Source organism: Tolypothrix sp. FACHB-123, from assembly GCF_014697075.1.
In the GTDB taxonomy this organism is placed as follows: Bacteria; Cyanobacteriota; Cyanobacteriia; order Cyanobacteriales; family Nostocaceae; genus Aulosira.
On record NZ_JACJRE010000039.1, the window covers coordinates 1 to 57,671 of the forward strand.

At 40.7% G+C, this 57,671-nt stretch carries 36 protein-coding genes and 3 pseudogenes (1 of these 39 running past the window's edge); 29 read left to right on the plus strand and 10 right to left on the minus strand.

The features are described from left to right. Positions 1–189: 189 nt before the first annotated feature. Positions 190–360, minus strand: a complete 171-nt coding sequence (locus tag H6G41_RS22815; RefSeq protein ID WP_190748909.1) for a hypothetical protein — start codon at positions 358–360, stop codon at positions 190–192. Positions 361–398: 38 nt separating this feature from the next. Continuing rightward, positions 399–3,917 carry an NB-ARC domain-containing protein gene (locus tag H6G41_RS22820; RefSeq protein ID WP_190748910.1) on the minus strand — a complete coding sequence of 1,173 codons (3,519 nt, stop codon included), beginning with the start codon at positions 3,915–3,917 and terminating at the stop codon, positions 399–401. Positions 3,918–4,353: 436 nt separating this feature from the next. On the opposite strand from H6G41_RS22820, the gene H6G41_RS22825 reads away from it, so the two are divergent. From H6G41_RS22825 to H6G41_RS22855, 7 genes are all read left to right on the plus strand, one after another. After that, positions 4,354–8,490: a hypothetical protein gene (locus H6G41_RS22825; protein ID WP_190748911.1), complete on the plus strand. Its 4,137-nt coding sequence runs from the start codon at positions 4,354–4,356 to the stop codon at positions 8,488–8,490. A gap of 48 nt (positions 8,491–8,538) precedes the next feature. After that, entirely contained in the window at positions 8,539–8,739 is a 201-nt protein-coding gene (locus tag H6G41_RS22830) for a hypothetical protein (RefSeq protein WP_190748991.1), read from the plus strand. A gap of 52 nt (positions 8,740–8,791) precedes the next feature. Further along, complete coding sequence (locus tag H6G41_RS22835; protein WP_190748912.1) at positions 8,792–11,245, plus strand: hypothetical protein; 2,454 nt, start codon at positions 8,792–8,794, stop codon at positions 11,243–11,245. Positions 11,246–11,304: 59 nt separating this feature from the next. Next, on the plus strand, positions 11,305–11,559 hold the full coding sequence (locus tag H6G41_RS22840; protein ID WP_190748913.1) for a hypothetical protein: 255 nt from the start codon (positions 11,305–11,307) through the stop codon (positions 11,557–11,559). A gap of 52 nt (positions 11,560–11,611) precedes the next feature. Continuing rightward, positions 11,612–12,136 carry a hypothetical protein gene (locus tag H6G41_RS22845; protein WP_190748915.1) on the plus strand — a complete coding sequence of 175 codons (525 nt, stop codon included), beginning with the start codon at positions 11,612–11,614 and terminating at the stop codon, positions 12,134–12,136. A gap of 249 nt (positions 12,137–12,385) precedes the next feature. Then, the gene (locus H6G41_RS22850; RefSeq protein WP_190748917.1) at positions 12,386–15,229 is read left to right on the plus strand and encodes a DUF6603 domain-containing protein; all 2,844 of its coding nucleotides are present in this window, start codon (positions 12,386–12,388) and stop codon (positions 15,227–15,229) included. A gap of 28 nt (positions 15,230–15,257) precedes the next feature. Further along, positions 15,258–17,636 (plus strand): hypothetical protein, encoded by a 2,379-nt coding sequence (locus H6G41_RS22855; protein ID WP_190748918.1) that lies wholly within the window; start codon positions 15,258–15,260, stop codon positions 17,634–17,636. A gap of 142 nt (positions 17,637–17,778) precedes the next feature. Here H6G41_RS22855 and H6G41_RS22860 read toward each other — a convergent pair whose 3' ends face one another. The 3 genes from H6G41_RS22860 to H6G41_RS22865 are packed head-to-tail and all read right to left on the minus strand — an operon-like array spanning position 17,779 to position 18,997. Then, positions 17,779–18,354 (minus strand): hypothetical protein, encoded by a 576-nt coding sequence (locus H6G41_RS22860; RefSeq protein WP_306790446.1) that lies wholly within the window; start codon positions 18,352–18,354, stop codon positions 17,779–17,781. Further along, positions 18,354–18,704, minus strand: coding sequence for a hypothetical protein (locus H6G41_RS36040; protein ID WP_306790447.1), 351 nt, complete (start codon positions 18,702–18,704; stop codon positions 18,354–18,356). Before H6G41_RS36040 ends, H6G41_RS22860 begins: the two co-directional genes overlap by 1 nt. 53 nt (positions 18,705–18,757) lie before the next feature. Further along, complete coding sequence (locus H6G41_RS22865) at positions 18,758–18,997, minus strand: helix-turn-helix transcriptional regulator (protein ID WP_242038014.1); 240 nt, start codon at positions 18,995–18,997, stop codon at positions 18,758–18,760. A gap of 159 nt (positions 18,998–19,156) precedes the next feature. On the opposite strand from H6G41_RS22865, the gene H6G41_RS22870 reads away from it, so the two are divergent. From H6G41_RS22870 to H6G41_RS35305, 4 genes are all read left to right on the plus strand, one after another. Beyond that, the gene (locus H6G41_RS22870; protein WP_190748920.1) at positions 19,157–20,326 is read left to right on the plus strand and encodes a hypothetical protein; all 1,170 of its coding nucleotides are present in this window, start codon (positions 19,157–19,159) and stop codon (positions 20,324–20,326) included. A 169-nt stretch (positions 20,327–20,495) separates the two neighbouring features. Next, a complete protein-coding gene (locus H6G41_RS22875; protein ID WP_190748922.1) occupies positions 20,496–21,257 on the plus strand; it encodes a hypothetical protein in 762 nt (253 codons plus the stop codon). Further along, positions 21,244–21,834 (plus strand): alpha-ketoglutarate-dependent dioxygenase AlkB, encoded by a 591-nt coding sequence (locus H6G41_RS22880; RefSeq protein ID WP_242038015.1) that lies wholly within the window; start codon positions 21,244–21,246, stop codon positions 21,832–21,834. Before H6G41_RS22875 ends, H6G41_RS22880 begins: the two co-directional genes overlap by 14 nt. Next, on the plus strand, positions 21,831–22,826 hold the full coding sequence (locus H6G41_RS35305; protein ID WP_242038016.1) for a hypothetical protein: 996 nt from the start codon (positions 21,831–21,833) through the stop codon (positions 22,824–22,826). The genes H6G41_RS22880 and H6G41_RS35305 overlap by 4 nt, the downstream gene beginning before the upstream one ends. A 445-nt stretch (positions 22,827–23,271) precedes the next feature. Here H6G41_RS35305 and H6G41_RS22890 read toward each other — a convergent pair whose 3' ends face one another. Beyond that, positions 23,272–24,894, minus strand: coding sequence for an iron uptake porin (locus H6G41_RS22890; RefSeq protein ID WP_190748926.1), 1,623 nt, complete (start codon positions 24,892–24,894; stop codon positions 23,272–23,274). Between the two features lie 789 nt (positions 24,895–25,683). Here H6G41_RS22890 and phnC point away from each other — a divergent pair. From phnC to phnE, 4 genes are all read left to right on the plus strand, one after another. After that, positions 25,684–26,481 carry a phosphonate ABC transporter ATP-binding protein gene (gene phnC, locus H6G41_RS22895; RefSeq protein ID WP_190748928.1) on the plus strand — a complete coding sequence of 266 codons (798 nt, stop codon included), beginning with the start codon at positions 25,684–25,686 and terminating at the stop codon, positions 26,479–26,481. A gap of 111 nt (positions 26,482–26,592) precedes the next feature. Beyond that, positions 26,593–27,603, plus strand: a complete 1,011-nt coding sequence (phnD, locus tag H6G41_RS22900; RefSeq protein WP_190748930.1) for a phosphonate ABC transporter substrate-binding protein — start codon at positions 26,593–26,595, stop codon at positions 27,601–27,603. Between the two features lie 121 nt (positions 27,604–27,724). Beyond that, positions 27,725–28,747 (plus strand): phosphonate ABC transporter substrate-binding protein, encoded by a 1,023-nt coding sequence (gene phnD, locus H6G41_RS22905; protein WP_190748932.1) that lies wholly within the window; start codon positions 27,725–27,727, stop codon positions 28,745–28,747. An 82-nt stretch (positions 28,748–28,829) separates the two neighbouring features. After that, complete coding sequence (gene phnE / locus H6G41_RS22910; protein WP_242038017.1) at positions 28,830–29,624, plus strand: phosphonate ABC transporter, permease protein PhnE; 795 nt, start codon at positions 28,830–28,832, stop codon at positions 29,622–29,624. 57 nt (positions 29,625–29,681) lie between these two features. On the opposite strand, the pseudogene H6G41_RS22915 reads toward phnE, so the two are convergent. Continuing rightward, positions 29,682–29,954, minus strand: a pseudogene (locus tag H6G41_RS22915) (four helix bundle protein); the annotation flags it as partial. A gap of 147 nt (positions 29,955–30,101) precedes the next feature. Then, a complete protein-coding gene (gene phnF / locus H6G41_RS22920) occupies positions 30,102–30,830 on the minus strand; it encodes a phosphonate metabolism transcriptional regulator PhnF (protein ID WP_190748934.1) in 729 nt (242 codons plus the stop codon). Positions 30,831–31,009: 179 nt separating this feature from the next. Here phnF and phnG point away from each other — a divergent pair, with 179 nt between their 5' ends. The 13 genes from phnG (at position 31,010) to H6G41_RS22985 (ending at position 42,196) form a co-directional block, all read left to right on the plus strand. Then, positions 31,010–31,462, plus strand: a complete 453-nt coding sequence (gene phnG, locus H6G41_RS22925; RefSeq protein WP_190748936.1) for a phosphonate C-P lyase system protein PhnG — start codon at positions 31,010–31,012, stop codon at positions 31,460–31,462. A gap of 83 nt (positions 31,463–31,545) precedes the next feature. Further along, a complete protein-coding gene (gene phnH / locus H6G41_RS22930; protein WP_190748938.1) occupies positions 31,546–32,130 on the plus strand; it encodes a phosphonate C-P lyase system protein PhnH in 585 nt (194 codons plus the stop codon). A 117-nt stretch (positions 32,131–32,247) separates the two neighbouring features. Then, complete coding sequence (locus H6G41_RS22935) at positions 32,248–32,709, plus strand: GNAT family N-acetyltransferase (RefSeq protein WP_190748940.1); 462 nt, start codon at positions 32,248–32,250, stop codon at positions 32,707–32,709. A 42-nt stretch (positions 32,710–32,751) separates the two neighbouring features. Further along, positions 32,752–33,987 carry a carbon-phosphorus lyase complex subunit PhnI gene (locus H6G41_RS22940; RefSeq protein ID WP_190748942.1) on the plus strand — a complete coding sequence of 412 codons (1,236 nt, stop codon included), beginning with the start codon at positions 32,752–32,754 and terminating at the stop codon, positions 33,985–33,987. 139 nt (positions 33,988–34,126) lie between these two features. After that, complete coding sequence (locus H6G41_RS22945; RefSeq protein ID WP_190748944.1) at positions 34,127–35,335, plus strand: alpha-D-ribose 1-methylphosphonate 5-triphosphate diphosphatase; 1,209 nt, start codon at positions 34,127–34,129, stop codon at positions 35,333–35,335. Between the two features lie 49 nt (positions 35,336–35,384). Further along, positions 35,385–35,945 (plus strand): phosphonate degradation HD-domain oxygenase, encoded by a 561-nt coding sequence (locus H6G41_RS22950; protein ID WP_190748946.1) that lies wholly within the window; start codon positions 35,385–35,387, stop codon positions 35,943–35,945. 46 nt (positions 35,946–35,991) lie between these two features. Then, entirely contained in the window at positions 35,992–36,846 is an 855-nt protein-coding gene (locus tag H6G41_RS22955) for an alpha-D-ribose 1-methylphosphonate 5-phosphate C-P-lyase PhnJ (RefSeq protein WP_190748948.1), read from the plus strand. 59 nt (positions 36,847–36,905) lie between these two features. Further along, positions 36,906–37,679: a phosphonate C-P lyase system protein PhnK gene (gene phnK / locus H6G41_RS22960; RefSeq protein ID WP_190748950.1), complete on the plus strand. Its 774-nt coding sequence runs from the start codon at positions 36,906–36,908 to the stop codon at positions 37,677–37,679. Positions 37,680–37,734: 55 nt separating this feature from the next. Then, complete coding sequence (gene phnL / locus H6G41_RS22965; protein WP_190748952.1) at positions 37,735–38,460, plus strand: phosphonate C-P lyase system protein PhnL; 726 nt, start codon at positions 37,735–37,737, stop codon at positions 38,458–38,460. 191 nt (positions 38,461–38,651) lie between these two features. Next, positions 38,652–39,788 (plus strand): phosphonate metabolism protein PhnM, encoded by a 1,137-nt coding sequence (gene phnM, locus H6G41_RS22970; RefSeq protein ID WP_190748954.1) that lies wholly within the window; start codon positions 38,652–38,654, stop codon positions 39,786–39,788. Positions 39,789–39,913: 125 nt separating this feature from the next. Beyond that, positions 39,914–40,942, plus strand: a complete 1,029-nt coding sequence (locus H6G41_RS22975) for a transposase (protein ID WP_190748956.1) — start codon at positions 39,914–39,916, stop codon at positions 40,940–40,942. A gap of 50 nt (positions 40,943–40,992) precedes the next feature. Then, complete coding sequence (locus tag H6G41_RS22980; RefSeq protein WP_190748958.1) at positions 40,993–41,505, plus strand: helix-turn-helix domain-containing protein; 513 nt, start codon at positions 40,993–40,995, stop codon at positions 41,503–41,505. Next, the gene (locus tag H6G41_RS22985; RefSeq protein ID WP_308796302.1) at positions 41,489–42,196 is read left to right on the plus strand and encodes a transposase; all 708 of its coding nucleotides are present in this window, start codon (positions 41,489–41,491) and stop codon (positions 42,194–42,196) included. The genes H6G41_RS22980 and H6G41_RS22985 overlap by 17 nt, the downstream gene beginning before the upstream one ends. A 36-nt stretch (positions 42,197–42,232) precedes the next feature. On the opposite strand, the pseudogene H6G41_RS22990 reads toward H6G41_RS22985, so the two are convergent. Then, positions 42,233–42,563: pseudogene (locus H6G41_RS22990) on the minus strand (IS1 family transposase); the annotation flags it as partial. 764 nt (positions 42,564–43,327) lie between these two features. Here H6G41_RS22990 and H6G41_RS23000 point away from each other — a divergent pair. Next, positions 43,328–43,438 (plus strand): annotated as a pseudogene (locus H6G41_RS23000) (transposase); the annotation flags it as partial. Between the two features lie 119 nt (positions 43,439–43,557). Here H6G41_RS23000 and H6G41_RS23005 read toward each other — a convergent pair. Continuing rightward, positions 43,558–57,671, minus strand: partial view of a Calx-beta domain-containing protein gene (locus tag H6G41_RS23005; protein ID WP_190748960.1) — the 3' portion only. Its footprint extends 2,872 nt past the window's final position; only the last 14,114 of its 16,986 coding nucleotides appear in the window; its start codon lies beyond the right edge, outside the window; its stop codon occupies positions 43,558–43,560.

The window sequence follows — 57,671 nt, forward strand, 5'->3', positions numbered from 1 at the left end:
GCGTGGTTAAATATCTCCGAAAGCCAGTCTCCAAGATGGATTTGTCCCCTTTCCCTGCACCCTCTTGACAAAAGTGCAATTACCTTAACCTCTCACCGATGACGGTGTACACACAAGTATAGGCCGCAAAGGTTTCAACCCTTTTAGTCCATCAATACCCTATTCTGAGGTGACTTGAAACTTCATTTCTCATCCTAATTTTAGGATTAAGGCAACGAAACCAAGTTTCAGGTAGGATTTCAAGACTTCTGTGTACACCGTAGGATTGTCCAGGGGAGAGAAATTTTGTGGGTTAGCTGCTGGTTGTAAGTCACTGGATGTAGAGGTGGCTTTTTTGTGCTTGGGGGATGGGTTTGACATATTTCCACTTAGTACATTTGCACCGAGGGAAGTTCAGATTAGACTTGAATTGCTCCCAATGCTTTGAGGTTGGCTTTTTGCCCTTCAGAAATGCCTGTCACGCCAGTGATATTCATGCCTTCGTAGGGAAGGTGTCTACTTAAGGTTTGCAGAGTTTTACCTGTTTGCACATCGCAAATTTGAATTGGTTGTTCTAAAAAAGCGATCGCCAGTAAGTCCTTGACTGGATGCCAATGCACCGACATTCCGTGATTTTTGCCCTGGATAATCTGTTCGCAAACCCCCGTGTCAACATTCCAGATTCTCACTGTTTTATCAGTACAGGTACTTGCAATTTTGTTGCCATCGGCACTCCATTCCACTGAATAAATCCGCCCATTTGTATGCCCCAGGAAGGTTTTTAAACAATCTCCAGAAGCCACATCCCAAAGTTGAACTACACCATCGTAGTCTCCACTGACCAAGGTTTTGCCGTCTGGACTAAAGGCAACGCTACCGATGAAACGACCTACAGAAATGACGCGAGAACAAATACCACAGCTTAAATCCCAAAACCGAATAGTTCCATCTAAACCTCCACTGGCAACCAAATCGCCTAGAGAAAACCCAGCAACGGAATTTACCAGACTGGTATGCCCTGACAGCGTTAATAAACATTGCCCAGAATGAGTATCCCAAAGTTTTACCGCTCCATCACTGGCGCAACTAATCAGACAATTTTCATCCCGACACCAGGTGACTCCCCTTACCCAACCCTGATGTCCCTGCAACACCTGTAAGCATTCCCCCGTCTGCACATCCCAAATGCGAACAGTGGTATCTCCACTGCCACTTGCCATTAAGCGTTCGCCTGGACTCCAGGCAACAAACATCACTTCGTTGCTATGCCCGCAAAAAACTCTCAGACATTCCCCTGTTTGACCATCCCACAGTTGCACAGTATGGTTGGTGCTAGCGGTCAACAGACGAATGCCATCGTTACTCCACCGGACACACCAAGATGAATTACTGTAGCCGCGTAACGTTTTGACACATTGCCAGGTTTGTGTATTCCAGAATTTAACCACCTGATCGAAAGATGTACTAGCAAGGATGCTGCCATCCGGACTCCAAGAAACTGACCAAACCCAGTTTTCATGTCCCTGCAACACTTTTAGACATTGCAGAGAGCAATCCCACAGGTTGACAACACAACCATTCATACTTCCCCCTGCTAGTCTCTCGCCATCCGGACTCCACATTAATTGATAAAAAGGCTCTTGGGTGTTAACGGCTTGCAAACATTCTCCCGTTTGCCAATTCCAAAGTTTAACAGTTTTATCGTACCCACTACTGGCGATGATTTTGCCATTGGGATGCATTGCCACAGAAAAAACCCAATTTTCACGGTCTGAAATTACGCGAATACGCTCGCCAGTCACCACATCCCAAAATTTAATCGTGCTATCCGTATAGCCTGCTGCCAGCACTGCCCCATCCGCTAACCATGCCAGACTCATAATCCAGCAACTGCGATCGCCAGAGTTACTTCCAAGCTCAGTCAAACGCTCTCCAGTGATAGCATTCCAAACCACAAGTAAGGACTGTTGCCCGCCACAGGCTACATATTTACCGTCGGGACTCCAGGCTAATGCCAAAATGGAACTGTTATAGCCGTGCAAGTCCCGCAGTTTTTGACCTGTGCGGGCATCCCAAAGGCTAACTGCGCTATCGACACCGATAGCTAACATTGTGCCATCAGGATGCCAATCAGCCGCCATAATCCAGCCTTGATGTGCCTGGATCGATATTAATGGCTGCATTCCTTCCACCTGCAAAATATGTAATTCTCCTTTGGTATCCCCGACAGCAAAGTGCTGCCCATTAGGACTAAATTTTGCAGATACTCCACCTGCAAAGAGTTGGGTAAAGGTAGATTGAGCAAAATGAGCAAATTGAAAATTGACATCTTTTAACCGCACACCCCGGAAATCTGCGTGGCGAATTTTCAGATGGGAAAAGTCATAGCCAGTGAGGTCAATTTGCATGTGCAGACACAGGTTAATGAAGTTCCCCACTCCATAACCAAAGGTTGATTCTGAATCAGTACTTAATGCCAGCAAAACAGATTGCAAATGCTGCTCTAATCGTTGATAATTACGATGAAATTCAGCTTTTAATTGTTCAATGAGTAGTTGTAAAATTAAGCGAATTTGACTTTCGCGTATATATTCTAAAACAGTACTTTTTAAAAGTGCATAATGGTTGAAAAAAGATGTTTTAACTATTAACAATTCGCTGACAAGCTGGTGAATTAAACAGTCTGTAACATATTCCATAATCACGGGCTGTTGGGTATATTCCCCCGATCGCGTTTCTATAAGACTGCGCCAAGTGAGCGATTCCAAAGACTCCAACAAACTAGCGCGAGAAACCCCAGGAACAATATCAGCTTGCAGTTCGGCAATTGTAGTCCATTCTCGATTAATCGCCAACCAATACATAATGCTCTGTTCCAAGGGCGATAAACGCTGAAATTGCTGAGCGAGCAAGTGGCGCATCCCGTTAAATATCGGGGTTTCTGTTTGCAAAAAAACAGCAATTTCCCCATCAAATAAACTTTGAATTGAGGTACCAACCATTTTCAATGCTAGGGGATTGCAACGATACAACTCACATAGGTGGCGTTTTTCAGCCTCGCTTCCCACTAGTCCCTTAGCGTCAATTAATGCCAGTGATGCTTCCCAGGAACCTTGAAGAGAAAGCGATCGCACTGGGCCGCTCCAATCTTCCAAGATGGCAACTTCCGCAGATTTCTCTCTGCTAGTCAAGACAATACAACTTTGATGGCTGGCTTCCCCCAACAACCGAAACAATTCACCATAGTTGCTGAAATCTGCTTGGTAATTGCCAGCGCGCTGACCTGGTTGCAAGAGAGTATCTTGATTATCAAAAATCACCAGACACCGATGAGTTTGCAGCCAGTACAGTAAACGTTCTGGTTTTGCTTGGATGTCTTGTTGCTGGGAAAGAAAGGGTACTAGTTCAGTCAACAAAGTTTCTAAGGGAGGGGCATTACGCAGACTGCGCCAAATTACAAATTCAAAGTCTGTTTGCACCAATTGAGCGACTTTAGCAGCCAAAGCACTTTTACCAATACCGCCCATTCCCACCAGGGCTATGAGGCGACAGCGTTCTGCAATTATCCACTGACTCAGGTTTTCTATCTCCTCTTCACGACCGCAGAAGTGAGAAACATCAATCGCCTCGCCCCAATCTACGCAATGTGGAATTTGCGGTTGGCGATCAGGGATTGGTGCATTAAATTGGGTAAGAATTCCGCGCAGATTGGTTTTTTTAACTTTGCGACCCAAAGCATCACTCAAAAGCTTCCAGAATTTGGGGGCAATATCTCGCTGTAAGTAGTTAATGGAATAGCCTGAATAGGTGGCGATGCGATTGTAATTCCAGTTGTTCCAGGCACCAAACAAAAGGGCAATTTCCACTTTAGTTAGAGTTCTAGCGATTTTGCGATTGATGGCATAGTTAGCGATTGCCAGGGCCTGTTCAAACTCCATATTTACGCTATTTATGCAGAAATTTAGTTTATTTAGACTAAATTGAACCATACTTTACATACTCAAATCCATACTTTTTCCATACTTTTTTGTCAAGACAGCACCACAGAGTTTTGGTATTGTCTTAAACAACTCAAAGGATTGAGTGCTTAATCATGAATCCTACTTCTAAGGTACGCCCTTGTTGATCTAGATATTGGCGCTTCTAGTTTGTGGTGAAACAAAAATTAAGCGGGGGTGATCGCCAATCTTCTGGAGTAAGTACTAATAAAGTGCTAGATGTCACAGACATAAAGCGATCGTTCACCAGATGGCTAGTAGGTTTGTTGTCTGATTCCCTAGTCGTTAGACTTAGGCAACTAGAGCAATGGCACTTATTCAAGCAGGGTAGCTAAAGCAAATTCAAGAGCTTGGGATATTTGAGGCTGGTTCAATTATGGGTAAATTTTTATTGGTTCCTATACATCTAGATGCGTTGTATCTCAAAGATGGAACCAGTGTGGCAGAAGCAATGGTGGAGTTTAATCGTCTCCCTTATTTCAGTGGCAAGCGAGATGTTAACCCTGATATTGTGAATTTGAGTGAGTCTATTGTTTCGCAGCCCTTTGAAAATAAAAATCTCTATCTTAAGGCTGGTATCCATCTCCATTGGGCGTTACCCGATGCATTGACAAAACAAAGCAAAGATGGGACATTTCCTGCTGTTCCTAATCGCTGGCTCATCACTCGCAGCAAGAAAGACGGAACAAATGCTAAAAGTTGGATTATTGAAAGTGATTATTTATATCCTCCAGATGCAGGATTTCAAGAGGACAGTATTACCTATCCTTATAAAGACACAAACAATTCCAATTCGCCGCCCTTTAGGTATTTGGGTAGAAAACTGACCTTTGATGATTGGAAGAATTCTGGATCAAAAAACGGTGCAGGTGCGAAATATTTAGAGCGCTTAACCGCAGTTGGCTACGGTGAACCAACCTTTGCAGCCTTTTATCCCAACTGTCGTAGTGTATTTGGCTTTCACGATGCAGAATTGCCTGAACTTACTCCTCAATCAGATCTCAAATATGATGTGATTGGCTGGTATAGCGAACCGCAACAGGATTACCTTGGTGAATTTTTTAAGAATTTCAAAACCAGTTTCAACGAGGATTTCAAGGAAGACCTCACTCCTGAAAACTTCATTGATGCAATTGAAGAGGAAATGAAGTGGAAATTCCTGCCCAGTTCCTATTCAGATAATGACCAACAGCAAGAGAGCCAGGAAAAGCGGCAACAGCGTATTATTGATATCAAAAAAGAATTAGAGTGGCAAGAAACTTTGAATCAGAATAGCTGCATTTCCCAGATTATCTGTTTTTCACGGTTAACATTTAACACTAATTATAACAATATTAGTCTAGTAGAAAAAGCAAATATTAGCCTAGCTGTTGCGAATACAGGAACACAAGCCTTATCAGCTTATTTAGCTGAAACTATTGATAAATCTCAGAAATCAATTATTGAAGAACAACTCGAAGCTTTACAGCTTGCAGAAACTTTAGCAAGCCAAGAATTAGACACGGGGTTTAAATTTGAGGAACTCCGCCACGAAGCAGGATTTAACGCTGTTGCTGGAGGATTTCTATGGAAAATCCAGTTGGATACGGCAACAAATCAATCAAATTTAGAAAAAACCACTTCTCCGGCAACTCTAGAGTTGCCGTCTGAACTTGCCATTCAACTTAACGAGCTGAACCAGAAACAGCAAGAATATGATTATGAGTGGGCAAAAATTATTTCAAGACGTAGACAGCTTTTCTCTGATTGGTATAAGTATATGGTTTCGACCTATCCACCAGAGGATAGTTGGGATAATTATCCTGATATTGATGAAGTAAAATATTATATTGAGGAACGAGGACTTAAGCCACTACATGACAAAATAAATGAGATAGGAACACTCAATCTATCTTACGATAATTCAGATAAACTGAGTAGAGCAGTCGGTTCAGATAATTCTGAATCTGCTAAACTGGCAAAACAAATAAACGAATTAATTAGTAATATTAACGCTCACAATGAAAAAGTTAAACAAGAATATAATGCTCTTCCCAAAGAGAAAAGTAAAAATCTGCCTCATCCTCCAACCTATTATTTAGAAAGGGCAAGTAGCTCTCGTTTTTGGCAACCTAAAGAACCTGTGGTTTTAATGGTAGGAGAAGACGTTAAACCAACTCAAAGACATGGAGAAGATGGTCGGCTTAATCCAGATGATTTACTGGAATGCTATCTCATTGATATTTATAAAGATATTCAAGATAAACAATCCTTGCTATCTATCTTTGATGGAGTTATTAGCCACAAGTTGAACGCTCTAAATCCTAGTAAAGAGTCTCAAGGCGAGTCCCAAAATCCTCAAGAGCGGATTGGCTTTGATACTTGGAAAAAGCAACCTTGGAATCCAATCTTACTGGAATGGTTGATTGAGATATTTCCAGTTGCTAGTGGTAGTAACAAAACATCAGTTAATCGCAACTATAGCAATGATTTTCTCACCCAAAATTATGCGCTTCAAACAAATGATGTAGATTTATCGCCAAAACCTGATCAATCTGTATTTGATAATAATATAAAAGGCAGTATTAAAACTGATAAGCACTCTAATATCTACAGTGGTTCCAGTATCTTAACTCCCTATGCTAAATCGTTATTACAAAATCGAATCGAAGAATATTTGAAAAATTATGGGAATCTTGAAAAATTCTATAAGGAAAAAGGCATCGAGCAAAAGAAACGGAACATTGAATTTCTGGAAGAGCAAATAGATCAAATTGAGAAATGGTATCCAACGAAAGATTTTAAAGATCCCACTTATACAGCAATTAAGACTTATAAAGACCTAAAAAGCCTTAATTGTTTGTCTCAAGCACTGGGTGGATTTAATGAAGCTCTGTTGATGCATAAACAAACCCTGCAACTAATAATTGAAGACCCAATCGGTTTTGACGATTATAAAACTTTCACTAATAAAGTTGCAGAAGCAGTAGCAGGTGAAATAAAAAGCGCCCCCCAACCGTTAGATGACTTTAGCCCAATTCGTTCTGGGGAAATGCGAATTATTGACTTGCAATTGATTGATACCTTTGGGCAAGTCAGAAATTTAGACTGGAGTGAATATGTTATCAAACCGGAGAGCATGAAAGCCCAGGAAGATAATCGTATTGTGCTCCCGCCTCGTTTTGTTCAACCGTGTCGCATTAATTTTCGCTGGCTATCAGCAAGCGATAAAGACAATCAAGAAAGCAACGATCATCCAGCTACCAGCCCAATTTGTGGATGGATTCTGCCTAACAATTTAAATGGCAGCTTAATGATTTATGACAGTGAAGGTCAAGCTCTGGGGTCGATTAACACTAACGCAGAGTGGGACTATGCTCCTGGTAGTATTCAAATTAAAACTGAGAACATTCAAAATACCCATCTCAAGAAAGTAGTAAATACTGTAATGAGATTAGGAAAAAAATTTCTCGAAAACTTTAATAGCTGCCTCAACAACGCTCTGAACAATATCAATCCGGAAAACTTTGCCCAGCATCAAAGTGTAGCATTGCTGATGGGTCGTCCTATTGCAGTGGTTCGGGCATCAGTCAATCTAGAACTACAGGGTTTACCCGCAATTAACCAGGATTGGAATGTTTTTCGTCAAGAAATGCAGCAGATGACTCCCTTAGAAAATAGGGATACAGATGATTTTGTTAATGTCAAAATTCCGATTCGGATTGGTGAGTATCGACAACTTAATGATGGTGTAATCGGCTATTGGAAAGAGCAGAAAATTGAAAATGAGGAAACCTATAAGTATGAAAATGATATTTTTTATGCTCAACAAAGTGATAATATTGAATCTGATAAAATTGAAACTCAATATATAGACCCAAATAAAAATCCAGAAGTAGAAGAAGGGTCAATTAATATACTTCAGTCTATTAATAGTCCTCCTCAAATTTTAACAATGTTGGTTGACCTACGAGGAGTTTTTCATGCAACATCGGGTGTTTTGCCTACTAAAGTAATTAGCATTCCGCCTGAGCAATATGCAAAAGCACTCGCCAATATTAAAGTCACCTTTTTAACTGCTCCTATTTTGACGGAGAAAACTAATCAAGGCCGCCTCAAGCTTCCGTTACCCACTGCTCCAGATTATGATTGGGCTTGGTTGGAGAAAAAAGGTAGAGAACAATGGTCTGAGCTTCTAACTATTCCAGTAATTGAAAAGTCAGCATTTACTCAAGCCTATCTCGAACATCAAGCAAATAAAGATCCGGTCAGAGCTTGGGAAGTATTATTAGAGCAAAAATGGCTAATCAATGAACAGCAAACAAAAGCTGAAATTGCCTCGAAAGATAAGCGTAAAAAACTTGAAGGTGTTGAACTCAAAGGTCTTGATAATATGATTGAAAAGATTTTTGATTTGCACGAAATTAGCATTCATCCAGTGACTTATAGAGCTAGTTTTTCTGACCTTCAGGAAATTAGAGAAGGGTGGTTAGTATTGAAACCCCATGAACCTAATCAAAAATCAAATTCATAACAGATAAATACAATCATCACTACATAGAAAATTTTTTAGGTGAGCAAGATGGAACAAATTAGCATTAATCTAAGCATAGAAGAAGTCAATCAAATTCTGGAATCTTTAGGGCAACGTCCCTATGTAGAGGTCTTTCAACTAATTAGCAAAATCAAAATCCAGGCTGAGGCGCAAGTGCAAGCTAATCAAATGCGTAAGCAGGCATTTGACCCTATGGATTTGAGCGCTAATTCTGCTGTGATTTCCTAACTTAATATTTATCAAATTAGTTCAACAACTATTTCAATCTGGAGAAACCCCAATGACTAGCAGCTCTGTAAATAACACACCGTCTAGTGCCAATATACCTGTTAAAGGTTCTGATATTTTTCAAATTTACCTATCAGATGAAGATGGGCAAAGTATTCTCAGTATTGATGATGGTGCATTGAGACAGTCGCTACGAATTGAGATTGTTAATACTTCTGGTAAAAATATTGAACTTCAAGGCATCCAGGGAAATCTTTCCCTGACAAACTGTCATTTTTGTATCTCTTTTCGTCCTGGAACCTTATCTAATCAAGGGCAAGGTATTACTTTAAAGGTAAGAAAGGACGAGAGCGAAGTCCAAGGATGGAACATACAAAACGAAGGTAGTACGTATTTTTTGGCACTCACTGAATCTGCTAATACAACAGCTAAAATAATTGAAAATGGTAAAAGAATTACTCTGATTTTTGAAAATATTGGAGCATCTCCTGAAGGAGGTTCAAGAGGTACGCGAGTTGAAATTAAATATAATCGCCTTCAATATCAAGGTTTTCAAGAAACGATTAGTGGAAATCGTTTACAATATCTCAATATTGTTAACCAACGTGGCAAAAAACAAATACCTTTATATGCAGGATTTTTGGGTTCTAATACTATTCTTAATGATGGGACAGAGAATGAGTTAACCCTCTCCATTCAAAGTCTTCCTAAAATGACTCTGCCTTTGATGGTTAAAGATTATTCTACGGAAATTGTACCTAAGCAAATAAATCCGGAAAATTTGCCAGTTAGAGCAAAAGTTATCCTTGACGAAATCTCTAGAATTTCCGGAATACAATCTAAGCAACTTATCACTATTTTAAATTCTTTAAGTTCTAAATCTAATATTCAGCTAAATTCTGGTTTGAACATTACCAATCAAATTTTAACTCTTCTTAGTTCTATATCTCCTGATATCTCTAGAGTTTATACTTCTCTTACATCTAGATTAACTCTTCAAAGTATTATTGAAAAATTTAAAGACACAACTCTTTCAACCATACCAAAAGATGATCTAGAAATCATTATTGGTTTTCTCACTGCTTTCAAATTTATAACTCCCGAATCTTTGAGATCAGAATTGAGCCGACTGAACATAAAAATAATTGACTACAATGCAAATACTGATAGTAATCAAATATTGAATTTGCCAAATGTTAAGAACCTTGGGTTATTAGATGAAGCTATAAAATTTACAATTTCTTTTGATGTTGCAAAAGCAGATGATTCTAAGCAATCAGCTTTAGTTGATAAAACAAATGCAGATGATATTCAGATAAGTATTGACAAAGGTCAGGAAAATTGGATTTTTGGTGGCAAATTAGAGCAGGGACAGACACCTCAATGGAGTTTTGTTTGTAAAACAGGATTGCAGCTAACAGATCGCCAAGAGATTCTGAGACTCAGTATCAAAAATCTTAAAACCAATTTGCTTTCTGGCTATGCCAATCTCTACGTTCACTATCAAAACTTTCCCGGATACTGGGATGGATATATTACTGTTCCAATCCATAAGGGGCCTCTAGTATACCGAGAAAACAATTCAGTTGGATGTGTCGGAATTGGTACGGATGAACCCAACGCTAAACTTCATGTTAAGACAACTAGAAATTTAGCTGCTTTACAAGTAGATGGAAATACAACGATAGCCGGTAATCTCTCTGTTACTAATGGAAAAGTTGGGATTGGTACTGCACCTGGTGATGAACAGTTAAAGGTGCAGGGAAATACGGCGATCGCAGGTACTCTTTCAATTACCAATACAAGTACCCTAACTGGAAAGGTTGGGATTGGTACTGCACCTGGTGATGAACAGTTAAAGGTGCAGGGAAATACGGCGATCGCAGGCAATCTCTCTGTTACTAATGGAAAAGTTGGGATTGGTACTGTATCAGGTGATCAACAATTAAAGATACAGGGAGATACGCTAATTCAAGGAAGATTAAGCGTAAGAAGCAGCAATGGTATATCGCTAGGGCTGCAAGGCAGCGGAGGTGGTGAGCTTGTTATTTTAAATAGCACAAATGATAACAGCATTTATCTAGAAGCATTTAGCGCTGATGGAAATAGTAGTGCAAAGAATTTTCAACTAACAGGAAGATACGATCAGAAGGCACCTAAGATTACCTTAAATGCAGACGAAACAGTAATCACTGGAAATTTAACAATCAATGGAAAAAAGCCCATTATTTTAGAAAGATACCGTAATTTGGGGGATAACATATCTAAGAATACGGAATACTCATCTCAGGAATATTCAGCAGCAATTGTTGGCTTTAGAGCTTTAAACGGAGATATTCAAGAATCTGGTGCTGGCGATATCATACAAGTTTATATGTATATTGCAAATAATCAATGGTATATGCGTGCCGATTTTAGAAGTCAAAGACCAGATGAGAATTGGTATGTAGATGTTATGTTTATCAGCAATAATTTGGCTTCTCGTAATGGCGATTGGTCAAGTTAATATATTTGTTTAGAGTGTAAAACGGACAGGAGTTTATCATAGAAATTCATGATTTAATTGTGGAAGCTCAAACTATTACTGCATTTTTGAAAGCTGTCAATGAAGAATTTCAGCTAACTTTACAAACTGATATTTCAGGTGACAGCCCTATTGCAAAGCTATTAGAAAAGCCAATAACAGTTCAAAAAGGAGAAAAGGAAAATATTTTATATGAAGCCAGAGGTTCTCCTTTGGATTTTTCACCTTTTAACTTTGGAGAATCCTTTGAGTTGAAAACTATAGTGATTATTACTGTAACTCAAGGATTAAATTAAACCTGTAGACATTCACCAATCTATCATCACGAAAAATTGAGGAGATTTACAAATGGCAGATACAGCAGTAAAGCTTGGATTAGCTTTTGATTTAAACGGTACACCTATTGCACTAGAACCTAAGCAGGCTATTTCTGAAATTAAAAAGCAAGGTTTCGAGGTTGAATTGCCTAAAAGGCTCGAACTAGGATCAGCTGGTGACGGGATTGACAACATTTTGAAGCAGCTAGGTTCTACTTACCGCGTGAATCAATCAGCTGACTCAGGGGTAACGGTTATAAAATCTAAACTACCTAACTTCAATGTCCTTACTCAGCTTTATGACAAAGTCGCAACTGCCAGACTCTCTGTTGAGAAATTTCATGTAAAAATTCCAGGTGATGATTACCTGACAGAAAAAAAGAAAACAGATGCAAGTGCCCAAATAACCTCCAATGATTACAAATATACAATTGGACTCTCTGCAACATGGCCACTAACTGGAAATGAGACTGGATTAACTCTAACTGGCATTTACTTTGAGGTTAGTAATGAGCCAGGTGCTATAGCTCAAGAAAAAGCAGCAGCATCATCATAATTCTGATGGCTTGGCAATCATCTTGAATACCTAATTATTCTATAGGTTGAGTCAGCAGAGCATAACCCAACAAAAACCAGATTGATGTTGGGTGTAAAGTTTTTCTACCCAACCTATAAAAGCTGAATTTTTCCCTTCTTTTCTTAGAGGCAATAAGCTTGAATAGTTAATTGAAGCAAGAAGTTATACCAAAGCAATATGGCTAATTTTTTATCTTATAAATGTCTAGGAATAAAGGACTAACTGAAAATGACACCTACAGTCAAACTTAGGTTAGATTTTGAACTAAAAGCTTCAGACACTCTAACCAAATTGGTACTCGAAACTATGGGAGAAGATATGTCTTTTTTAAAAGGAAACATATCCTCTCAGTCTTCGATGAAAATCAAAGATTTAGTTGGTGTATTTGACGTTAGTTTAGCAACTTCAATTCCTGATGAGATTAAGATTACACTCAATGAACTTTTACTGATTTTAGCAAAGGCCTCAAACCCAGCAGATCAAAGCTCAAAAATACTCTTAATTAGTTTAGACCTGGGCACAGCCATCAATCTCTCTAATCTTCCTTTAATAGGAAAAGAATTCTCAGGTTCTCAGACACTTGCAATTGAGAATTTTAAAATTATTTATGCCTCTGGTGAATTTACGCCAAATCCAGCAATTAAGGAAGTATCTAGACTAAGTAATAAAGAAAATAAGAATGAACCTATTCCTCAAGGATTACGTTTATCTGCTGCAATGAAATTTGGCAGTAATACTGAAACACTAGATATTACAATTACTGAAGATAAAAAGCAAAAAAATCTTAATTCAAAGGATGATTTAGCAAAAGATTTATCTCATTTGAGAGGGACAGGAAATTCCTCTTCCTCAGATAGCTTAAATAAATCACAAGAAACCTCAAGTGCAACTATAGAACCTGCACAAAATTCCGATACAGCTAAATGGTTCGACCTGAAGAAAAACTTTGGCCCCGTTTACTTTAAGCGTGTTGGAGTACAATACCAGAACTCAGAAGTTTGGTTTCTCCTGGATGCATCCATTTCTGCTGCCGGACTCACCCTCACCCTAGATGGTTTAGCGGTAGGTTCGCCCATCACTCAATTCAATCCCAAATTTAACCTCCGGGGTTTAGGAATTGAATATGAGAGCAAAGGTGCTATCTCCATTGGTGGTGCCTTACTCAGAAGCACTGTTAACGGTAAGGATGAATACTCCGGTGCTATCCTAATTAAAACCGAAACCTTTACCCTGTCTGCCATAGCTTCCTACACTACAACAACTGAGGGACATCCTTCTCTATTTATCTACGGCATTCTCGACAAACCTCTGGGGGGAGTACCCTTTTTCTTTGTTACAGGACTTGCCCTTGCCTTTGCCTATAACCGCAGTCTCATTCTTCCTACCCTCGACGAGATACCCCAGTTTCCCCTCGTGCGAGCCGCTTTAGATGGTGGTAAAGCAGATGTCGATGGATTAATCAAGATTCAGCAAGACCTAAACCCCTATATTCCCCCTAAAGTTGGGCAGGTAATGCTAGCGATTGGGGTTAAGTTTACCTCGTTTAAAATTGTCGAGTCTTTTGTTCTCTTGGTTGCCACCTTTGGCGATGGTCAATTTGCACTTGATGTCATTGGTATCTCCACCTTAATTTCACCCCCTGTGATTCCAGGGATAGACCCTAGCGAACTCCCACCACCAATCGCCCAAATTCGTCTGGCGATTCTGGCTCGTTTTGTTCCCGCCGAAGGAACGCTGAAGGTTGATGGCAAAATTTTGCCTGACTCTTACCTGTTTGAGCGTAACTGCCAAATCAGTGGAGGATTTGCCTTCTACAGTTGGTTTAATGGCGAACACGAAGGAGATTTCGTCTTAACGGTGGGTGGCTATCATCCCCGCTTTGTGATTCCTCCCCACTATCCCAAAGTTGATCCACTCAGCCTCAACTGGCGCATTAATAATGAGTTAAGCCTTAAAGGGAATGTCTACTTTGCCCTTACAGCCTCAGCCATTATGGCAGGGGGAAGGCTAGAAGCCGTTTGGCAATCTGGCAACCTTAAAGCCTGGTTTATTGCCAATGCCCATTTTATTGTTGCCTGGAAACCCTATGCTTATGATGCTCAAATCAGTGTCAATCTTGGTGCATCCTATACGTTCGATGAAAAAATATTCGGTATTCGCGTTCGCAAAACATTCTCTTTTGATTTAGGAGCAAAATTACACATTTGGGGGCCAGAGTTTTCAGGAACCGCTACGATTGACCTGAAAATTACGTCCTTTACTATCGCCTTTGGTAGCCGCTCCCAAAAGAAACCAGATCCTATCAGTTGGTCAGAATTTAAAAAATCTTTCTTACCTGCTGACAATCAGATTTGTACAATTGCTGTTGAAAGCGGACTGCGCCGCAAAGTAGAAGTAGAAAAAGAGGAAATTTTTATCGTTAATCCGAAAGAATTTATCCTCACTACGAGTTCTGTTATTCCAGTTAAAAGCCATCAAGGTTTTCAGGCTGAAACGATTACTCTATCTAAAGTTACACCTGCTACTAGTAATTTTGGCATTGCGCCAATGAATGTCAGCAACGATAGATTGACTAAATCAGAGTATAGTATTTATATTACAAAAAATGGTCAAAAGTTATCACAAGAAGAATCAAAGTTAAAATTCGTTTTTATTCCTATTGTCAAAAATATTCCTTCAGGTTTGTGGTCTGAATCGAATACCAACGATCCCAATCGAAAGGGATTTATCGAAAATGTCTTGTCTGGATATACGATTAAGTCTGCCAATCCTCCAACTCCTGGAGCAACTCAATCTATTGACCAAGATAAATTAGATTATGGTGTGAAAACTGTCAATTTTACTTCGCAATGGCAGTTATTTTCTACTTTTACCAAAAACCCAGAAGATGACGAAAATAATGAACAGATAGGAATTAAAAATACAATCTTATCTAAATCAAATAATAGAGACAGCTTGCTTCAGAGTTTAGACCTATCAGATATCGTAATTGATTTAGATGATTTTAAAACTAATGAAGGAGTTAAGCAAGCATTTGTGATTCCTCCTCAACTTATCGCATCGATAGCCTAGTCTTTAATTTTTAAGTGAAGAAATATATATGAACACCACTAGCACAACAGCCAAGAGACAAATTCAATTTATTCAAAATTATCAGACAAATCTAGACTCTGGAACGTATGAAATTAAAATTACGCAAAATATTATAATCGGTAATCAACAGACAGATAATTTATATTCACAACTCACCTTTGTCGTCCAAGGAAATCGCTTTGAGCTAAAACCTCAAGATATTCATGCTGTTTTTCCCCCAGAAAATAGCCTTGGCGATCATTCCCATGTTCTTCCTCATGTTGTTTTAAAAAGCAGCACTTTGCCCTGGGAAAGACTAGTATATCCAAATGCTCCTCAAGACGTTCCCTGGTTAGCACTTATTCTCCTTCATGATGATGAGAAGCTACTAAGAACGATTGATAAACAGGACTTTTTCAATCAAGAAACAGGGATGACTGAAAACAGTAAAAAACAAGAATTATGGCAGCATCTTTCTAATCAAGATATTGGCTGGATTAAACTTATAGAAAATAGTGATGAAGCAATTATAGTTGAAAAAAATTATAGGCAATCACAAATACTTAAAGGTGAATTTGCTGCATTTGATAGACAAATTGAAGCAATTTTAGCGCAATCTGGAAATATTAAAACTGTTACCATTGAAAAGTTAGAGCAACCTTCAACAGGTCTCATTAAATGGCCAGGAATAACTCTAGAGGTTGGACAGCACAAAAGCGATAAAGTATCAATTATTGATGTGCCCAAAATTTGTCTCACACAGATATTACCTACGACAGAAGATTTGAAATGTTTAGCTCATGTGCGTCAAGTAGTTCCCGAGGTTTGTCTACTTTCTCTGAACAATATACAAGAGTTACCACAAACAGGCAAATCAAAGATTATATTAGCAGAATATAACGAATTATATCATATTCTTGCTTTTGATGATGCAGGAGCGTTAGTGATTAATCAGAAATATCAGCCTAATGACTCGCTTAAAAAAGAATTAGAAACAATCAAAAATTTAGCTAATGAAGATGAGAAAGTAAAAAAATTGCATGAAATTATCGAGAAAATTGAATCTAATATAGGACAAAAAATAATAAATGAACCTTTATCCATTATCGTTGGAAATCGATTGCCCAAGAAAGGTGGTGTTAGCACCGCTTATTTAGTTTCCTTAGAAAATAGATTTACAACAATACAAATTAACGATCAAGATGCCAAAAATGAAAATTATATTCGTCTAGTGGTTCTCAAAAGCTGGAGCTTTTCTTGTTCTGACCCTGAACAAAGTTTTATGGGATTATTGAAAAATCTCAAAAAAGATACCCTACAATTGCCACACTCTAATAATCCTGATGCTGATAAATATCTAACTAAAGGATATGTTCCTATACATCATTACCTCCGACAAGGTGGCAATACCATTTCCTGGTATCATAGCCCCCTACTGCCAGGGGAAAATCCAACAGATATAAATTTATCTAAACTTTCCATTCGCTGTGCAGACCAGCTTATTGCTTACAATTCTGAAAATGGCTTATTTGATATCTCCTATGCAGCAGCCTGGCAGCTTGGACAACTGTTAGCTTTACAAGATAAAAAATTAGCAACCAATCTCTTTAACTGGAAACGCGCTAACGCTCAAAAATTAGCCAAAGATAACCAACAGTCACTTTATCCTCATCTTTTCCCTGGTAATACTCAAGGTTCTAGCGATAGCCTTGATTTTCCTGAAGATGTGAACATCTGGTTTAAGCAACTGGGACTGTTATCTGGTATTCCCTTTAATTACCTAGTTCCCGATGAACGGATGCTACCCCCTGAATCCATTCGTTTCTTTTGGTTAGATTGGTTTTGGGTAGAGTCTTTGTTAGATGGAGCCTTTAGCATTGGGCGTGTACATGAATCTAACACCCAGCTAGATACTTTCCCTAGTCAAGTCAAGCAAATCACTGGCTTTCTCATGCGTTCTGAAGTAGTAGCAGGTTGGCCTGATTTACAAATAGATGCTTCTAATGCTTGTATAAAGAATGATCGCCCTATGGAAGAAATTGAGAAGTTAAAGGTTTTACGTCACGATCGCCTTTCAGAAGACGTATTAATTTGTCTGTTTGACGGCGAAATCAACACTGTTGATATTTCCCTCAAGCCAGAGGGCCTACATTTTGGTTTTAATCATAAAAATCAAAAGCTGTGGCGTGAGTTGAGATATCCAGAAAATGGGGAAGAACATAGTGAATGGAAAGTTGAGCCTATTCCTTGGAAAGAAGAGAGCAAGAGAGTTGTCAACATTAACGATTTAATTAATAAAATTAAGAAAACTTTAGAGGAAAAGCAACAAAAATCGGAACCGTTCACCTCAGCTCAATTCGCCTTACAGATGGTTCAAGGTGCGGAGAAAGTTAGATTTTCCAGATAAAAACTTGTTGTTTCACCTGACTTTTCATGTGATGTGAAAAATTTTGTTTAGCGATCGCCTCCGATAGAGAGGAGCATCGTCGCTCGTTTTTATCGGACTTCAGAAAATCCCGTTGCTTCCACCCAAAGTATAATATGTTGCATTAGTCTTTCATCTCAGTCGCCAGCACCCTCAACACCTTCTCCTCCAACTGAGTCAAATAAGCCCGCTTCAGCTTCCCCAACGACTCCAAAAACTTCTGCACGGATTCCTCCAGCCCACTGGAGTACACCCGTGAAATGCGATCGCATATTTCCTGCACCTGCTGACAGTCCTCCGCTAGGTATTCATAAGGCTTGAGATGCTTCAGCCCAACCGTCAGTTCGTCATCCCAAGTCCTCACGGCGCAACTGAAGTCATTCACTTGAGTGACAATTGCCCAGCAACCGCCTTTGCCCCTGAGTTCGGGATTGTCCTTTGCTAAGATTTGGCAGACTTCACCCAATTGGTAGGTGTTGGGTATTTGGGTGCGTTCCATGATGCGCTGCACTATATCTTTGACGATTTTTCCAGTTGGCACTTTACCGCCAGCTTTCTGTACTGCTTGTTGCCACACTTCCTGTTGCTGCTGGGGTTCTAGCTTAGTGAGTGGGCGAATTTGTCCTTCTGCTGTTGGTAATTTGTGATCAAATTGATCACATTTTTCAACCAAGTTATCAAAAACAACAGCTGCATCCATTAGAAGATAAGACTGGCGGCGACTATGCCCAAATCTATCGCGGCAATACTCCTCAAATGTGCGGTGCGTTGAACGGTAAAGTCTGCGATCGCGCAATTCTGCCAATGCCTTACCTGCCTCAAAAAATGCCCTCTCGACTTTTCGCTCCAGGTGCAAGCGGTAAGCGTAGCCATGCCGTCAGGCTTATCGCTTTGTTCTTCTGGAGTTAATTCTGGAACTTCAACAGCAGGAACATCGATGGTTACTAAATCCTGATTGTCCTGGGGAGAGCTATTTTGTGGGTTAACTGTTGGTTGTAAGTCACTGGATGTAGAGGTGGCTTTTTTGCGCTTACGGGGTGGGGTGTTCACGAGACTACCTCTCTCAGTAGAACACTATTTCCTTACCATTAATTTTATTGCACTCATGGTTGCACTCCAAACTCAACACCCAAAACCTGCTCAATTCTTCTCAGGGTAGCGATTGGCAGTACTTTAATACGCTCTTGCTCAATTGCATACCAGTTAGCAACAGAAATATCAGCTTCAGCCGCCAGTTGAGTAATAGTACGACCTGACTCATGTCTTGCATCCCGGATGCGTTGCCCCAACTCAGGAACCTCTATTTCCCAGCCTACTTTCATTAACAGTTGATTTTGTTTCATAGAACGTCTCCTTTATACAATGCTTTAGAGCAATATTATTCTTATAACATTACACATATATTGATATACCTATAATGTTATTATAGGACTGTCGATATAAAGAAAGCACCCGGACTGCGAATCTTGAGTGCTTCCTATTCCAGAAGGAATCTCTTAATCATGACATATACAACTTATAGCCATCAACAGCTACGCCTGAAATCCATAGCTCGGCTCAAGCAAATCTATTGTGAAGTCGGCTGCACAGTTGAGGTATTTGACAAGCGGTGCAAGGATGCTTGGATGAATGCCATCGCTGAGTATCAAGCAATCAGGGTTGAGACAGCCGTTGATGCTGCTCCCGACGAACAAGCACTCGCTCAAGCCGAACTCGACCAATACATTGCAGACCAAGCAGAAACCATAGCCCCACAACTGACCACAGTAGAAATCAACTGCTACCACTACGAAATCTACGCGCTCAAGCAACTGGTCGCTTACATCACCTACGACTATGACGAGTTTGTCACCCAACCGTGGGTAGTTATGGTCAATGGTGAAGAGATTTTCCGCCACCAAACCCAAGCCCAATGCTATCGGTACATCCAATGGCATCATCAAGTTAAGTCGGAAGTAGTAAGTCGGAAGTCGGAAGTGGAAAAATGCTCTGAAGATAAAGTTGAAACTTCGCAGATAGAAGACGCAAGTAAATTACCTCCGACTTCCGACTTCCGATTTCTGACTTCTTCAGTTGATGGAACACTCAACCCACAAAGTGAAACTGAAGTACCGGAAGTCCCAACAATTTTAGAAATCTCGTTTTATGACCAAGAGGCATTTGTTGGTGACTTACTCGTAGCCAGCATTAGCTACGACCACGGCAACTACCAGAATTTGTACTGGCGGGTAACGATTAACGGACAAGAGATTTTCCGAGACATCAGTCCTGCTAGATGTCACAGCTATATCAAACAGCAGTACCAGCAAGGCAAACTTCCACTGCAAGAGCAGTTAGAACCGGAAGAACCTTGGGTTACCGATAACGAAATCATGGCTGAGATTTTTACTGCGTGTGAAACCTATGGGTTTGAAATGCTCGACGATGGCATTTACCAGAATGATGTAAAGCTCGGTGAAGTCGGATTCACTGATGGTTGCTGGTGGGTAGTACGCGCAGCAAAGGACAATCAACGTATTCCATGTAACTCGGCAGCAGATGCAGTGCATTTGTTGTCAGAAAACACAGCTGATGAATTTTTGGGATATCGACTACTTGAACACCTCAGCCCTAAAGAATGGCGATCGCTTCTTTCTGGCACAGCCCAAGGTCAAAAATTGGTAACAGCCTAAAACCAACTGTGAGCAGCAATTTTCACTGCTGCTCACTTCAATTTATTTTCCGATACCAGACAGCGTAGCTCAAGTTCGCAGATGTGTCTTGTTGGCATAGCAGACGCACTACTAAGAGAAGTTTCTGCTAATACTTTTCAAATTTATTAACTATTACCAGAGCAATTTTATGACACCAGTATTTACATTTGAACTGGCTCAACAGTTGCACAACAGTAACCAGATTATAGATTTTGACTGGGCTTGGTCAGTGCTTGGATATAGCACTAAGAGTAATGCTAAAAGAATGTTAACTTCATACTTTGAACGAAATTTCGATTATTTCGTACAACTTCCAGAGCAATCGCTCTTAGCTCTGCCCTATGAGGTTTTCATCACTTCTGATGAAAACTCCAAAGCAGGTAGACCAGTAGAAAAGATTTATTTGACGCTGGAATGTTTTAAAGAAATGGGAATGCTGTCTAAGAGTGAACAAGGTAGACAGATCCGCAAATACTTTCTCCAATGCGAAGTGATTGCCAAAGAATCAATAAAGCTAATTCCTCAACTACAAAAAAGAATTCAAGAACTAGAACAAAATTTCGCCCAACTCCAAGCCCAAATCCAAAACCTCCTACCCCCATCTGCTGACTTCATACCCCCAGGCTGGAATGAGGAAGTATGGCGAAAGCTCCCCCCACAGGACAAACGTCATTTTCGCTTTTTATACCGTCGTCGTGGCTTTCGTCCTTCAGGGCAAGGCACAAATGAGCAACTGGCATTACCTCCTGTGACTACTGAGCAACTGAAGCAACGACAACGGACGGAATTTGAGCAGATCGTCGGTGAGTCATCAGCCCAGGAGAAACAACAGTTAGAAACAGCAAAACAACAAGCACTAAAACAACTTTGGTCACAAGGAGAAGAAGATGATACAGATGTCCCTTTTTAATGAACTAACCCCAGTTTTACCAGTCACTTATTACCCAGAGTTCCTCAGCCAAGAAGAAGCTGGCGTGTTATACCAACACTGCCTAAAACTGCAATGGCAGCAGAATCAAATCAAAATGGTGGGTAAAACTTTACTTGTGCCTCGGCTGGAATGCATCTACGGTGACGAAGGTTGTGAGTATTTGTATTCCAAAAGCGTGCTACTGAAACCACTGCCTTGGACTTCATTACTGGCCGAGTTGAGGGATAGGATTACTGCTCTGGCTGGCTACAAATTCAACATAGTCATCGGCAATCAATACAGAAGTGGCCAGGATTCGATAGGTTGGCACGCTGACAATGAGCAATCGATGGGGCATAATCCAGCGATCGCATCTATCAGTTTAGGTGCGGAGCGGAAGTTTCAAATCAAGCCCATCAAAGGAAAGCCGACTGATTTCTGGCTGGAGCATGGGAGTTTGCTGATCATGCAACCAGGTTGTCAGTCCACGCACCTGCATCAAGTTCCGAAGACCAAGAAATTGGTTAGTACGCGAATTAACTTAACTTTTCGTCCGCATGTGGGAGGTAGAAAATGAATAGCTTCACCTCCGCAGTACTTGGAGAAATACACACTCCCGTCAATATTCTCTCTGAATTTCTCGCGACTTTTAACCGTCGCCAGAAGTGTAAAGCCGCAATACTATCTTGGCTGGATGGTAAGCACTACTATGGGCACGAATGGGTCAGAATCACATTTGAGAAGTTGGCTGATATTTTGGGTTACTGTCGGGAAACCATCAGCCGTCATATGAAGGAGTTAGTTTTCGATGACTTAATCAAGGAACAGGCTGCTCAAAAATTTCCCAAGGATACTGCTTGCGAGTATCAATTGAATCGGGAAAAACTTACGCAATTACTCGATTCTCAACGATGCGAAAAAATTGACACAGATGTGCCAGATATTTCGACAAGATGTGCGAATAATCAGCCAACATTTGAAACTACTTTAAACCTTTTAAAAAACAACAACACTGCTGTTGAGGAAAAAAAGGATGAAGGGGTAAAACAAAGCTTATATGAGCCAGTTCAAGCAGCCCCAGAACCAGAGAAACCCCAGACTACTCACTTCGTTGATGAAATTGAACAAGATGACTCAACGAGTGAGATAGACCCTCATGAGGACGAGTTTTCCGAGCCAGAAGTCAAAGTCGGTTCAAGTATGGATAAGCCCACCAAGCAGGAGATTGCAGAGATTTGTAACGAGTTGCGGCGACTGCGGATTAACCCAGAGCCATGTTTGGGGGTGGTGAAGAAATATTGGGCGAATGTGCCTGGGGCGATCGCATATCTCAAAGAAGCACTCCAAACTTGGCAATCAGTCAACTCACCCACTGGCGTGTTTATCACTGCTTGTAAAGAAGGCAAGAAACCTCAAAATACAGCGACGGCAGACGTAATTGCTTGGTATGAATGGGCAAAACAAAAAAGGATAGTTGCAGCAATGTCTGGTAAGGTTGTCTATACACCTTCGGGTGAGCCTGTGGATTTGCAACAGATGATGCGACAGTATCCCTGTGAATACACTTAGGTGGACAAGAAAATTTAACGATCGCAGGCTTTGGCAAGTTCATGCTAATCTTGATCGATCGATTGCAAGGTAGACAATGCCATGATCATAGCAGGCGATCTCCCCTCCTCCCTGCGATCTCCTTCGTCGGCTCTAATGTGCGATCGCATTCTTGAGTTGATGCAGAGTGCGTTAGGCGTTGAGAGATGGGTTGATGCGTTCCCAGAATAAGGGTTGAGGGAGGTATGGTAGTTGTGAAAAGAACGATCCTACAAGAGCGGCGATCGCACTGATCAAGAACCACGATCGCACCGTCAACTCAATAGCGATCGCTGGACTTTAGTGATTTGCCGTGAAATCTGATCGCCCGTCTTTTCATCCAACTGCTGCTCGGTGAATAATAAGGTGGGCATTGTCGATGCGATCGCCTCTATCATTAAAAAAGCGATCGCATCGACAGATGGCTTTAGAAAGTAAAGGTAGTACGCACTACTCCCACATATATATTTGGGTTACTGCTGTTACCTTCAGGATTTAAGAGGGTGATGAATCCTGGGGTAATAGCAATGTTGTCATTGAGCTTATATCTATAAAAGGCCTCTAAATGATAAGTGACATCATCGTCTTGGCGACGATTAGTATTACTAACATATTCATTGCTAGCTGCGTAAGGCGGTACACCAAACACAAAACCTGCAAAATTGCCTTTCTTTCCTAAGTCAGGAAAGCCTAACTGAACCGCCCAGTTCCAAATCTCTGCATCACTTCTAGCGACGGCTGTATTTTCAGCTTTAGCATTGGTATAGCCGCCCCAAGCTGTGATAGTAAACTGAGGACTGAATTTATAATTGGCAGTCACACTATAGTTATTGATGGAAGTTCGCGCACCGTTGAATGGGTTGTTGGCAAAACCAGTACCAGTGCTACCTGTAACTCCACTACCATCGGTGTAATAAGCGTTGACATAGGTAAAAGCCAAGCTTAATTGTGAGGCTGGCTGAAAAGTAATTTGCCCTAATGCAGAGTACGTACCATTAAACATACCTCTACCATTACTGGGGTCATTACCAACACCAGATGGCACAACGTAGCCAGCCGTTAGGGTCAAAGCTTTATTAAACTGATGACTAATGATAATACCAGGCCCTTCTGCTGCTCGATAAATTGGGTTATAGCGCCCAAAGCGAGATAGGGCACCTGAACCACTAGAATCGAAGTTGCGGCTGAGAGGAGGTACTTCATCAATGTATTCCAAGCCTTCTGTGGCTATGCTGGCTATTGTGGAGTTACCTATGGGGAAACGGTAAAACAAAGCTGAGACGCTGACATTGTTGGATTCATTACCATCAAACCCTAAACGAGTTTGGTTAGTACCAGTTACAGCACTATTGAACGAGGTGATGTTTCTCCCTTGTAACCTCACTCTCAGGCGGTCTTTACCAGTGAAGCTAGTATCAAAGTTCAATCGGACGCGATCGGCAAAAATTGCATTTTCTTCCAGTTTTGGTCTGCTACTACCACGATTTTGGGCATCGGTATTGATTGCTCTATCGGAGCCAAACACACTAGCCAAAGCAAAAATCGCTTCTCCTCGCAGTTTTGTAGTTGTGGCAAATTGCTGTGATTCTATAGTCGCAGTACGAGCTTCTAGAGTATCGACTCGACCCCGCAGAGTTTGTAACTCTGCTGTATATTCTTCTTGCAGCTTTTGTAATGTTATTAGGTCTTCTTTATTGACTAAATCGGCTGTACCGCTAGCGATTAGTTGATTTATCTGATTTAAACAAGCATTCAAACCAGCAGCAAACTCATAACGAGTCAAAGCACGATTCCCTCGATAGGTTTGGTTGGGATAGCCTGCAATACAGCCATATCGCTCAACCAAAGATTGCAATGCGCCAAAAGCCCAATCTGTAGCCTGAACATCAGAAAGCTGGGAAACTGAGGTTACTTGTCCCATATCCTCAGGGTTACTGAAACTGGATGCTTGATTGACAAGTACTTCAGATGCTATTGCTGGTACTGCAAGCATTAATAAGTCTAAAATCACTGGGCTAAATAACAAAGAATGCCACCAAAACTTATGCACGGATTTAACCTCACACCTGGTAGGGATTAGTGAAAAATAATCTTCAATTGTCTGGTAATTGCACCTTTCTAGAAGTTGGCAAGATTAACTTACTAACTAATGTCAGTTGGAAATTAAGGTTTCAATTCCCAGGAATTCCAAGAATTAAATGTTAGGTAGTAAAAAAGTCAATCTTTAGGCAGAAGGTTTTGCTAAATCGACTTTAACAGTATCAAAGCATAATTAAGTAACACAATCCAGAGATTATCTAAAAACCAAAATAATTGTTATTTGTTTACCTATTCTTAATTAGATATATATTTTTGGTTAAAGTATCTCTGATTTTACACGGACAAAAATAATGTTAATATTCAGTTTGAAACATTATTATTTAGTGAAGAACATAAATTAAATGTTAAAACTATTTGACAAAAAAGAAAAAATATTTGTAGCAATCCTGTTTTATCTGTTTTTATCTGTGAAAAATATTGGTTTTTGCTGTTGACTGTTGACTGTTGATTGTCAACAAACCTACATGTAATATTTCATAAATCCTAAACGGATTGCTATTTAAAGAAAACACATTTCTTGGAATGATAATAATTTAAGTTTTATTTAATTAATTTTTAACCAAGCAATGTAGCAGTAGAGATACATGAAAAAATCTCTATTATATTGATATATATTTATGATGAACTCATTCATTAGACTGATAATTAAACAAAAAAACTATAAATTATCCTTGGCTTAATTGATTCTTAAACAAACAAGATTATTAAATTTAAGTTAGAGAGATTTAACTGTCAAAAAATGACAAGTAAAGTGGCAATCGAAGTTAGTAAACTCTCGAAGAGTTTCAAGGGTAAAATAGCGCTTAAAAACGTAAGCTGCACAATTAATGACGGGGAAATGGTTGCCCTTATCGGTGCATCTGGTTCCGGAAAATCTACGCTCTTACGGCACATGAATGGCTTGCATCTTGGAGATGTGGGCACAGTTTATACTTTTGGCACTGTTCTCCAAAGTAAGGGTAAATTACACTCTAGAATTAGAATCTTACGCAGCCAAATCGGCTGTATTTTTCAACAGTTTAACTTGGTAAATCGGCTGACAGTTATTGAAAATGTTCTCGTTGGTAACTTAGCAAAATTATCTATTTTGCGCTCAATACTACATTTATTTACCAAAGAAGAAAAATTTCAAGCTCTGGCGGCACTAGAAAGAGTTGGGATTCTAGAACAAGCTTACAAACGCGCCTCTATGCTTTCTGGAGGACAGCAACAACGAGTGGCGATCGCGCGTTGTTTAGTACAAAGAGCGAAAATCATCCTTGCAGACGAACCAATTGCTTCGCTAGATCCTGAATCGGCGCGGAAAGTCATGGAATTACTTGTGCAATTGAATCGCCAAAGCGGAATTACGGTAGTTGTTTCCCTACACCAAATTCAGATGGTGCGACGTTATTTTGAGCGAGCGATCGCGCTGAGAGATGGCGAAGTCATGTTTGATGGCGCAACTATAGAATTAGATGACAAAAAACTCAATGAAATTTACGGTACAGCCGCAGAAGAACTCGTCATGCGAGGACATGGTGAACTACTCGTATAATTCTCATCAATTCTTGTATCACTTAATACTCAAAAATCGTTAATCCTGCATCACAAGTTTGCATATTTACGGCATTGAGGTTCAAAAATTTAGTTCCCTAAGCAATAAAACATGAAAAGAAGATTATTTATTGAAAATTCTGCTTTATTTGGGGCATCTTTACTAGGTACTAAAACTATTTATGCAATTGCTAACAATTGGATTGAACCAGTACAAGCTGCATCAATTAAAGAATTAAATTTTGGCATTATTTCTACAGAATCCCAAGCTAATCAAAAGCCTTTATGGGAACCTTTTATTGCAGCTTTGTCCAAATCAATTGGCATTCCTGTGAGAGCTTTTTATGCTACTCAATATGCAGGTGTAATTGAAGCCATGCGTTTTGGTAAAGTACATATAGCTTGGTATGGTGGTAAATCTTATATCGAAGCTGCCAGAATTGCTAATGCAGAAGCATTTGCTCAGACTGTGGCTATTGATGGTAAAAAAGGCTATTACTCACATCTAATCGCTAATAGAAATAATTCCATCACTACTACAGCTAAAAGACAAGGTGGCGATAAATATGTACTTCAGAACGCTGCTAAACTGACATTTGCTTTCAATGAACCTAATTCGACCTCCGGCTTTTTAGTACCAAGTTACTATATTTTTGCAAAAAACAAAGTTGATCCCAAAAAAGCGTTTAAGCGTTTAGTTTTCTCTGGTAGCCACGAAGCCACAGCATTAGCAGTTGCTAATAACCAAGTAGATGTAGCTACAAATAATAACGAGTCTTTAGAAAGATTAGAAAAAACTAATCCAGCAGCACGTAAAAAAATTGAAATCATCTGGACATCACCAATTATTCCTAGCGATCCTATTGCCTATCGTAAAGACTTACCAGAAGATATCAAGAAAAAATTGCGTAATTTCTTCTACAGTTTTAAAGATAAAAGAATCCTTGAACCTTTACAGTGGTCGGCTTTAGTTCCTGCTAATGATAAAACTTGGAACCCGATCCGGGAATTAGATCTTGCTAAACAGGTTTTAGAATTGCAATCTAAACCTAATCTGAGTAGTTCCGAGCAACAAAAACTGAACAACTTAAATAATCAATTGCGCGCATTACAAAAACGTTAATTTTAGTTGTTAATAGTTGATGTTTGACGGCTAATGTTTGAATATTAGCAAGTGAAATAGTTCCTGTATCGCATCAGATATTGTTCAAAAAAACATTTTTATTACATAAAAGAATCAAGATATGCACAGAAGATTATTTATTCAGCAGGCTTCTTTGTTTACTTTAACTTTGGCAAGTGCCAAAATACTTTCAGCTTGTAGTTCTACTAATGCTGATAATAGTAATTCAGCTAGTAATTCCGCGATTAAAGAAATTAACTTTGGTGTACTGTCTACAGAATCCCAAGCTAATCAAAAACCAATTTGGGAACCTTTTGCTGCTGCTATGTCAAAGGAAGTTGGGATTCCTATTAAACCCTTCTATGTCACACAATATGCAGCAGTTATAGAAGCCATGCGCTTCGGTAAAGTTCAAGCAGCTTGGTTAGGTGGTAAATCCTATATTGAAGCCGCAAAAGTTGCTGAAGCAGAAGCTTTTGCTCAAGTTGTTAGTAAAGATGGTACTAGAGGTTACTATTCTCATTTAATTGCTAATAAAGATAATCCTATTACTGCTGCGGCTAAAGCAGTAGGTGGCGATCAATATGTGATTAAAAATGCTGCCAATCTTACCTTTGCTTTTAATGAGCCTAATTCTACTTCTGGGTTTTTAGTTCCCAGCTACTATATTTTTACCAAAAATAATATTGACCCCAAAAAAGCTTTTAAACGCTTAATTTTTGCAGGTAATCATGAAGCTTGTGCTATGGCTGTAGCTAATAAACAGGTAGATGTAGCTACCGTGAGTAATGAAGCATTAAATCGCTTGGAAAAAACTAACCCTACGGCTAGAGAAAAAATTGAAATTATTTGGCAATCACCTTTAATTCCCAGCGATCCGATTGTTTATCGTCAGGATTTACCAGCAGACATCAAGCAGAAATTTCACAACTTCTTCTATAACTATAAAGACGCTAAAGTTTTAGAACCATTTGGAATTTCTGGCTTTGTTAAGGCGGAAGATAAAACTTGGCATACGATTCGAGAACTAGAAATTGCTAAAAAAATTCAAGATACTCAAGCCAAAGAGGATATCAGCGAGCAAGAAAAACAGCAAAAATTAGCAGAACTCAATCAGCAACTTAAAGAGATTCAACTGAATTAGGGAGTTGTTGACGGTTGACAGCAATAATGGGTAATTTATTAGGTGAAAAAAAGTGCGATCGCTAAATCAAAGCATTACTAACATGTCTCCTGCTGTAGTAGCAATGTTAGACAAAGAAGCAAAGCTTGTTAGTATTCAAAGAGTTTTGTTTTTTATTTTAATTGCTGCTGTATTAATTTTTGCCTATCATCAAAGCGAATTGAATTTCCCTGTACTTCTACAACGGGGGGATAATATGGCGGAATATATACGTTCCTATTTTCCCCCAGACTTTAGTGATTGGAAGTATTATTTTTCTGAAACATTAATTACAATATCGATGGGAATTTGGGGGACTTTAATGGCTGCGATCGCAGCTGTTCCTCTTTCAATTTTAGCATCTAATAATATGTGTCCTGTGTGGATTGTCCAACCCACACGCCGTATTTTAGATGCTATGCGTGCTATTAACGAAATTGTTTTTGCACTAATATTTGTAGTTGCTGTAGGCTTAGGCCCATTTGCTGGAGTTTTGGCTTTATTTGTTCATACTACAGGTACTTTAGGCAAGCTATTTTCGGAAGCAGTAGAATCAATAGAACCTGGCCCAGTTGAAGGTATTAGAGCCACAGGTGCAAATCAACTTCAAGAAGTAATTTATGGCGTAATTCCCCAAGTTATGCCTTTGTGGACTTCTTTTACCCTTTACAGATTTGAATCAAATGTGCGTTCTGCTTCTGTGTTAGGAATTGTCGGCGCTGGTGGTATTGGTGTTTCTCTATATCAAAGCTTTGGCGCATTTGAATATCAAAAAGTTTGTGCAATTCTCATTATTTTAATTGTTGCCACTGGCACAATTGATGTAGTCTCTGCAAAAGTTAGGGAATGGTTAGTTTAGTTGACGGTTGACGGTTGACTGTTGACTGGTGGCTGTTAAATGTTATTGGATTTGCGTTTAAGGGAGTTGAGATAGGCGTTTAATTTTATCTATTTGTTGTTGGGTTAAAAGTTTGCGCTTACAAGCTAACCTTAGCCAGTGTCTTGTCTCGTTTAAAGAACCTCTAGCAATTTTTATGAATCTTTGATTATCCTGTAAATTATAACGACCATTTCCTTCAGCGATATTAGCACCTATACTATCAGCTGACTTAACAATCTGTTTGCCAATTGTATCTTTTGCAAAGTAATCCCATTTCTCTATAATAAACCAAATTTCATTTGCGAGATTTTCGGATAATTGCTAAACTCGCAAATTCTGAAAAGTTTCCATAATTGTTGATGGTTGATGGTTGACGGTTGACAGTTAACTGCTAAACTAACTCAACAAGTCTTTACCGTCACCAGTCACCAGTCATCAGTCATCAGTCATCAGTCATCAGTCAACAAATAAATCATTTTCAAAAAACAATTCCATGCGATCGCCTCGCAGTCGAGTTACACCATATTCAATTACATTACCTGCTTGATCAACGTTTACTGATTCAGCTAAAAGAATGGGTTGATTGAGGGGTAGATGCAGCCATTTTGCATCTTGTGGCTGAACTAAACGAGCAGAAACGCAGGTACTTCTACGAATATGATCGCATCCATATATCTGTTGTAAAAGCTGAGAAATTGATTGTTGTTCTTGCAAAATTTTGATATTTTTTGGCTCTAAAAAATCAGGAAATCGCTTCAGTGGAAAATATCCCGTTCCTACACTAATGGGTTCTTCATTTGCAAAACCTAAACGTTCAATTAATGCTACAGGTTCACCATAATTAATCTCTAATCCTTTTGCGATCGCATCATCCGCAGGTACTTCTAATATACGCAATAATTGAAACCTCGCTTGCCAACCCTGCGCTTTTAAGGTTTGGTTGTAACGCACACGCTTACCAATCGCATAGCGGATAGTTTTAGCGGCGACAAAAGTCCCTCTTCCTCTATCAACTCGTAATAATCCCTCATTTTTTAAGAGTGCGATCGCTTGTCTAAGAGTATGGCGATTAACTGCAAACTGTTCCGCTAACTTGGTTTCTGTTGGTAGTTGTTCACCAACTTGATAAACCCCTTGATGAATATTTTGTCTGATTTGGTCAGCAATTTGAATATATACAGGCATTTTTTTTGTTGATGGTTGACGGTTGACTGTTGACTGTTGACTGTTGACTGATGACGGTTGACTGTTAACGAATTTTTCCTAATAGATTGTCAAGTTGTCGGAATTGCGTTAATGTACTTTCATCTAGATGTCTAGACAAGTTAAGAATAGTTTAAAACAAAATACCCTAAACCAACCCTATGCCTACTGTGAGCGAGCGACAAGCATGGATGGCAACATTAGCGAAGGCTGAGTTAGAGATATTAGAAAAATTGGTCAATAAGTTAGATAATTTGCCCAAATATAGCTTTTTACGCTCTCCAGAGATTGGACTGGCGATGGTGCGGGGACGTGCTGGCGGTACAGGGGAGGCGTTTAATTTAGGCGAAATCACCATGACTCGCTGCGTTGTGCAATTAGAGAACCTAGAAGAAGCGATCGCAGGATTTGGATATATAGCAGGGCGATCGCACCGCCATGCAGAATTAGCAGCCTTATGTGATGCATTACTACAAACTCCACATTGGCGCGATCGCATTCAAGCTGAAGTCATTCAACCCTTGCAAATAGAATACCAGCAGCAGCAGGAACTTCAACAACGCCAAACAGAAGCGACAAAGGTTAATTTCTTCACAATGGTGAGAGGGGAATAAATGATGACGGTTGACTGCGCCGCACTGAGCTTGTCGAAGTGTTGACTGATGACTGATGACAGTTAATAAATGACAAATGAAAAATGACTAAAGTTACACAATTACCAGGGTTACAAGATTCGATTCATGATGCACAAAGGACGTTTCGGGCGTTGTTGGATGCTCATGCACGACCAGGGATAGCTTATCAGATAACAGCGCAAATGAGTGTACCTGCGGGTTTAACGGCTGCTTGTGGGGCTGCTTGTTTAACTTTGTTGGATTTGGATGTTGTGGTATGGTTACAACCGAGTTTTGATGCTCAAGTTAAAGCTTGGTTGTTGTTCCATAGTGGCTGTCGCTTTACGCAGTACCCAGAGGAAGCTGACTTTGCTTTAATTCAAGATTTAGCAGTGTTACCAGAATTACCTATTTTTAATTGGGGAACGGCAGAAAAACCAGAAGCTTCAACAACATTATTAGTACAGGTAGAAAGTTTTGAAATGGGAGAACCTGTAATTTTGACAGGGCCGGGAATTTTAGAAGAACGTGTTATTGCACCTACAATTCCTCATGATTTCTGGAATTTCTGGAGACAGAATCATCAAGCCTATCCACAAGGTGTAGACATATTTTTATTTACAGAAAATGCAGTAATGGGACTACCTAGAACTAGTAATTCAAAATGAAAGAAATGTGACATGGTTTCTAGAAACTGTAAATAAAGCAAACTCTTTAAATTATTACAAATGACCAATGACCAATGACAGCCCTTACAAGTTAGCTTTAATTGCACCAACATACTTATGAATATTGATATTCGTATTGCGAACCGAGAAGATTTACCTCTCTTAAATCAGTTATATGCTGACATGGATGGTCAGCCACCTATACCTAAAGATGATTTAGAAAAAATATTTGCAGAAATCACACAAATTCCTAATTATCACATTTATATTGCTTATTTAAATGAGCAACCTGTAGGGACTTTTAGCCTTCTTTATGCACCAACAATGATGCATCAGGGATATCACAAATTTGCAGTCCTAGATTCAGTAACGGTTATTTCTTCTATGCGAGGACAAGGAATAGGTAGTCAAATGGTAAAAGCTGCGCTCAAACTTAGTGCTGAAGCTGGATGTTATAAAATGATGCTCTCTTCTAATTTAAAACGCGATCGCGCCCATCAATTCTACCAATCACTAGGCTTCGAGCAACACGGTTGGAGCTTTAAATGCATACTCCAACCAACCCAACATTTCGTATAATCCGCAGTCAACAGTCATCAGTCAACCATCAACAAAAAGTATATGCCATACGTTGCAGTCAAAGGTGGAGAACAGGCGATTCAAAATGCAGAATCGCTTCTGAAAAATAGGCGCAGAGGCGATCCGAAAATTCCTGAATTAACTGTAGACCAAATTGAACAACAGTTAACTCTAGCAGTAGAAAGGGTAATGTGTGAAGGTAGTTTATATGACCGAGAGTTAGCATCTCTAGCGATTAAACAATCTTGGGGTGATTTAGTCGAAGCAGTTTTCTTATTACGCGCCTATCGGACAACACTTCCCCGTTTTTACTACAGCCAACCTTTAGACACCAGCAAAATGCAGATTCAACGCCGCATTTCTGCCATTTTTAAAGATGTTCCAGGAGGGCAAAAGTTAGGCCCTACTTTTGACTATATTCACCGTCTACTAGATTTTAAATTAATAGCAGAAGAACAAATACCACCAGCACCAGAAGCAGAAGCCATTACAGAACCAATTCCTCGTGTAATTGACACCCTAGATCGAGAAGGATTGATGCAACCAGAACAGAGCAGGGGAGCAGAAGAAGAATTTCTTAACCTTCAGTCAACAGTCAACAGTCAACAGTCAACCATCAACAACCAACAACCCTTCGATTTAACTCGCCAACCATTAACCTTTCCATCTGGACGAGATGCAAGACTGCAAAATCTAGCGCGTGCAGATGAGGGTTTTTTGCTATCTCTGGCTTATTCTACACAACGGGGTTATGGCAGAAACCATCCGTTTGCGGGAGAGATTCGCATGGGGGAAGTAGAGGTGGTGATTTGTCCTGAAGAATTGGGATTTGAAATTGCGATCGCAGATATTACTGTCACCGAAGTGCAAATGGTAAATCAATTTAAAGGTAGTAAAGAATTACCTGCACAATTTACCCGTGGTTATGGCCTCACCTTTGGTTATAACGAACGTAAAGCTATGTCAATGGCGTTGGTAGATAGAGCAATGCGCGCTGAAGAATTAGGAGAAACAATTCAAGGGCCAGCGCAAAATGTTGAATTTGTGCTTTTACATTCTGATAATGTGGAAGCTCAAGGTTTTGTGCAACATCTTAAACTTCCACACTACATAGACTTTCAAGCAGAGTTAAATTTAGTACGAAAAATTCGACAGCAACAAGTAAATAATCAATCATCAGATTTAACAGCTATGCCGGAAGAATCACAGGTTTCAGAAAGCCAGGAATTAAACAAGGAAACTTTTCCTGTTAGTCAGGTTTATAGCAGTCCTAAATGATTTGAGAAATATTCGTATGTATGTTTGTTGACAGTCAACAGTTAACAGTCAACAGTCAACAGCCAAAACGATATTTTTTACAACTGAACTAGGATTGCTATAGGTATTTTATTAATCAGTCACAAATTGGTGTAAGTCAGTGACAACAACACAACCTATTCAAACATTGTCGAAAATAAATAATACAAAAATTGCGATTCAAGGAGTAGATGTATTAACTCCTGATGGTTGGGTAAAAGATGCCACAGTTTTAATTGAAGATGGGCAATTTATTAGTATCGATCAGGCACCAAGCCATAATGGATTTTATCTGGTCAATGCTCAAGGTCTCCAAATGTTACCAGGAATTATTGACTTACATGGCGATGCTTTTGAGAGGATGATTTGTCCTCGTCCGGGAGTTAATTTTCCTCTACCAATAGCGATCGCAGATAATGACCGTAACCTCTTAGCATCCGGTATCACTACTTTTTACTGCTCAATTACCGACTCTTACGAACCTGGTTTACGTAGTCGTGATTCTGCTCGTGCTTTAATTGACTTCATTTTAGGGGTAGGTAAACAAGTTTTACACTGCAATCATCGCATTCATATTAGACACGAAGAAGCAAATATAGCCGGACATCAAGAGTTATGTGATTGGATGATATCTGGTAAAGTACATCTTTTATCTATCAACGATCATCTACCACCCCCAGGTAATCAAAAGAGATTTAGCCGCTATATCAATAGTGTGAAGCAGAGATCGTCCATGTCTCTAGAAGAGATTGAAGAATTAATCAATCAGGTAACAGCAAAACGACATGAAGGTGACGCACAAATACAAGAACTGGTGGAATTGGCTCATAAATATAGGATTCCGCTTGCATCCCATGATGATGATAGCCTCGAAAAAGTCTTACTGAGTCAACAGCGCGGAGTTGCGATCGCAGAATTTCCCGCGACTGTAGATTTAGCAGCAAAGTGTCGTGAATATGGTGCAGCCGTTCTCATGGGTGCGCCTAACTTAGTCCGTGGTGGTTCTCACTTAGGTTTAATGAGTGTAGCTGAGGCGGTGAAAAATAACGTTATCGATTGTCTTTGCTCAGATTATCATTATCCTTCTCTGTTTTACGCCCCTTTCAAGCTCCAAGAATTAGGCTTAATGTCATTTGAAAAAGCATGGTCATTAGTTTCTAGCCTACCAGCAGAAGCCGCAGGAATTAGCGATCGCAAAGGCAAAATCGCCCCAGGTTTAGATGCAGATTTCCTCTTGATATCTCCTAATAATTCCTTACCATCTGCAATTACTGCGATTTCATCTGTATACATAGCCGGACAAGAAGTCGCCCGCTACCAAATCCAATAAACACCCAGTCAACCGTCAACCATCAACAGTCAACAGTCAACATTTATCTATGAACCCTACCATCGAAAGTATTATTAACCTATTCACCGAAAAAGGTTCTCAATTGTATGGTGCAGAAGCTGTCAGCCAGCTAGAACACGCCTTGCAATGTGCTAGCCTCGCTGAACAATCAGGTCAAAGCCATGAATTGATTACCGCTTGTTTACTCCATGATTTAGGACATTTAATCCATGATTTAGGCGACGATCCCGCCAGCCAAGGTATAGACGATCGCCACGAACATCGCGCTATACCTTTACTAGGAAAAATGTTTAGTCCAGCAGTCACAGAACCAATTAGGCTTCATGTCACGGCTAAACGTTATCTTTGCTCAATTGATCCTGAATACTGGGATAGTCTCTCAGCTGCTTCCAAACGCAGCTTAGAACTCCAAGGAGGCATATTTTCCCCAGAACAAGCAGAACAATTTATTCAACAACCCTACGCCGAAGATGCAGTACAGCTAAGAATTTACGACGACAAAGCCAAAATCCAAAATCTACCCACACCTGATTTAAACCACTTCACCCAATTTGCGATCGCCTCTCTAAATAAGCTGTCACACATCTAACTTGTCATGGACTGTTAACAGTCATCAGTCAACCGTCAACAATCAAATGAATACTTCTCTCCCATCCCCAGAAACTGGATTTAACTTCGCCTACCTAGACGAACAAACAAAGCGTTCTATTCGCCGCGCCTTGCTGAAAGCCGTGGCGATTCCCGGACATCAAATACCGTTTTCTTCCAGAGAAATGCCCATGTCTTACGGTTGGGGTACTGGTGGGATTCAGGTAACGGCTGCTGTAATTGGTCAAACTGATGTCCTGAAAGTCATCGATCAAGGTGCAGATGACACCACAAACGCTGTGAATATTCGTCGCTTTTTCAAAAAAGTTTGCGGTGTAGAAACAACAGAACACACCCAAGAAGCCACTCTGATTCAGACGCGCCATCGCATACCCGAAACACCACTCAAAGACGGACAGATTTTAGTTTACCAAGTACCAATCCCCGAACCCTTACGCTGGTTAGAACCCTCGTCTGTAGAGACAGGAAAAATGCACGCCTTAGAAGAATATGGGGCAATGTACGTCAAACTTTACGAAGATATCACCACACATGGACACATTGCCACATCCTACGATTATCCCGTAATGGTACATAACCGTTATTTGATGAGTCCTAGCCCCATTCCCCGCTTTGATAATCCCAAAATGAATATGAGTCCCGCATTGCAATTATTTGGTGCAGGGAGAGAAAAACGCATATATGCAATTCCGCCCTACACCAAAGTCAAAAGCCTAGATTTTGAAGACCATCCCTTCACCGTAGAAAAATGGGATAAAGCCTGTGAGTTATGCGGTTCCGCAGAAAGCTATTTAGATGAAGTTGTGATTGATGACCAAGGCGGGCGAATGTGGATTTGTTCAGATACGGATTTTTGTAATAAAAGAAGTGTTGACGGTTGACTGATGACTGATGACTGATGACGGTTGACTGATGACTAATAACAAATGACAAATGACCAATGACAAAACCTCTTTTACAAGTTCATCATCTGAGTAAATCTTATGGTGCGATTAAGGCTTGCGATCGCATCTCGTTTAATCTTTATCCTGGCCAAGTTCTCGGAATTGTGGGTGAATCTGGTTCGGGTAAGTCTACTTTACTGAGTGCGATCGCTAATCACATCACTGTTGACCAAGGTAATGTTACTTATAACAACCGTAATGATGAAGACATAGAAGTTTTTCAACTTGCGGAAGCTAAACGACGGTTATTAATGCGAACTGAATGGGGTTTTGTTCAGCAAAATCCTCGTGATGGGTTGCGAATGCGGGTGAGTGCGGGAGCCAATATCGGTGAACGCCTTCTAGATGTAGGAGTGCGACACTACGGTAATATTCGGGATGAAGCCGCACATTGGCTACGACAAGTAGAAATTGACCCAGTAAGGATAGATGATTTACCAGTGCAATTTTCTGGAGGGATGCAACAAAGATTACAACTAGCTCGTGTGTTGGTGACACGTCCTCGGTTGATTTTGATGGATGAACCGACTGGTGGGTTGGATGTTTCGGTACAAGCGAGGTTATTGGATTTATTGCGATCGCTTGTCCGCAATTTTCGTCTTAGCGTCATTATAGTGACTCACGATATCGGCGTAGTCAGGCTACTAGCGCACAGATTACTAGTCATGCAACAAGGACAAGTTGTGGAATCAGGCTTAACCGATCAAGTACTTGACGATCCACAACATCCTTACACCCAGCTACTAGTCAGCGCAGCTTTAACACCATGATTTGTTGACGGTTGACTGATGACGGTTGACTGTTCTTTATTGGCACTTCTTAACCATGCAATCATTAACTCTTAATCATAGTTCCGTAAACTTTCCTAGCCAAGCACTTTTGCAAGTAGAAAACTTACGCAAAAGTTTTACTTTGCATCAGCAAGGAGGAATGCAACTTTCTGTTTTAGAAGGAGTTTCTTTGACAGTTAATGGGGGAGAATGTATCGCTCTTTCTGGAGCATCTGGTACTGGGAAATCTACATTTATGCGCTGTTTATATGCAAATTATCGCGTTGATAGTGGTTCAGTTTGGGTAAAACATGAACAATACTGGCTTGATTTATGCCAAATCGCACCCCACGAAATTTTAGCAGTTCGCCAGAAAACTATGGGATATGTCAGCCAATTTTTCAGAGTAATTCCTAGAGTACCAGCCTTAGATGTAGCTGCCGAACCACTATTAGAATTAGGCATAAATATAGATATTGCATATAACAAGGTTAAAGAATTATTTCTTCGCCTCAACCTTGCAGAAAGATTATGGCAGCTTTCCCCCACAACTTTTTCTGGTGGCGAAAAACAACGGGTAAATATTGCCAGAGCATTAGTAGTTGATTATCCAATTCTACTACTAGATGAACCAACCTCAGCCCTAGATGCTAGTAATCGTCAGGTAGTGATTGAACTATTACAAGAACGCAAAAATCAAGGCTGTTCCTTAATTGGAATTTTTCACGATGAAGAAGTGCGATCGCAACTCTGCAACCGCGAATTAATTTTTAATAGTTGACGGTTAACAGTTGACGGTTGACGGTTGACAGTTAACAGTTGATTTCTTAACTATCCCAACAAAGCATTTACCATTCCCAGTCATCAGTCATCAGTCATCAGTCACCAGTCATCAGTCACCAGTCATCAGTCACCAGTCATCAGTCACCAGTCACCAGTCACCAGTCACCAGTCACCAGTCAACAAATTATTATGAACGAGCAGATTTACACTAACTATCGTCTGCAACTACCAAATCAAGAAATACTAGGTACTTTAGTAATTAGAGATGGATTGATTGCTGATATTCAACCAGGGGTTGTGAGTCAGGGACAAAATGGTGAGGGAGATTATCTTTTACCTGGATTGATTGAGTTACACACCGACAATCTAGAACGCTGTATGTCTCCTCGTCCCGGTATTCGCTGGCCTTTAGAAGCCGCAGCAGTGTATCACGATCGCGATTTAGCCAGCGCCGGAGTCACAACAGTATGTGATGCGATCGCAATTGGTGATGTAGCAGCTGGTTCTCCGCGCTTAATTAACTATGCACCGATGATTGATGTTGTTTCCCAAGGACAAGCAGCCGGACGCTTTTGTGTGGAACATCGCCTGCATTTACGCTGTGAATTGGCTTATGAACAGGTCTATGAGATTACCGCACAATATATCAATCATCCTCTGTTATCCATGATTTCATTGATGGATCACACCCCAGGACAACGCCAATTTATTCGGTTGGATAAATTTAAAGAATATTACATGGGTAAACATGGTGTGACTGCTGACCAAATGGATGAATTTATTTCAACTCGTCAGCAAAAACAAGAAATATATGCACAAAAAAACCGGACAGCTTTAGTAGAACTTGCCAAAACTCAAGGTATTTCCTTAGCAAGTCATGATGATGCTACTGTGGAACACGTTAAGGAAGCGGTACAAGATGGTGCAGTATTAGCTGAATTTCCCACTACCTTAGAAGCAGCTAAAGCAGCCCACAGCTTAGGATTACAAGTATTAATGGGTGCGCCAAATTTAGTTTTGGGTGGTTCTCATTCTGGTAATGTTTCTGCAATGGAATTGGTATTGCAAAATTTAGTGGATGTGATTTCCTCTGATTACGTTCCCCAAAGCTTATTGCAATCAATTTTTATGATTGCACAGAAAACAGAAAAACCAATTTACGAAGCAATGCAATTATTTACCAGTAACCCAGCCAAAGCCATTAATGTATTTAGCGATCGCGGTAGTTTAGAAATCGGTAAAAGAGCCGATTTTATCACTGTCCATGATGATGGTATCGTACCTCGTTTAACTGCAACTATCTGCCGAGGCGATCGCGTTGCTTAATGCGGGAATGGCGGTAATTTCATTGGATTTATCTTCTACTAGGACTAGCCCTTTCAAGGTGTTGTGTGATGGGCAGATTTGTAGTTTTGTAAAAACAGGTACAAATCTGTTGGGTGGAGAAAAAAATGTTGCTAGGGCAGGTGTTTGAACGTTTTGTCAAAGAGAGTCCAGTATCGGTAATGGTTCGTGGGCTTTTAGAGAAAGCATTATGTCCTCAAATCCTTGATGAACTATTTGAACGTAGTGCCAAAAACCAGTACACTCGTGAGCTATTATTCTCCACAGTAGTGAATTTGATGAGCCTTGTAGTCTGCGGAGTTCATCCATCAGTACACGCAGCACACCAAGCATCAGTGGAAAAAATCGGTGTTTCAGTTACCTCGGTCTACAACAAAATCAATGGCATCGAACCGAGTACCAGTGGGGAGCTAGTCAGAGAGGTTGCTGGTCAAATGGAAGCGACGATTCGACACCTCAATGCCACAATGCCGGATTTACTACCAGGTTATCGAGTAAAAATTATTGATGGGAATGCGATCGCTAGCAGCGAACACCGTCTGAAAGTGCTACGTGATATTAGTAGTGCCCCATTGCCAGGACAATCTTTGGTTGTGCTTGATCCCAGTTTGATGTTGGCAGTGGACGTATTTCCCTGTGAAGATGGTCATGCCCAAGAACGCTCTTTGTTTGACGAAGTGCTAGTGAGTGTTGAAGAAGATGATGTTTGGATCGCAGACCGGAATTTTTGTACACTCAAGTTCTTATTCGGTATTGCTACTGGTCAAGGCTACTTTATTATCCGACAGCATCAAAGCCTGCCGTGGCAAGCAACTGATGATTTCCGGTTAGTAGGTCAAAGCGATAGTGGTACTGTATTTGAGCAAAACATCATCTTGAGTGCCGATGATGGTCAACTGTTAAAGGCACGACGAATTAAGGTCTGCTTGAAGCAGCCTAATCGCGACGGGGACAGAGAAATTTTTATTCTCACAAATCTGCCTTTGGAGGTGGCAAATGCAATTTTGATAGCCCAAATGTACCGCAAACGTTGGAAACTCGAAACCTTATTCCAAGTTCTGACAGAAAATCTCTGCTGCGAGATTAATACACTAGTACAGGTCGGCGGAAATAAACAGACCATATTGGTGGGATAATAAATAATCAGGTTAAAAGCAGTTTCGGGGGCGTATCAAGAACTCAGGGTGTGACTAGATTAACTCCTAAAATATTAAATTTAAGCGATGGCAAGCGTGATCAACTCCAACAGTTGCTCAACAGACATAATACGCCGCAACAGATAGCGCTACGAGCCAAAATAATTCTGATGGCATCTGAGGGTCAAAATCATCGTGAAATCGCCCGGAATTTAGGTATCAATCGGCAGATGGCTCGTTTATGGCGAAACCGATGGTTAGAAACCGAGGGTAAAGAATTATCGATTTTTCAAAGATTACAAGATCAAGAGCGTGTTGGCACACCAGTAAAATTTAGTATGGAACAAGTAATCGAGTTGTTTGCATTGGCCTGTTCTCCACCTGAAGATTACGGACGACCAATAAGTCATTGGACGCCAAGAGAACTAGCGGACGAAATTATGAAACAAGGTATTATTGAAAGCATATCTGTCCGCCATGTTGGAAGATTATTAGAAGAAGCAGAACTTAAACCCCACCAGAGTCGCTACTGGTTAACCCCCCCCTGTGGACGAAGAATTTGACGAAAAAGTGGAAAATATTACTGGTTTATACATGAGTGCCATTGAGCGTGCTCAAAACGCAGAGCGCACAATATCGATTGATGAAATGACGGGTATTCAAGCTACTGAGCGTCTAGAAAAAGACTTACCAATGCGACCGGGTAAAGTTGAAAGAAGGGAATTTGAATATATTCGTCATGGTACACAGACCTTGATAGCCAATATTGATGTTGCTACTGGTAAGATTGTCGCGCCAACTTGTGGAGATTCCAGAACAGAAGTTGATTTTGCTCTTCATATTCGTCGCACGATTGAAGCTGACCCTGATGCCAAAAAATGGGATTTGATTATGGACTGCCTGAACACTCATCAGTCTGAATCTCTGGTTCGTTTGGTTGCACAAAAAGAAGGTTTGGATATTAACTTGGGGATTAAGGGGAAAAGCGGCATACTCAAATCCATGAAATCCCGTGCTGCTTTTTTAAGTGACCCAACACATCGAATTGTTTTCCATTACACACCCAAACACTCTTCGTGGCTTAATCAAATTGAGATTTGGTTCAGTATTTTGGTTCGCAAGTTACTCAGAAGAGCAAGTTTCGCAAGTCTTGATGATTTGAAAAATCGAATCCTCCAGTTTATCGACTACTTTAATCAAAGAATGGCTAAACCTTTTAAGTGGACATACAAGGGTAAAGTCTTGGCTATTTAATGGTCTGTTTATTTCCGCCGTGTTGTACTAGTCCTAAAAATAACTCTTCCACTGTTTGACAATTTCCCACAATGGCTCAAAAGTTGCGGCACTATGGTCTCCTAAAACCCAAGCCAAAATACCTTGGGTAAAGTGATTTACTGCTGTCCACAGCCAGATTTTGTTCGATGAAAGTCTCTAATTCATCCAGTTCTCCAACTTCTGGGACGATATCTTCATTTGGTACGTCAGGTAGCTTTTCTCCTAGTTGTTTAACCCAATAAATAATAATAGTATGATGCACACTTGTAACCCGTTCAATCTTGCGAAAACCCATGCCATTGAGGTACATTTTTGTGATTTGAACTAAAAATTGAGATTTTAACTCATGATATGCTTCAGAAATGAGTATCCAGTTTATAGTTCACTTTTAATATTCGAGTTTTTTTACTAATAATGATTATCGTGTAGGGGATAAAAAAATTTATAAAAGCGACGTTTGTATCAATCCAACGGCAAGATTATCATTATTATTCAGCTACGATTTGAGTAGGTGATCGCTCTGTTGTTAGGTAATCGCATGTTCAATGAAATATTTTATTTTTACTCAGATATCTACTAAAACAAAAGTTTTGAACCATAACATGGGTATTTGAACCATATTTTGAATTGAAAGTTTAAGTTAGAACAATTTTGTCAGGGATTTTTTGTGCAAGTTTTGTCCAATTGTGTTTTTTCAACTCATTCTTTAGTTATGATTCAGAATTTCAACTCTCACTCATAATTTGATTCAAAGTTTTAATTTGTGATTAGCGCGAAAGCCTGAATTTTCGTTAACTCTTTTCTAATTTATGGATCAAAATTTTTCTCACATTATGATTCAAAGCATAATTTTTATGCACTCTTGTTTCAATTCCTCTGAATATCCTTTGTCGGGGTCGTACACATCGGTAAATTGGCGATCGCATTTGGTGCAAATTTGATTTTGTTTACCTCTTCACTTACCATTTTTCCGAATCTACGTAGACCCACTGTCTGGACAGTAAAAAAATACACGTATTTGAGATCTGATTCGCAAAGAAAATCTAAAGAGAACAGAGCCTCGGTTTATTCAGACTATAGGCTGAATCAATAACATTGATGTTGTTGTCGATGAGTCGTCTACCAAAGATTGAAAATCCGCACCGCAAACCCTATCCAAGTAATTTAAGCGATGCCGAATGGTTAATCCTCAAGCCGCTTCTACCTACAAAATTTTTTGGACAACGTACATCATCTCTCCATAGGTGATCGCCTGACACATGCTATTATTGCGGGAGCGGACATTAAAAGCTGTATCCTTTCTTACGTAGGGCTTAGAGCTTTTCTTAGTGCCATTCGTTTCAAGACGGTAGGAATTGAAGTTGAACATTGATATCGTTAAAGTCTTTGTCACCTCCACCAAATAAATCTTCTACACCAAAACAGTTCTTACCAAAGGTACGAAAATGGTCGATTTTGTCGGTATTTGCTCCTAAAAACCCAAAGTAAGCCATTGGGGCGGTAGATTCTAGAGATTGGTTACTGGGATTTTGAGATAAGAACTGCTCAATAGTACCGTTAGCAATTAAGAAAGGAGCAAATATTGAGCCGCCATTTAGTTCTATACTGCCATCCTGGGAACGATTACTCATAACTCCAACTTGCCGGGATAAAGCTGCTTGGGCATAACGTGAATCGCCAGGCATAATGCCATTAATTTGTCCAGTTAAGTCATCAACAGCATAGAACCCCAGCAAGTTATTGAAATTAGCTTCGCTTTGAATGGTTACTCCTACGTTGATTTGACTATTAAAGGAGCGTAAATCAATCAGTTCTTGATTTCCTAAAACAGGTGTGATGCCGTTCGATGGGGCATCTGGAGCAACCCGTACAGTCAATACTGCATCATCATAGTCGCGATCGCCACCGCCAGGAGTATCTTCCCATCGCAGTAGAAATTGATCTTGAGAAACTTTATCTGCAATCAGATAATTTTCAAAACCCCCATTTTCGTAGGGAAATCCTATAATTACATTCTCTGGTAAATTGCCTGCTGCTAAAGTTGCTTCGGCTTCATTCAGAGTTCCATCGGAAACCATCAGGAACCCGAATTGCTCACCTGCATGGAATGTTAGCCGTTGTTCCGCGTTGGGGTTAAACAAGTTACGGCTAACTGAAGAGAAGATTGTACGCGCACGAGCGATCGCGGCAGGTATATATTCTGGTTGGCTTGGTAAAATACCATCGATCCGTCCCTGCTGATCATCTACGACAAATACAGCTAAGTCGTTAGCACGGTTTGATTGCGAAGTATTAGGAGTAAAAATTAACTCTACATCTTTGTTTGTCTTACCCCCTAAGAAAAAGACATTATCTGTGTTACGAGCTAGTAAATCTGTTGGCACAATCTGGAAATTAAATTGTGCTTTTTCTAACTTTCCTCCAGAGGGATCGGTGACAGAGAAAAAGAAGCGATCGCTCCCGAAATAATTCCCATTGTCGGTATAAGACAGTTTGCTCTCGTCAATATCCTGTTGTGAGAATTGACTACCGACTTGTAATGGTTGTCCCGACAGCAGCAGTTGACCATTGACAGGTAATTCTAATATTTCAAAAGTCACTTCTGAAGGAATATTATCAGCGTCCGTTACCTCTAAAAGGTTGGTATCAATCAGTTGTGTTTCCCCAGCTAGCAAGACTACATTCTGGTTAGTCTTGATCGTTGGTAAATCATTAACTGAATCAACAGAAATCGTAAAAGTATTTTCTTCCGAATACAGTTCACCGTCAAAAACACTGTAGACTAAGGTAATATAGTTAACACCCCAACCGTTGGCATATGGTCGAAACTTGAGTTTTCCGGCCTCAATATCGGCAACCTCAATCTCATCTCCTTTACCAATGCTGGCATCATCTAAAGTCAAGAAGCCAAACCCTAATAACTCATCTATATAAATAGACTCAAAGGAGTTACCGTCAGGATCGCTATATCCAAAATCACTTACTTTAAAGACATATTCGGTATCTTCATTAATTGAAAAAGCCACATCTGCTGCTTTAGGTAAAAAGACATTACTATCTGCGGGTGCGGCTAACAATTTTTGATTCAGAGCCTCTGTTGTGTAGTCCTGATTGAACTGAGCCACAGTAAGTTGAGCAGTATTGGCTTGCAATTCATCTAAAAAAGTTTCTAGATTTTCGCCGAGCGCCTGGATTTTGCCATTCATGCGGAAGATGGCATTATAAATACTGTATGTCTTACTAGCAAACCCGTAAGACTGCCCAATACCTACTTCGAGTGCTTCTTTCGTAAAAGCCGAGATCGCACTGCTAATTAACATAGCAGCTGGCAAATTGCTAAGTAGTTTTTCCAAAGGTAACTCGCTCAGGTCTAACTGTTTACCTTGTTGTCCCTTGGTAATAAACTCATCTGCAATCTGATCTATGACCGTGTTGAGATCCTCGTCAGTAAAACTAGATAGCTGCTCTGCCAGAATTTCCATCTGGGCACCAATTAGGTAGTTTTTAGATTCATCATCCAGCTTAGGCGGCCAGATGATCGCTTCTACCTGACCAGTTTCGGGATTTGTGGCGAAACCTCCAGGAGGAGTCAGTGATACCAAGCTAATGGTCACCGAAGGATCTGTAATTAATACATTGGGATCGGTAGCCTCCAGTTGAGGATAGGTGCTGTTACCTGCGTAATACCAGGTTTCTTCAATAAAGCGCTCCGACTCTTCCGAACTTATACCACGTTTACGGGCAATTCGTTCAATCAAGCTAGTAAAAGGTGTGATCTCTGTAAACTCTGGTGGGGCGGTCAGCAGTCCTTCAAAAGGCAAGCCAGAAGATGCGTCATACCCATATCTCAGCGCCAGACGACCCTCATCTAAAGTAATTTCATCATCGCCGTTGACATCGAACTCGTTCCATTCACTATCAGTTAACTCTAGGTCAAATTCACCACTTTGATCCGTAATTGTGACAGGTTCTCCTTCATCTAACTCGCCATTGAAATTGGCATCTAAAAAGACAAGCCCATTAATAATATAGCCATCAACTGCCTTACCTTCTAATGCATAGCGGAAACCTTTATTACTGTCTAGTTTGAATTCAGCTACTTTCGTATTCCCAAAGTCTTTTGACCAGACTTTTCCATATCCTGTAATCTCAATTTGGGCGTTTAAGAATGCTTCTAGCGCACCAGAAAGAGCAAACAGATCGAGGGGATTTTTGATCGATCCGAGAATTTCACTGCCGCGAAGTTTACCATCATTGGTTTTTGTTTCTTCACCTTTATCTCGCAAATCGAGGCCTAGGGTTCCTTTCAACCCACCACCCAGAATGCCTTTAACGATAACAGGAGACACACCCAAACCTGCTACCAGCCTTGCATCGACGCTTAATTCTGGTTTGTCTTTTCCAGAATTATCTAAGTCATCAAGATAAAACCCATCTAACGCCAGATAAGAATCCTTGAGGGCAAAATCTTTCTTATACCACTGCTGTAAGCCATAGGAGTCGAACCCAAATCGCAGATCTGTACGTGCATTAACACTACCCTGTATTTCAGCAGAAATATCAACTCCGTAATAATTACCGAGTGGGACACTTGCGGAGGCGTTAAAGTTCAAATCGAGTTGTGGGGGAGTGTATTTTAGTAGATCGATTGGCGCACTGTTAGCTGGATCGCCTGATAGCAATACCTGAATTAATCGGCCGGGATCTTTTGCTAAAGGAATCTCCAATCCTTCTAATGCACCCAGCTTCTGAATAATTGTTTTGACGATGCCATTGCTGTTGTTATTTGCTTGAGTTAGGGGATCTGCTTTCTTGTCAGTATTCTGTACCAAACTATTTAAGTTTTGAGGCTGACTTACCCCATTTGAGTCTACAGGATTAGAAGCTTTTACACCCGTTAAGTCAAAACTGCCAAAGTCAAGCTTGATATTTTCGTTCTCAGGAACTTTAGTAATTAACTCGGTAATCTCTGCAATTTTGCCTAGTAAATCTGCATACTTGATAGCAGTTTGAAGGCTTTTTTCAACTTTCTCTCTTTCTTGGATAGGCTTGCTTTGGTAAGCCAGAGGAATGAAAAATGCTGCCATCTCCAAAATGCTAACTTTACCATCTTTATTCTTGTCAAATTGGGATGTAGCTCCCAAATAGGTAAAGAGTTTTGTATCTTGGTTTAACACCCGAATCAGAGGTTTAATCGGGTCAATCACCTGATTGACAGTTGTGAAAGTTGGTTTGAGGAATTTAGTTACAAAACTGCCAAAGTCTAGCTGCACATTCTGCAACTGAGCACTTAATCCATTAGCTGAAACCTCGGTAGAGTTTCCATAGTTGAATAGCGGGTAGTTGAGATTAAAGTCAAAATTTACTGAGGGAAAGGCAGTATCACCCGCAAAGCTCGTCTGAGCCTTTAAGTTGAGTCTGCTTTCTCCTGCTAGTTTGTATTCAGGCAGATCAGAAAAGCGATATCCATCTTGCTCTGAACTTTTAAAAACATTATATAGTTCCGTTAAGGTGAGACGACCATAGTCTTCTTGAAAAGTAACTACTTTGCCGCCTTGCAAGTCCTCTTTGCCATCTTTATTTTTAGTAATCAGGTCAAGATTAAACTCGTTATTTTGATAAGAAAATGGTTCGATAAAGATAGATTGCACATCTCGATCGAGTGCATCCTGACCTGTTTTAGTTTTTAAATTAACAGTATCAAGTTTGTTGTTGTTATTTAAGTCAACATAACGCACACTGCGACCTTGGGGATCAATCGTAATTCGGATCAACGGTTCTTCGCTATCTTGCTGGCGGTTACCATTGATGTCGATATACAGTCCATTTTGATTGAAGTTGGCAGCAACATTAGTATTTGATTGGAGAACGGTAGAGCCAAGAATAATCGCCCCTTGGGGGAAGCGCAGGGGGTTATCATCAGAGATTGCACTCGCTTCACCCGGATCGAGTACTTTATTATTGTTGAGATCCAAGAAACGGCTACCATTTTTCAGGCGAATTACTTGCCATTCTTGCTGGTCAAGTTGATCGTTTTGGTCATAGTCCAGAAAAGTTTTGCGTGTTTCAGGAAGAACAAATTGACCATTCTGAACTCTCACTTCAAAGCTATCTTGCTGATTGTTGCGGTTCCAATCTAAGAAGCGAACATTATTAATTGTTAAAGCTTGGGGTTCAAATTCATCCAGTTGACTATTGCCATTCAAGTCTAAGAAAGCGTTGTTGCTATCAACTAAAGTCAAAGGAGCATCTGCATCTAAAACTCGATTGTTGTTACTATCTAGACCAGCGTATACTTGTTCGCCACCGTAAACATCAAGCAGATTGTTACCATTCTTATCAAGATAAAGAATTCCGCTAGCAGGTTTAGTGTTGATTGTATTGGGGACATTGGTTTTGATGAGTATGTCTTCACTGTCGAAACCATTACCATTGAGGTCGAGAACGTTATCAAAACCTCGTAGTTCAAATGCATAATTACCCAACAAATTCCGAAATGTTGATTCTGATTGTAAACTGGGTGTTTTTGTAAAAATTTCTGGTACCTTGGAGATGGGTTCAAAAGTGTCTTGCTGATCATTTTTATTTAAATCAAGATAACGATTTGAATTTGAACCTGTAAGTACTTGTGGCTCATAGGCATCTTTCTTACTATCACCATTTAGGTCTAAAAACTCAACAGAAGCTGGTAAGTAATAGTTACCCGATATTGTTGAGAATAAAGAGCCATTTCGAGGTTCATTATCTTGAAGCTTACTGTCTCGGTTTAAGTCTAAATAGTTAATGAAATATTCAGTATCTCTGTCTTGATTATCCTTCCACTTAAACGTCTGAGAGTCTGCTCGTAAAAAATCAACTTTTTGTAGTTGCAATGAGAAGGGAGTATTCAAATCCCACGGGGTTGTCGTGAAAATCTCTCCTACCTCAAACACCTGACTATTATTCAGGTCTATAAAGCTGCGACCATTCTTGGTAGTTTCTGGTATGATTATCCTGCCATCTTTTGCTTCTGCTTCTGCTTCTGCTTTTGGTTCAAAGTTGTCTTGGCGACCATTACGGTTCAAATCCAGAACTTTGATGCCGTTTGTCCCTTCAGGAGCAATGATTTGAGGTTCATCAACATCCCGCTGACCATTGCCATTAAAGTCTAAGAAAGCCGGATTGTAGCGTGTTTCCTCAGAAGCTACTCCATCTTGAACTTTAAAAGCGTCTGTTGTTCCTGCTTTGCGGCGCGGTTCGTTATCGTCTAATTGGTTATTTTTGTTAAAGTCGATCACATCGTATTCGACATTGCTACCATTGACTGTGGCAGATAATTTTGTCAACTTGAATGGACCTAGAGCCAGGGTAGGATCTGCGGGTAGAATTGTGGCAACTTCACCAAGTCCAGGGAAACTGCTGGTGACGATTGGTAGTACAAACGAGCCATCTGGTTGACGCACAGGTTCAAAGAAACCTTTTTCGCCATTGCGGTTCAGGTCAAGGAAGCGATCGCTTCCTTCGCCTACGCCCTGTGGTTCTAGGTCGTCTTTCTTACCATTACCATTTAAATCTAAATAAAATTCCCGGTAAACAGTGACCTGGTAGTTAGGATTGTTGGCGATGGTCAAGGGGTCAGAGGTTCCGGCTTTCGCTCTAGGTTCAATACCGTCTAATTTTCCATTGCGATTGAAATCTAGATAACGGTACTCAATAGTTTGACCTGATTCGGTGACTTTAGCAATCTGATTCAATCCTTCCAAGACATAAGGTTCACCAGGGTCAAGCTGATAGTTGCCATCGGTATCAAAATAGTAGGTGCGGACTTTATCCCGAATAGTAGTTCGATAAACTCCTTCATTTTGTCTAGCTTTGGGTTCAAAATTGCTATCGTAGATTTTGTTGCCATTGAAGTCGAGATAGCGGTAACTAACTGAAGTGCCATTTTCTTGCAGGGCGATCTGTCGAATGATTGGCTCACGCCCAAATGGTTCTGCGTTATCATTCAGATCCAAATAGCTGACAGATTTCTCGTTGATGCGGAATTGTTCGTAGGCAGAATTGACAAACGGTTCTCCTTCATCCAGTAGCAAGTTGTTGTTCACATCAACAAAAGCAATTCCTGCACCATTAACAATACGCCCTTCACCCGCCGAATCAACATCAGGATCGAGCTGCTTGTTATTGTTGCGATCAAGTGATTTATTGATGATGGGGTCTTCTGGATCGCGAATATTGTTTTTGTTGAAATCGACGTAATAAGATTTGGTGTTGCTACCACTAGCACCAGTCGAGAAACTACTGATCTCGAAGTTTGTATTATTGAAGTATTGCGGATTAGTTGTACTAGGTTCCCCCACGTCAAGCTGTTCATTGCGGTTAGCATCAAAGTAGTAAGTATTACCATCACTTGTTCTGCGGTAAACCCCGTCCCGCTTACCTTGTTTGACATCATCGTATAATCCATTTTTGTTGGTATCAAATGGATCGGCTGTGCGATTGGGAGACCTAGCAATAACATTGGCATCCCGATTGACTTGAATCTTAGTTTCCGGAATCCACCCTGGAGCTAGGGTATAGCCTGGCTCTTTGACTTTTAAGGCTTCTGTGGTGTAATACTTACCTCCACTCTTCTTGTTTGCCCAAGCTTCTCCAGTATCCAACAGTCCATTAGAATTAGTATCAAAAAATACAACACCGGATTGAGTATCTAAATCCCTCAATTTAATTTCTGCCCCCACCTCCACTTTAGATGGGTCATCGGTTTTGTTAGCAAAATCTAGACGCACAGGCCCAAGATTTCCCTGTCCCTGAAACTGGTCGTCTAAAACCAGATTGAGCTTAACCTCGGCTTTTGTGTGATCAGTGTCAATAAAGAAAACATTTCCAACACCACTTAAACCTTGTGCAGCGACACCACTTAAAGCACCACCCGCATCAAATCCATAGGTCAGCAAAATTTTAAATTCAAAATTACCCTTCACCTTGCCTTTGATATTTAGTCCCAATGCTGGAACTCCCATATCACCTGTTAAATCAATATCAAACAGGTTGAAGGTTTTGGTCAGTTCTATTTGAGTCAGAGTTTTATCATCTGGTGTAACAATGGTGCGGACTATGGGTTCAATATCCCCAAATAGTTTAACGCCACCAATTTCTATACTTCTGAGAGCCTCTTGCAAACTCCGCTTCAGCGTTGGAGGAGTGGGGTTAGCTTGTTTTTGAATTTGTTCTTGGATGAATGGGCCTAACTTACCTAAAAAACCAGGCAGTTTACCTTCTAATTTACCCAAAACCCCAATGCTGAGGTTTTCCATTGCCTTCTGCACCGTCTCCATAGCCTGAGCTGGAGCACTCGCCGCTACTTGCGGTTCAACATAGCGATCGCTCACCCGCACATCTATCGGGTCAACCAGGAAGTTATTGTACATTAGGTCTGTACTCTGAACCTGGAAGTTAACGGAAGCCTGCTGAAAGGGTTGTTCGTCTTCGGCAATGCCATCTTCAATTGCCTGCACTGTTACAGGTTGCAGCAGATACCAGTTATCTTTAGTGAAAGTGAGGGTGCGGGTTTGTGGGGGAGTTTGGCTTTCACTCAGCCCGATTTGGTACTGTTCTTGATACCTTGTGGGCGCATTTAATGTAATCGTGACAGGAGCAGTAGGCTCACTCAGGAGCGAAACAAAGATTTGGGTGGTCTTACCTTCCTCAATTGCCGTGTAAGTTCCTGGCTGTAACACCTGAATCCCCGGCTCATCATCATCTTGTAGCGTAATTGTAGATTCGGTAAATTCCGAATTGAGAGTATAACCTTCTCCTGGCAGCAATCTGACTACGATCGTCTCTTGCTTGGCTTCAACTATTTTGTCATCTAGGGGAATAAAGTTTAAACTACCCAGATTTTCACCCGGAGCAATACGGATAGTACCTTTTTGGGGTATGGGTTGATAATCCAGGCTATTCTCTGCTGTACTGCTAGTGAGGATTTCGTAATTGACGTTTATGCCTGTGCTGTTTTGGAGAGTCGGATAGTTGAGTTGAACGGTGAAATATCCTGGTGTTGAGGACAGTTCAGAACCGGACAGCCCTGGATTTAAACTGACGATCGGTAGATCGTTATCTAAAATCGTTACTTTCTTGTCTTCAATTTTGCCATTGAGGGCTGCATATAACGGATCGGTACTGGCGATCGTCAACCCAAAAGCAGATTGCTGCAAGGGTTCTACCACGATGTCATCGACTGCACTAAATTGAACTGTCTGCGATCCAAACCAGTTATCGGGTGTAAAAGTCAGTGTTACAGGTTGGAAGCTATAGCGATTAAGCAGTTGGATTTGTTCATCTTTAGGAGTGATTGTGACCTGTACATCTTTGAGAGGTTGACTGCTGAGTTTGACAGTAAATGCACCGGATCGTCCTTCCGTTGTACTGGCTAGATCGGTAATAACCAATCCAGCCGTATCCCCAGGCGATATTTGACCTCCAGATCCAGGAAGCTCTAAACCATCTTGACTTGCTAAGTTGAGTGGTGTAACTGCAAGCTTTTGATAAGTCTGGTCTTCACTGGTGGTTGTTACAACAATTTGAAATGGCACGGGAACAATGCCATCTGCAACATTATCATCTTGAGGAACGACCTCTAAAGATTGAATTTGATTCCAGTTTTCAGGGGTAAAGACTAATGGTAAAGCAGACTGAGCGCCTCTAGCAGCGATAAATTGACTCAGCCCTTCCCGTGATTCGTTCAAAGCTTTGCTAATCTGCTTACGTAAAACGTTCTCATCGCCTGAGTATTGCAGTAGCGCTTTGTCAGCTCGATTACTACCCAAATAAACGACAACAGGGGCTGTAGGCTGAGTGGTCAGCTTTACATCCAGACGAATCTTCTCATATCCACCTTCTGTAATTGTTGTAGCACTTGCCTGTAGATTAACCCCAGCTGTATCGTCATTTTTAATTGTGACAGCAATATTTTCTAGAGGGTTATTTAGGCGATAGCCAGTGTTACGATTGAGCGAAAGCTTGAGTACCTCATCTGGTTCTACCACAGTATCGGCAACTGGTTTCACCTCAAATTCTACAGACTGCTGACCTGGGGCAATAGTGACACCTGCATAATTTTCAAAGTAATGCAGTTTCCCATCAGCAGATCCTACGACCACATCCTGATAGCCATCTGAGTTCAAATCAACGGCTGCGGGTGCAGCATTCTCACCCACATCAACCCCATTTAAAGGATTGAGGTCATTTCGCAATTGCCAGATGTTTTGTTGGGGGCTACCAGTATTTAAGTAGTAATCTATTTTACCATCAGCTTTACCTACCAGCAAATCTTGATCGCCGTCTAAATCCCAATCAATCGCGGCTGGACGAACTGTACCACTAACTGTAGCGATGTTACTCTGTGGTAAAAATGTCACTTGCTGATTCGTGGTTGTGGCAATGTAATGCTTGAGTTGGTCTCCTTGTTGCACCAGAAGAGACACGCCTTGGGGAGCTTGTCCCAGATCCACTAAAACCGGATTGATGCCAACGGTGGGTTGTCCTGTTCCTATTGGCTGTGACGTGATGGGAAAAGCTACTTGTCCAGGCTGACCAAAATTCTTGAAAAATAGCAGTTGTCCTGTCCCCTGACTCAGAACCACGTCCGGTTTGCCATCCCCATTGATATCTAAAATCGCAGGACTTTTATCGGGAATCAGATTAGTTGTGTTGTAGACGCTAAACGGATTGATCTTGGCAGTATCGGCAATGGTTTTGTAGATCGCCCTTCCGGGTGTGCCTGTATTCTGGTAGTACTGCAACTGTCCAGTTTTTGCACCGACAATGAGATCAAAGTCACCATCGTTATCTAAGTCCGCAAAGGTTGGTTTGCTATTGTCCCCAACATCTAAAACTTGGTTAGTGTTTTCTGCACTATCAATACTATCAAAGGGGCTATCACCGATCGCAGTCTGACTAGCAATTAACAGCCGATTCAGAGGTGTGATGTCATGGCGATCGCTCGTACTGTTATTGTCAGACAGATAAACCACGATGGAGCGATCGGCAGTTTTGTCTAACTGCACGCGGAATCGAACAGCCGTGCCAGAATCTTCATTGACTGTAGAATTGGATGCATCAACTACACTCAGGGTAGCTAGAGGCAGATTTTGATCTATGTCAGCTAAGGTTTGTTGCCCGATTTTTGGTGGCGGTGGATTGGTGCGGTTATCAACCTCGGTATCATTATCGAGATTGGTAATAGAAATGGGGAAAATATGACCATAAAATGGCGAAGAGCGATCGGCTGCTGCTGTAGCTTGTACTGTATAGGTAATGTCACCGTCCTTAACAGGATCATCAACTCCAAAAACAGTTACATTTTGGTACTGGTTCCAGTTTTCTGAAGTAAAGATCAGTTTGGTAGTGGAAAAGAAGCCTTCACTGGCATCCAGTCCTTTGAGATTGATGGTGATCGGCTGTGTGGGTTGCGTACTTAAGCGAATGCCGATTGTCTCGCTGTTACCAGTTTCACTTGTTTCTAGGGAATTGAATGCCCCAGGATAGGTTGTGGTAGTCTCTCCAGTAGTCGGATCTGTGGTGATGACAGCATTTACCACCTCAATTCTCGGAATATCATCATTGAGAATTGCCAAAGTTGCATAGGGTTTTTCAGAAACATTGGTCAAGGTGACAGTAACTGTTTCATTGGTTTCCAAGGACTCATCAGCAGTTGGAACAATGGTTATTTCTCCTCTTATCTGCCCTTCGGGAATTGTCAGACCGAGTGGGTCGGAGGTAGAGTAGTCCTGTCCAGCTGTAGCACTACCTGAGAGGGTGTACTGATAGGTGACACCGCCCACAGGCGCAGGACGATCCAGTAGCACAACAAATTGTAATGGTAAACTACTATCTTCCTTGACGTTGCCTGTTCCCCCAATCGTGGTCACGAGGGGAGGATACACTGGTTCAAGGACTCCTTGCCCTTCCTGAACTCGCAAGTTAGGAGTAGTGGTAACACGGTAGGTAGCCTTTCGACTAAAATGATAATTGTTGTTAGTGCTATCAGTATCAATCGTTACAGAAAATGCGACAAACTTGTCTTGTGGACTGTTTCTGATCTGATCCGCAGGGGGAATATTAGTTATAATTAAGGTTTTAGTGTTTTCCCAATCACTAGGTGTAAAAGTCAGGGTATATTCTGTCGGTAGTGGGGTTGGCGGTTCGAGTGTGTTACTAAGGACGACCACAGCAACTTTCAGTTTCACAGTGACATTGCTTACAGGCTGACTGGTCAGCTTAACTTTCAGCTTTGCTTTACCATCTTTGATTAGTAAAGGATTGACATTTGGGATATTAAAGCCGTATTCAGAGATGAGAGCATCATATTCATCTAAAATCAGCACCCCAGCATTAAACTTATTGCTGTCTTCCAGGGTTAGGGTAATTGGTACTTTGGTTAAAAAGCTACCATCGCCAATAGGTTGACCCAAAACAGAGTTGCGGAGTTTATAGTCAGAGTAGGTGGGGTACAAAAACTCTTGGGGAACAATCTGCTTCTCAATTCCTGGCCCTGACCACAGGAGTTGAATTCCGGCGTTTCCCTGGTCGTTGTAATAGTCAAGTTGCAGATCGTAAAATTCATCAGCCTTCAGTGTGATTTTGCCACTATTTTCGAGCGCAGACTGATCTCCAATCCTCTGCATATCAATCAGTACTTGACCGTTAATAGTTAGGCGCGTTCCTTCGTCACTGTTTGTATAGAAAGTGTATTCTCCACCCTTGCGTGGGCGGATGTGTCCTTGCCAGCGAATGCTAAAGTTATTTGACGATAGCTCTGGTAGGGGCTTTCCATTCCCATAATTGAAATCAATTTTGGGGTCTAGGCGGGTTGCGACTGGCGCTCCGGAAAAATTTCTATTGTTAAAATACTGTCCTTCCAGACCTCGACTAAATGTACTGGGTAGAATCTCTAGTTGAATTGTCTTATTTGGGGCATCAATTGCATTCCGGAAAGCTGCGAAATAAATCCGCCCAGTGCGTTCTCCTTTGGGAATAATGATGCCATTGAATTGGGTATCGGGATTAGTTGAAACTTTACGGTATTGAGAGTTTTGATAATCTACTCCCTGAATGGCTGTTCCGCCAACAATGTTGTAGTCGATCCACAAGCCTCGATCGGCCTCAACGGGAGCAGGAAGTTCCATTTGGATATAGCCCACATCCGCAAGGTAACCAGAGGAATCAGCAGCATATAAGCGACTGGATGGTATGAGTTCCTTCGTGGTCTTTCCTGGTTCTTGCCACAATAGTTTGAGTGAGGCGTTATTATTGTCGTGAGCATATTCCACGCGCAGGTCATAAAGTTGCTCTGGTTTGAGAGCGATCGCTGCTTGATATTCTTTAGCTCCTATGCTAGTTGGAGTTTGCCATTGATCGATCAACAGTTGATTGTTTAACCACAGACGCACGCGATCGTCAGTTTGCACAAAGAAAGTGTAGTTGCCTTCAGCCCCACTTTTTATTTTTGCCGTCAACCTTGTACTAAAAGTGGAAACATTGCCTGTGACTTTGCCAAAGATGGGATTTTTGTCAAGACTCAAATTAGGCAAAGTTCCACTGCTGTGAAAGTGTGTTAAATCCAGAGACGCGAAGTAATCTGCTCGCACTCCCTGAAGGTTTTCTGAGAGAGATTTAATTTCCGTAATCCGAATACTAGGTTCGTCGTCAATGAGAGTGAAGTCTGCGGCTCCACTCTCATTGGGGGATGTGGGAGGTCTGCCTACAATCCAAACATCAGGTAATTTCTCGAAATTTTTAGGATCAAAAACTGCACCTTGAGGTTGATCGAGATACAGCCTAAATTTCTCGGAGGCTTTTTCATCAAAGTCCTTGTTGCCTTTGATTTGAACCTCAATAATCTTACTAATCTCTCCTGTAGCAAATGTCAGGGTTCCACCGATGGGAATATAAGGTAAATTATTGTTGGTAGGTGTATTTGTTGCTAGATCGTACCCATCCGTGCGGTAGCGGAAACTAACCGTACTGCTGCTTGGCTGATTGAGCTTAACTGTAAAAATTGCTTTATTGGGTTTGTCGGGCGAACCTTCCAGAACACTAACATCATCAATACTAATGACAATGCGATCGTCATTTTGGATGGTCAGGTTAGCTGCATTTTGACCGATGGCGATTGGTAGAGTGGTTGAGCTAGAAGTTGGGTTATTTAGTTCCAAGCGAATTGTTTCATCCAGTTCGATGGTGTTGTCACCGATGATCGTGATGGGAACAGACTTTGTGGTTTCTCCCCGCCCAAAGGTGAGCTTTCCAGAAGTAGCCGTGTAGTCAATTCCAGGAGTAGCCGTTCCGGTAAAACTGTAGTCAACACTCACCGTTTCGTCTGGCGATCCTTCACGAATCACTGTAAAACTGGCGGAGGTTAGTTGTCCCTGATTTCCCTCATTTCTTGGGTAAGTATTGGTGACAACAGACA

Coding starts and splice junctions, on each gene's coding strand:
- H6G41_RS22815 (WP_190748909.1), bottom strand. CDS start 360: ATGTCAAACCCATCCCCCAAGCACAAAAAAGCCACCTCTACATCCAGT.
- H6G41_RS22820 (WP_190748910.1), bottom strand. CDS start 3,917: ATGGAGTTTGAACAGGCCCTGGCAATCGCTAACTATGCCATCAATCGC.
- H6G41_RS22825 (WP_190748911.1), top strand. CDS start 4,354: ATGGGTAAATTTTTATTGGTTCCTATACATCTAGATGCGTTGTATCTC.
- H6G41_RS22830 (WP_190748991.1), top strand. CDS start 8,539: ATGGAACAAATTAGCATTAATCTAAGCATAGAAGAAGTCAATCAAATT.
- H6G41_RS22835 (WP_190748912.1), top strand. CDS start 8,792: ATGACTAGCAGCTCTGTAAATAACACACCGTCTAGTGCCAATATACCT.
- H6G41_RS22845 (WP_190748915.1), top strand. CDS start 11,612: ATGGCAGATACAGCAGTAAAGCTTGGATTAGCTTTTGATTTAAACGGT.
- H6G41_RS22850 (WP_190748917.1), top strand. CDS start 12,386: ATGACACCTACAGTCAAACTTAGGTTAGATTTTGAACTAAAAGCTTCA.
- H6G41_RS22855 (WP_190748918.1), top strand. CDS start 15,258: ATGAACACCACTAGCACAACAGCCAAGAGACAAATTCAATTTATTCAA.
- H6G41_RS22860 (WP_306790446.1), bottom strand. CDS start 18,354: ATGGATGCAGCTGTTGTTTTTGATAACTTGGTTGAAAAATGTGATCAA.
- H6G41_RS22865 (WP_242038014.1), bottom strand. CDS start 18,997: ATGAAACAAAATCAACTGTTAATGAAAGTAGGCTGGGAAATAGAGGTT.
- H6G41_RS22870 (WP_190748920.1), top strand. CDS start 19,157: ATGACATATACAACTTATAGCCATCAACAGCTACGCCTGAAATCCATA.
- H6G41_RS22875 (WP_190748922.1), top strand. CDS start 20,496: ATGACACCAGTATTTACATTTGAACTGGCTCAACAGTTGCACAACAGT.
- H6G41_RS22880 (WP_242038015.1), top strand. CDS start 21,244: ATGTCCCTTTTTAATGAACTAACCCCAGTTTTACCAGTCACTTATTAC.
- H6G41_RS35305 (WP_242038016.1), top strand. CDS start 21,831: ATGAATAGCTTCACCTCCGCAGTACTTGGAGAAATACACACTCCCGTC.
- phnC (WP_190748928.1), top strand. CDS start 25,684: ATGACAAGTAAAGTGGCAATCGAAGTTAGTAAACTCTCGAAGAGTTTC.
- phnD (WP_190748930.1), top strand. CDS start 26,593: ATGAAAAGAAGATTATTTATTGAAAATTCTGCTTTATTTGGGGCATCT.
- phnD (WP_190748932.1), top strand. CDS start 27,725: ATGCACAGAAGATTATTTATTCAGCAGGCTTCTTTGTTTACTTTAACT.
- phnE (WP_242038017.1), top strand. CDS start 28,830: ATGTCTCCTGCTGTAGTAGCAATGTTAGACAAAGAAGCAAAGCTTGTT.
- phnF (WP_190748934.1), bottom strand. CDS start 30,830: ATGCCTGTATATATTCAAATTGCTGACCAAATCAGACAAAATATTCAT.
- phnG (WP_190748936.1), top strand. CDS start 31,010: ATGCCTACTGTGAGCGAGCGACAAGCATGGATGGCAACATTAGCGAAG.
- phnH (WP_190748938.1), top strand. CDS start 31,546: ATGACTAAAGTTACACAATTACCAGGGTTACAAGATTCGATTCATGAT.
- H6G41_RS22935 (WP_190748940.1), top strand. CDS start 32,248: ATGAATATTGATATTCGTATTGCGAACCGAGAAGATTTACCTCTCTTA.
- H6G41_RS22940 (WP_190748942.1), top strand. CDS start 32,752: ATGCCATACGTTGCAGTCAAAGGTGGAGAACAGGCGATTCAAAATGCA.
- H6G41_RS22950 (WP_190748946.1), top strand. CDS start 35,385: ATGAACCCTACCATCGAAAGTATTATTAACCTATTCACCGAAAAAGGT.
- H6G41_RS22955 (WP_190748948.1), top strand. CDS start 35,992: ATGAATACTTCTCTCCCATCCCCAGAAACTGGATTTAACTTCGCCTAC.
- phnK (WP_190748950.1), top strand. CDS start 36,906: ATGACAAAACCTCTTTTACAAGTTCATCATCTGAGTAAATCTTATGGT.
- phnL (WP_190748952.1), top strand. CDS start 37,735: ATGCAATCATTAACTCTTAATCATAGTTCCGTAAACTTTCCTAGCCAA.
- phnM (WP_190748954.1), top strand. CDS start 38,652: ATGAACGAGCAGATTTACACTAACTATCGTCTGCAACTACCAAATCAA.
- H6G41_RS22975 (WP_190748956.1), top strand. CDS start 39,914: ATGTTGCTAGGGCAGGTGTTTGAACGTTTTGTCAAAGAGAGTCCAGTA.